Annotated in this window: 54 protein-coding genes (2 of these 54 cut by a window edge); 18 read left to right on the plus strand and 36 right to left on the minus strand. The window is 66.2% G+C overall.

Translation table 11 applies throughout. The annotated features are described in order from the left end of the window. Positions 1-574: the beginning of a multidrug effflux MFS transporter gene (locus F615_RS17610; protein WP_019559554.1), read on the minus strand. It extends 689 nt beyond the left edge of the window; the window shows 574 of its 1263 coding nt (coding positions 1-574); its start codon is at positions 572-574; the stop codon falls past the left edge of the window. A gap of 202 nt (positions 575-776) precedes the next feature. Here F615_RS17610 and F615_RS0102295 point away from each other — a divergent pair, with 202 nt between their 5' ends. Further along, complete coding sequence (locus F615_RS0102295; protein ID WP_019559555.1) at positions 777-1190, plus strand: PA2779 family protein; 414 nt, start codon at positions 777-779, stop codon at positions 1188-1190. Then, positions 1187-2137: a PA2778 family cysteine peptidase gene (locus F615_RS0102300; RefSeq protein WP_019559556.1), complete on the plus strand. Its 951-nt coding sequence runs from the start codon at positions 1187-1189 to the stop codon at positions 2135-2137. The genes F615_RS0102295 and F615_RS0102300 overlap by 4 nt, the downstream gene beginning before the upstream one ends. A gap of 243 nt (positions 2138-2380) precedes the next feature. Here F615_RS0102300 and F615_RS0102305 read toward each other — a convergent pair whose 3' ends face one another. Genes F615_RS0102305 through mutL form a run of 3 tightly spaced genes read right to left on the minus strand, consistent with a single transcriptional unit; the run spans position 2381 to position 6017 of the window. Further along, positions 2381-3232: a pseudouridine synthase gene (locus F615_RS0102305; protein ID WP_019559557.1), complete on the minus strand. Its 852-nt coding sequence runs from the start codon at positions 3230-3232 to the stop codon at positions 2381-2383. Further along, positions 3201-4148, minus strand: coding sequence for an alpha/beta hydrolase (locus F615_RS0102310; RefSeq protein WP_019559558.1), 948 nt, complete (start codon positions 4146-4148; stop codon positions 3201-3203). The genes F615_RS0102305 and F615_RS0102310 overlap by 32 nt, the downstream gene beginning before the upstream one ends. A gap of 33 nt (positions 4149-4181) precedes the next feature. Continuing rightward, the gene (mutL, locus tag F615_RS0102315) at positions 4182-6017 is read right to left on the minus strand and encodes a DNA mismatch repair endonuclease MutL (protein WP_019559559.1); all 1836 of its coding nucleotides are present in this window, start codon (positions 6015-6017) and stop codon (positions 4182-4184) included. 61 nt (positions 6018-6078) lie between these two features. Here mutL and F615_RS0102320 point away from each other — a divergent pair, with 61 nt between their 5' ends. Both F615_RS0102320 and F615_RS19305 read left to right on the plus strand, forming a co-directional pair. Continuing rightward, positions 6079-6720 carry a DedA family protein gene (locus F615_RS0102320; RefSeq protein WP_019559560.1) on the plus strand — a complete coding sequence of 214 codons (642 nt, stop codon included), beginning with the start codon at positions 6079-6081 and terminating at the stop codon, positions 6718-6720. A 73-nt stretch (positions 6721-6793) separates the two neighbouring features. Further along, a complete protein-coding gene (locus F615_RS19305) occupies positions 6794-8440 on the plus strand; it encodes a S8 family serine peptidase (protein ID WP_019559561.1) in 1647 nt (548 codons plus the stop codon). On the opposite strand, the gene F615_RS0102330 is transcribed toward F615_RS19305, so the two are convergent. Both F615_RS0102330 and tsaE read right to left on the minus strand, forming a co-directional pair. Then, positions 8376-9701 carry an N-acetylmuramoyl-L-alanine amidase gene (locus F615_RS0102330; protein ID WP_019559562.1) on the minus strand — a complete coding sequence of 442 codons (1326 nt, stop codon included), beginning with the start codon at positions 9699-9701 and terminating at the stop codon, positions 8376-8378. The two genes, F615_RS19305 and F615_RS0102330, sit on opposite strands and share 65 nt — an antisense overlap. Next, the gene (gene tsaE, locus F615_RS0102335) at positions 9698-10168 is read right to left on the minus strand and encodes a tRNA (adenosine(37)-N6)-threonylcarbamoyltransferase complex ATPase subunit type 1 TsaE (protein ID WP_019559563.1); all 471 of its coding nucleotides are present in this window, start codon (positions 10166-10168) and stop codon (positions 9698-9700) included. Before tsaE ends, F615_RS0102330 begins: the two co-directional genes overlap by 4 nt. On the opposite strand from tsaE, the gene queG reads away from it, so the two are divergent. Next, positions 10163-11254, plus strand: coding sequence for a tRNA epoxyqueuosine(34) reductase QueG (gene queG / locus F615_RS0102340; RefSeq protein WP_019559564.1), 1092 nt, complete (start codon positions 10163-10165; stop codon positions 11252-11254). The genes tsaE and queG overlap by 6 nt on opposite strands. Before the next feature lie 6 nt (positions 11255-11260). Here the strand turns inward: queG and F615_RS0102345 are convergent, their stop codons facing one another. Continuing rightward, complete coding sequence (locus F615_RS0102345) at positions 11261-12166, minus strand: AEC family transporter (protein WP_019559565.1); 906 nt, start codon at positions 12164-12166, stop codon at positions 11261-11263. Between the two features lie 186 nt (positions 12167-12352). On the opposite strand from F615_RS0102345, the gene F615_RS0102350 reads away from it, so the two are divergent. Together F615_RS0102350 and xerD are read left to right on the plus strand one after the other, a co-directional pair. Further along, positions 12353-13327, plus strand: coding sequence for a tripartite tricarboxylate transporter substrate binding protein BugE (locus tag F615_RS0102350; RefSeq protein WP_026329960.1), 975 nt, complete (start codon positions 12353-12355; stop codon positions 13325-13327). A gap of 58 nt (positions 13328-13385) precedes the next feature. Continuing rightward, complete coding sequence (gene xerD, locus F615_RS0102355; protein ID WP_019559567.1) at positions 13386-14285, plus strand: site-specific tyrosine recombinase XerD; 900 nt, start codon at positions 13386-13388, stop codon at positions 14283-14285. A gap of 49 nt (positions 14286-14334) precedes the next feature. Here the strand turns inward: xerD and F615_RS0102360 are convergent, their stop codons facing one another. Continuing rightward, positions 14335-15291, minus strand: coding sequence for a porin (locus F615_RS0102360; protein ID WP_019559568.1), 957 nt, complete (start codon positions 15289-15291; stop codon positions 14335-14337). Positions 15292-15457: 166 nt separating this feature from the next. Between F615_RS0102360 and F615_RS0102365 the strand changes: the two genes are divergently transcribed. Then, positions 15458-16051, plus strand: coding sequence for a MarC family protein (locus F615_RS0102365; protein WP_019559569.1), 594 nt, complete (start codon positions 15458-15460; stop codon positions 16049-16051). 59 nt (positions 16052-16110) lie between these two features. Here the strand turns inward: F615_RS0102365 and F615_RS0102370 are convergent, their stop codons facing one another. The 3 genes from F615_RS0102370 to F615_RS0102380 form a co-directional block, all read right to left on the minus strand. Further along, positions 16111-16863 carry an amino acid ABC transporter permease gene (locus F615_RS0102370; protein ID WP_019559570.1) on the minus strand — a complete coding sequence of 251 codons (753 nt, stop codon included), beginning with the start codon at positions 16861-16863 and terminating at the stop codon, positions 16111-16113. Between the two features lie 14 nt (positions 16864-16877). Then, entirely contained in the window at positions 16878-17708 is an 831-nt protein-coding gene (locus F615_RS0102375) for a basic amino acid ABC transporter substrate-binding protein (protein WP_019559571.1), read from the minus strand. A gap of 102 nt (positions 17709-17810) precedes the next feature. After that, the gene (locus F615_RS0102380) at positions 17811-18638 is read right to left on the minus strand and encodes a ferritin-like domain-containing protein (RefSeq protein ID WP_019559572.1); all 828 of its coding nucleotides are present in this window, start codon (positions 18636-18638) and stop codon (positions 17811-17813) included. 35 nt (positions 18639-18673) lie between these two features. Here F615_RS0102380 and F615_RS0102385 point away from each other — a divergent pair, with 35 nt between their 5' ends. After that, the gene (locus F615_RS0102385; RefSeq protein WP_019559573.1) at positions 18674-19198 is read left to right on the plus strand and encodes a gamma carbonic anhydrase family protein; all 525 of its coding nucleotides are present in this window, start codon (positions 18674-18676) and stop codon (positions 19196-19198) included. Then, positions 19198-20169, plus strand: a complete 972-nt coding sequence (gene hslO, locus F615_RS0102390; protein WP_019559574.1) for an Hsp33 family molecular chaperone HslO — start codon at positions 19198-19200, stop codon at positions 20167-20169. Before F615_RS0102385 ends, hslO begins: the two co-directional genes overlap by 1 nt. A gap of 3 nt (positions 20170-20172) precedes the next feature. On the opposite strand, the gene F615_RS17620 is transcribed toward hslO, so the two are convergent. The 10 genes from F615_RS17620 to F615_RS0102440 form a co-directional block, all read right to left on the minus strand. After that, positions 20173-20829, minus strand: coding sequence for an AAA family ATPase (locus F615_RS17620; RefSeq protein ID WP_019559575.1), 657 nt, complete (start codon positions 20827-20829; stop codon positions 20173-20175). Then, entirely contained in the window at positions 20826-21467 is a 642-nt protein-coding gene (pnuC, locus tag F615_RS0102400; RefSeq protein WP_019559576.1) for a nicotinamide riboside transporter PnuC, read from the minus strand. Before pnuC ends, F615_RS17620 begins: the two co-directional genes overlap by 4 nt. A gap of 22 nt (positions 21468-21489) precedes the next feature. Continuing rightward, positions 21490-21771, minus strand: a complete 282-nt coding sequence (ftsB, locus tag F615_RS0102405) for a cell division protein FtsB (protein WP_019559577.1) — start codon at positions 21769-21771, stop codon at positions 21490-21492. A 9-nt stretch (positions 21772-21780) separates the two neighbouring features. Then, complete coding sequence (gene eno / locus F615_RS0102410; protein ID WP_019559578.1) at positions 21781-23064, minus strand: phosphopyruvate hydratase; 1284 nt, start codon at positions 23062-23064, stop codon at positions 21781-21783. Between the two features lie 28 nt (positions 23065-23092). Then, the gene (locus F615_RS0102415) at positions 23093-23398 is read right to left on the minus strand and encodes a DUF1330 domain-containing protein (protein WP_019559579.1); all 306 of its coding nucleotides are present in this window, start codon (positions 23396-23398) and stop codon (positions 23093-23095) included. A gap of 31 nt (positions 23399-23429) precedes the next feature. Then, on the minus strand, positions 23430-25085 hold the full coding sequence (gene pyrG, locus F615_RS0102420; protein ID WP_019559580.1) for a CTP synthase: 1656 nt from the start codon (positions 25083-25085) through the stop codon (positions 23430-23432). A gap of 93 nt (positions 25086-25178) precedes the next feature. Further along, complete coding sequence (locus F615_RS0102425) at positions 25179-26009, minus strand: alpha/beta fold hydrolase (RefSeq protein ID WP_019559581.1); 831 nt, start codon at positions 26007-26009, stop codon at positions 25179-25181. A 6-nt stretch (positions 26010-26015) separates the two neighbouring features. Further along, positions 26016-26846 (minus strand): proteasome-type protease, encoded by an 831-nt coding sequence (locus tag F615_RS0102430; protein WP_019559582.1) that lies wholly within the window; start codon positions 26844-26846, stop codon positions 26016-26018. Then, positions 26843-29425 carry a DNA mismatch repair protein MutS gene (mutS, locus tag F615_RS0102435; RefSeq protein ID WP_019559583.1) on the minus strand — a complete coding sequence of 861 codons (2583 nt, stop codon included), beginning with the start codon at positions 29423-29425 and terminating at the stop codon, positions 26843-26845. The genes F615_RS0102430 and mutS overlap by 4 nt, the downstream gene beginning before the upstream one ends. A 51-nt stretch (positions 29426-29476) precedes the next feature. Continuing rightward, complete coding sequence (locus F615_RS0102440) at positions 29477-30451, minus strand: inositol monophosphatase family protein (RefSeq protein WP_019559584.1); 975 nt, start codon at positions 30449-30451, stop codon at positions 29477-29479. A 159-nt stretch (positions 30452-30610) separates the two neighbouring features. On the opposite strand from F615_RS0102440, the gene F615_RS0102445 reads away from it, so the two are divergent. After that, a complete protein-coding gene (locus F615_RS0102445; RefSeq protein WP_019559585.1) occupies positions 30611-31339 on the plus strand; it encodes an RNA methyltransferase in 729 nt (242 codons plus the stop codon). A 137-nt stretch (positions 31340-31476) separates the two neighbouring features. Continuing rightward, entirely contained in the window at positions 31477-32244 is a 768-nt protein-coding gene (cysE, locus tag F615_RS0102450; RefSeq protein ID WP_019559586.1) for a serine O-acetyltransferase, read from the plus strand. Here the strand turns inward: cysE and mog are convergent. Further along, the gene (gene mog / locus F615_RS0102455) at positions 32237-32842 is read right to left on the minus strand and encodes a molybdopterin adenylyltransferase (RefSeq protein ID WP_019559587.1); all 606 of its coding nucleotides are present in this window, start codon (positions 32840-32842) and stop codon (positions 32237-32239) included. The genes cysE and mog overlap by 8 nt on opposite strands. A gap of 3 nt (positions 32843-32845) precedes the next feature. Further along, a complete protein-coding gene (gene yjgA, locus F615_RS0102460) occupies positions 32846-33409 on the minus strand; it encodes a ribosome biogenesis factor YjgA (RefSeq protein WP_019559588.1) in 564 nt (187 codons plus the stop codon). A 104-nt stretch (positions 33410-33513) separates the two neighbouring features. Here yjgA and pmbA point away from each other — a divergent pair, with 104 nt between their 5' ends. The 3 genes from pmbA (at position 33514) to F615_RS0102480 (ending at position 37576) form a co-directional block, all read left to right on the plus strand. Continuing rightward, on the plus strand, positions 33514-34902 hold the full coding sequence (pmbA, locus tag F615_RS0102465; protein WP_019559589.1) for a metalloprotease PmbA: 1389 nt from the start codon (positions 33514-33516) through the stop codon (positions 34900-34902). Positions 34903-35085: 183 nt separating this feature from the next. Then, a complete protein-coding gene (locus F615_RS0102470) occupies positions 35086-36165 on the plus strand; it encodes a TRAP transporter substrate-binding protein (RefSeq protein ID WP_019559590.1) in 1080 nt (359 codons plus the stop codon). 328 nt (positions 36166-36493) lie between these two features. After that, entirely contained in the window at positions 36494-37576 is a 1083-nt protein-coding gene (locus F615_RS0102480; RefSeq protein ID WP_019559592.1) for a TRAP transporter substrate-binding protein, read from the plus strand. Between the two features lie 208 nt (positions 37577-37784). On the opposite strand, the gene F615_RS0102485 is transcribed toward F615_RS0102480, so the two are convergent. From F615_RS0102485 to F615_RS0102515, 7 genes are all read right to left on the minus strand, one after another. Next, positions 37785-39593 (minus strand): TRAP transporter large permease, encoded by a 1809-nt coding sequence (locus F615_RS0102485; RefSeq protein WP_019559593.1) that lies wholly within the window; start codon positions 39591-39593, stop codon positions 37785-37787. Then, entirely contained in the window at positions 39590-40204 is a 615-nt protein-coding gene (locus tag F615_RS0102490; protein WP_019559594.1) for a TRAP transporter small permease subunit, read from the minus strand. Before F615_RS0102490 ends, F615_RS0102485 begins: the two co-directional genes overlap by 4 nt. Before the next feature lie 293 nt (positions 40205-40497). Continuing rightward, a complete protein-coding gene (locus tag F615_RS0102495; protein ID WP_019559595.1) occupies positions 40498-40842 on the minus strand; it encodes a protein tyrosine phosphatase family protein in 345 nt (114 codons plus the stop codon). A 25-nt stretch (positions 40843-40867) separates the two neighbouring features. Further along, entirely contained in the window at positions 40868-41314 is a 447-nt protein-coding gene (locus F615_RS0102500) for a GatB/YqeY domain-containing protein (protein WP_019559596.1), read from the minus strand. A 125-nt stretch (positions 41315-41439) separates the two neighbouring features. Further along, positions 41440-41652, minus strand: a complete 213-nt coding sequence (gene rpsU, locus F615_RS0102505) for a 30S ribosomal protein S21 (RefSeq protein WP_019559597.1) — start codon at positions 41650-41652, stop codon at positions 41440-41442. 203 nt (positions 41653-41855) lie between these two features. Then, entirely contained in the window at positions 41856-43064 is a 1209-nt protein-coding gene (locus F615_RS0102510; RefSeq protein WP_019559598.1) for a BaiN/RdsA family NAD(P)/FAD-dependent oxidoreductase, read from the minus strand. Beyond that, positions 43051-43773, minus strand: coding sequence for a methyl-accepting chemotaxis protein (locus F615_RS0102515; RefSeq protein ID WP_051090170.1), 723 nt, complete (start codon positions 43771-43773; stop codon positions 43051-43053). Before F615_RS0102515 ends, F615_RS0102510 begins: the two co-directional genes overlap by 14 nt. Positions 43774-43879: 106 nt before the next feature. On the opposite strand from F615_RS0102515, the gene rhtB reads away from it, so the two are divergent. Further along, complete coding sequence (gene rhtB, locus F615_RS0102520; protein WP_019559600.1) at positions 43880-44509, plus strand: homoserine/homoserine lactone efflux protein; 630 nt, start codon at positions 43880-43882, stop codon at positions 44507-44509. Here the strand turns inward: rhtB and cobA are convergent. From cobA to nirB, 5 genes are read right to left on the minus strand one after another with little or no spacing between them, the layout of a single operon-like run. Then, positions 44490-45293 (minus strand): uroporphyrinogen-III C-methyltransferase, encoded by an 804-nt coding sequence (gene cobA / locus F615_RS0102525; RefSeq protein ID WP_019559601.1) that lies wholly within the window; start codon positions 45291-45293, stop codon positions 44490-44492. The two genes, rhtB and cobA, sit on opposite strands and share 20 nt — an antisense overlap. Then, complete coding sequence (gene ybiB / locus F615_RS0102530; protein ID WP_019559602.1) at positions 45277-46227, minus strand: DNA-binding protein YbiB; 951 nt, start codon at positions 46225-46227, stop codon at positions 45277-45279. The genes cobA and ybiB overlap by 17 nt, the downstream gene beginning before the upstream one ends. 42 nt (positions 46228-46269) lie before the next feature. Beyond that, entirely contained in the window at positions 46270-49077 is a 2808-nt protein-coding gene (locus F615_RS0102535; protein ID WP_026329963.1) for a nitrate reductase, read from the minus strand. Continuing rightward, positions 49074-49430 (minus strand): nitrite reductase small subunit NirD, encoded by a 357-nt coding sequence (nirD, locus tag F615_RS0102540; protein ID WP_019559604.1) that lies wholly within the window; start codon positions 49428-49430, stop codon positions 49074-49076. Before nirD ends, F615_RS0102535 begins: the two co-directional genes overlap by 4 nt. A gap of 20 nt (positions 49431-49450) precedes the next feature. Next, positions 49451-51898, minus strand: coding sequence for a nitrite reductase large subunit NirB (gene nirB, locus F615_RS0102545; protein ID WP_019559605.1), 2448 nt, complete (start codon positions 51896-51898; stop codon positions 49451-49453). A 170-nt stretch (positions 51899-52068) separates the two neighbouring features. Here nirB and F615_RS0102550 point away from each other — a divergent pair, with 170 nt between their 5' ends. Beyond that, on the plus strand, positions 52069-53778 hold the full coding sequence (locus F615_RS0102550; RefSeq protein ID WP_019559606.1) for a bifunctional protein-serine/threonine kinase/phosphatase: 1710 nt from the start codon (positions 52069-52071) through the stop codon (positions 53776-53778). Positions 53779-53820: 42 nt separating this feature from the next. On the opposite strand, the gene F615_RS17625 is transcribed toward F615_RS0102550, so the two are convergent. Then, entirely contained in the window at positions 53821-55089 is a 1269-nt protein-coding gene (locus tag F615_RS17625; RefSeq protein WP_051090174.1) for an MFS transporter, read from the minus strand. A gap of 352 nt (positions 55090-55441) precedes the next feature. Between F615_RS17625 and F615_RS0102560 the strand changes: the two genes are divergently transcribed. Then, positions 55442-56035, plus strand: the 5' portion of a protein-coding gene (locus F615_RS0102560) for an ANTAR domain-containing protein (protein WP_169452407.1). It continues 633 nt past the right edge of the window; 594 of the gene's 1227 nt are visible here — the first part of the coding sequence; the start codon lies at positions 55442-55444; the stop codon falls past the right edge of the window.

The following is a 56035-nucleotide window of genomic DNA, read 5'->3' on the forward strand; positions in this document are numbered from 1 at the left end:
GCAGCGCGATGACGGCCAAGCCGGTCGCACCGAACAGCGTGAGCACGCCGAAAGCTCCCCGCCAGCCCAGTGTGGTTTCCAGGTAGCCGCCCAGGATGGGGCCGCTGACCGGCAGCAAGCCCATCCAGGTGGCCGCGCGCGCCATCACATGGGCGCCTTGGGCCGGGTCGTACAGATCACGCAGCATCGCGCGGGCGCACACGACGCAGGCCGCCATGCCCAGGCCCTGGGCGGCCCGGCACGCGATCAGCCAGGCGATGGTCGGCGACACCAAGGCCGCAGCGCTGGCCAGCGTGTACAAGGACAATCCGGCCAGCAGCACTGGGCGGCGGCCGAAGCGGTCGGCCACCGGGCCGAGCACGAGCTGGCCGAAGCCAAAGCTGATCACGAGCACGCTCAGCGTGAGCTGCACCTTGGTCAGTGGCACACCGAAGACCTGCGGCAGCGAGGGCAGAGAAGGCAGGTACAAATCGGTGGACACCGGCTGGGTGCCCAGCAAGAGCATCAGAGCGAGCACGACCACACCGGTCGACGGCGAGGCAGGCTGGGAGGGAAGGGTGGTGGCCGACACCATGCGAAGGTCCCCGGTTGGCAAGCCGCCCGAGGGTAGCAGACCTGGGGCTTTCCCGAGGCTCGATCACATTTGTAAACAGACTGGGCATGGGCCGGGGGCGAAATGGGCAATTTCCATCGCACAATGTCGCGGCATGGCAGCGCCATGCAGGTGCTGCCCGACCTGTCTTGACATCATTCATGAATGAGCGAAGGAGTCCTTCATGTCCCGTTTCATCCGTGCCGTTGCGCTGACCGTGTCGCTGTCCATGGGCACCTTGGCGCTGGCGCAACCGGGCCAGCTCACGCTGATCACGACCGAACAGATCGCACGGCAGGGGCTCTCGCCGGCCGGTTCGGATGCGGGCGCGGCCTCGCGTGAGCGGCTGATGGCCGAGCTCGACCGTCCCGAGTTGCAGGCCAAGCTGCAGGACTGGGGCGTCAGCCCCGAGCAAGCGCGCGCCCGTGTGCAGGCTTTGACCGACGAGGAGGCTCAGCAGCTGGTGGCCCGCATCGACCAGGCGCCGGCCGGCGCCGGCGATGTGCTGGGCGCGATCGTCTTCATCTTCGTGCTGCTGCTGGTCACCGACATCTTGGGGTTGACCAAGGTCTTCCCCTTCACCCGTTCGGTGCGTTGAGCCGCCGCCTGTCGCGTCGCGGCTGGCTGGCGGGCGCGGCGCTGAGCGTCCTGGGTGCGAGCGGCTGCGCGAGCCAGACGGCGGCTTTGCGCGCCGGGGCTGCGGTCGGCCTGCCACGGCGTGCCGAGCTCGAGCAGGTGCCGTTTTTCCCCCAAAGCGGGCCGAATCTGTGTGGCCCGGAAACCCTGGCCACGGTGCTGCAGGCCGAGGGCTTTGCGCAGACCCCGGCCGATCTGGTGCCCCTGGTGTACCTGCCAGGCCGCCACGGCTCGCTGCAGGTCGAAATGCTGGCCGCCGCACGGCGCTGTGGCGCGGTGGCGGTGCGTTTGCCTGCGAGTTTGCGCGCCTTGTGCGAGGAAATCGCAGGCGGCCGAGCGGCCGTGGTGCTGCAAAACCTGGGCTTGAGTGTGGCGCCGCTGTGGCACTATGCCGTGGCCGTGGGCTATGACTTGGACGAGGGCTGGATGGTCCTGCGCTCGGGCGCACAGCGCCGCCAGCGGTTGGCCATGCGCACTTTCGAACACACCTGGGCGCGTTCGCAGTATTGGGCCTTCGTGACCGTGGCGCCAGGCCGCCTGCCGCGCACGGCCAGCGAAGACGAGATCGTGCGCGCCATGCTCGCGTTCGAGCGGGTGGCGTCGCCCGAGGCGGCCGTGCGAGCCTATGCGGCGGCGCAGACCCGCTGGCCTGACAACCTCACGCTGGCCATGGGCCTAGGCAATAGCCTGTATGCCGCCGGCCGCAAGACCGACGCGGCGCGGGCTTTCGAAGCTGCGGCGCGGGCCCATGCCAGTGCAGCCGCTTGGGTCAACCTGGGCGTGGTCGCACTGGATCTGGGGCAGCCCCAGCGGGCCTTGGCGGCCGCGCGCGAAGCCTTGGCGCTGGGGGGGCCTTGGGCCGAGCAGGCGCGGGCCTTGCTCGACCGTGTACAGGCGTCGCAGCCTTGAGCCTGGCGACCGCACCCGTGAAAGCCATTGACGTCCTCGTCGGTGCTGAACTGATCGTGCTGGGTGGGTTCGTGTCGTTTCGTGGACTGTCCTACACCCAACACGAAACCGTCTTTCAACTCGGCCAACTCAAGGCCGAGGTGCGCAAGGAACAGCGCATTCCTTCATGGGCCGGCGCAGGTGGCGATCGCCGCCGGCGTGGTGCTGGTGGTCATCGGCCTGCGCCGATGAACCGACGGGGGGTCAGAACCGCTCGTGCGGCCCCAAGTACCGCCATTGGCCCAGCGGCAGGGCCCCCAGCGTGACCTGGCCGATGCGGATGCGTTTGAGCCCCACGACTTTCAGGCCCACCAACTCGCACATGCGTCGGATTTGGCGCTTGCGTCCCTCGCGCAGCACGACGCGCAGCTGATGTTCGTTCTGCCAGCTCACCTGGGCGGGCCGCAGCGGACGGCCATCGAGGCTGAGGCCGTGGCGCAGCAAGGCCAGCCGCTCCGGCGGCACGGTGTGCGAGGGCGGGCCCTTGCTGCGGGCATCCATGTGTTCCACGCGGACCAAGTATTCCTTCTCCACCTCGGAGTCCGCGCCGATCAGCCAACGCGCGATGCGGCCGTCTTGCGTAAACACGAGCAGACCGGTGGAGTCGATGTCCAGCCGGCCAGCGGGTGCCAGCTTGCGCAGCTGATGGGCGCCGAAGCGCCACGGGCTGCGGTCCTGGCGCCAATGGTTTTCGGGGGTGAGGAGCGCCACGGCCGGTTCATGGCCGTCTTCGGCCTGACCGCTCACATAGCCGATCGGCTTGTTCAGCAACATGGTGACGCGCCGGCCCTGCTCGTGCCGGGCGGCCGGGTCCACCTCGATGCGCTGATGCGGCAGCACGCGCGCGCCCAGGGTGTCGATCACCTGACCGTCCACGCGCACCCAGCCGCGTTCGATCCACAGGTCGGCCTCGCGGCGCGAGGCCAATCCCAGTGCGCTCATGCGCTTGGACAGGCGCTCGCCTGCCGGCGCGATGGCGGCCGTCGGGGGCTGGGCCGGCGCCGGCGCGTGCCGGCGGGGGGCTTCAGGGGTGGCGAGTGAGGACTTGCGGGGCACGGATGGCTTGGGGCGGGACTTCATGGCGCGAACGGGGTGGCAGAGGGGATTGGACCATGTCTGGCGCCTGCTGCAACCCGAATAGTTCTTGCAAGGCGGCGCGATACGCGTCCCGACCGAGGGCGCTGGCGTTGTGATGGCTGGCGCCTTCGACCAGCAGCCAGCGTTTGGGCGGTGGCGCGCGCTCGTAGAGCCGATGGCCCAAGGCCGGGGGAATGAAGCGATCGGCGCTGCCGTGCACCACCAGCACCGGGGCTCGGACCCGCTGGATGTGTTCGCCGGCTTCGAAGCGCTGCGTCAGCAGGGGCCCCACGGGCAGCCAGCCCCAGCGGAAGGTACTGACCACGTCGCGAATCGAAGGAAAGCTGGCCTCCACGATCAAGCCCGCCGCATCGTCCACCTGCGAGGCCAAGTGCGTGGCGATCGCTCCGCCCAGTGAATGGCCGTAAATGAAGCGCCGGGCATCGCGATGTCGATGCGCCAGCCAGTCCCAAGCGGCACGGGCGTCTTCGTAGGCCAGGCGCTCCGAAGGCAGCTCGCCGGAACTCTGCCCGAAGCCGCGATAGTCGATGCCCAACACCGCAAAGCCCAGGCCATGCAGGCGGCGCATGCGTGCAGCGCTGCTGCGCACATCCCAGCGGGCGCCATGCAGGTACAGCAAGATCGGCGCGTCTGACCGATCCTGTGGCAACCACAGGGCATGCAGCCGGGCGCGTTGGCCGTCCAGGCGCGAGTCGAACTCGATCCAGCGCTCTTCCAAGCCTTCGGCGGCTTGGGCGGCGCCGCGCCAGCTTGCTTGGCTGGGCTGGAAGATCCAGCGACGCTGCTGGGTGTCGAGCACCGCGCAGCCCACCAACAGCGCTGCTGCGGCAAGAAAGACGAGCCCCCACCGAACGATACGTTGCAAGCCGATCATGGCTCGGGAGCGATCCGCCCGGCCCACGAAAGTTCACCGACCGCGCAAAAACAGCGCATCCAACTCCCGCAGCGTGAGCTGTCGCCAGGTCGGGCGGCCATGATTGCACTGGTCGGCCCGCTCGGTGCGCTCCATGTCGCGCAGCAAGGCGTTCATCTCGTCCAGCGTGAGGCGACGGTTGGCACGCACGGCGCCGTGGCAAGCCATGGTGGCCAACAATTCATGCTGCGCCCGCTCGATCACATTGCTGGCCTCGTACTGCGCCAGCTCGGCCAGCACGCTGCGGGCCAGCTCCACCACGTTCGCGTCGGTCAGGGCCGTGGGGCATGAACGTACCGCCAGTGTGGTGGGCGACAGCGGCGTGATTTCCAGCCCGAGGGTGAGCAAGGCGTCTTGACAGGCTTCGGCCGTGGCCACTTCTTGGGGCGTGGCGGCGAAGGTGGCTGGAATCAGCAGCGGCTGTGACTCGATGCGCTGATGGCGCAAATGCTGCTTGAGCCGCTCGTAGACGATGCGTTCATGGGCCGCATGCATGTCCACGATCACCAGACCTTGGGCATTTTCGGCCAGCACATAGACGCCTCCCACCTGGGCGATGGCCCGACCCAGGGGCCAGCTCTCGGGATCCCAGGCCGGCTCGGCCGCAGGCTGGGGTTCGGCCGGCGCCGATGGCCGACGCAGCCAGCCGGCCGGCGGCTCTTGCGCGAACAGCGTGGCGGCCTGCTCCAGCGCCAGCTGGGCTTGCGCGGGCGCCGGTCGGCTCCAGCCTGGGGCCGACCCTGTCGGCCGCGCCGATGGTGCTGGTGCGGCAACGGCGGGCGCCGGGGGGGCGAGGCCCACGCAGGCAGCACCGTGCACCGCCTCGGCGCGTGACGGCGCCAAAGCGTTTTCCACGGCGTGACGCACGGCTTGGTGGACTTCGCGCGCATCGCGGAACCGCACCTCGATTTTGGTCGGGTGCACGTTCACGTCCACCCGATCCGGGGCGATTTCGAGAAACAGCACATAGCTGGGCTGCCGCGAACCATGCAGCACGTCTTCATAGGCTGAGCGCACGCCGTGGGCGAGCAACTTGTCGCGCACGTAACGGCCGTTGACATAGGCGTACTGCAAGTCCGAGCGCGAGCGGGCCGCATCGGGCAAGCCCGCACGGCCGAACAGGCGCAGCGGGCCGATGCGGGCCTCCACCGCTCGGCTTTGGGCGAAGAAATCCTCGCCCAGCACCTCGCGCAGCCGTTGTTCCCCGCTGCCGCGGCGCCACTGCGCCACCAGCTTGCCTTCGTGCCAAACGGCAAAGCTCACATCCGGCCGGGCCAGGGCATGGCGGCGCACGGCTTCCAGGCAATGCGCCAGCTCGGTGGCTTCGGTCTTGAGGAATTTGCGCCGCGCCGGCGTGTTGAAGAAGAGCTCGCGCACCTCCACCGTGGTGCCCACGCCGCGCGCGGCCGGGCTCAGTTCGCCCGAGCGGGCATCCAGCCGGTGGGCGTGGGCAGCCTCGGGCGGGCGGCTGCACAGGGCGACTTCGGCCACCGAGGCGATGGCCGCCAGCGCCTCGCCTCGGAAGCCCATGGTCTGCACCTGCTCCAGCTCGGCCAGCGAGGCGATCTTGCTGGTGGCATGGCGGCGCAGCGCCAGCGGCATTTCGTCGGCTGGCATGCCCTGGCCGTTGTCTTCGACGACGATGGCGCGCACCCCTCCGCCGGCCAACTTCACCGTCACCTCGGTGGCGCCGGCATCCAAGGCGTTGTCCACCAGCTCACGCACCACCGACGCGGGCCGCTCGACCACTTCGCCAGCGGCGATCTGGCTGACCAACTCGTCGGGCAGTTCGCGGATGGGCCGACGCGGGGCAAGAGTGGGAGCATTCATTCACGGGGATTGTAGGTCGGCGCTCCGTCGGGACCCTGCCCGGCGGGGATAATCCCGCCCCATGGACTGGATCGCCTTCCTGATCGACTTCATCCTGAACGTGGACCACCATCTGGCCCGCTTCGTGGATGCCTATGGGCCTTGGGTGTATGCCCTGCTGTTTGCCATCGTCTTCGTGGAAACCGGGCTGGTGGTCATGCCCTTCCTGCCCGGCGATTCCCTGCTGTTCGTGGTGGGCACGATGTGTGGAGCCGGCTTGATGGACATCCGGCTGTCCATCGGCCTGCTGCTGGTGGCCGCGATCGCGGGCGACCAGGTCAATTACTCCATCGGCCGCTACTTCGGCCCCAAGGTGTTCCAGTGGGAGCAGTCGCGCTTTTTCAACAAACGTGCCTTCAACCAGGCGCATGAGTTCTACGAGCGCTATGGCGGCATCACCATCATCCTGGCGCGCTTCCTGCCATTCGTGCGCACCTTCGCGCCCTTCGTGGCCGGCGTGGCCGACATGAATCGGGCCAAGTTCACGCTGTATAACGTGGTGGGTGCCGTGCTGTGGGTGGTCGGCATCACGCTGGCGGGCTATTTCTTCGGCAACCTCAGCTTCGTCCAGAACAACCTGGAAAAGATCATCTGGGCGCTGATCGTCGTGCCGGGCGTGGTTGCCATGTATGGGGCGTGGAAGGCCAAACGTGCGGCACCCTGAGGACCATCTGCGGCTGTGTTGCGGCCAGTGCAAGGGCCGGGCCTTCGGCCCTCTCAGAGGGGGGGGAGGTCTGGTGAAATCCTTGGTGCTGTGCTGCGCGATTGGGCTGGCCGCTGTGCTGGGTATGCCGGCGGCCTGGGCCATGGACCAGACGGCGGGGCCGTCCCAGACGACCCACCGTTTGCTGGTTCGCCTGCATGAGTCGCCCAACGTGGGTCGCTCGGCCCCGCCCAGCGGCGCGCCGGTGGCAAGGCAAGATCGCACCGCCGAACGCCTGCAGGCGCTGATGGCACGCTTGGCGATCCAGGGGACGCCCAAGCACCGTCTTGGCGATGGCGCCTGGGTGCTCCGGCTCGACCAGCCCCGCAGTCTGCGCGAGGCCGAGCAGCTGGCCCGCGTGTTGGCGAGCCAACCGGAGGTGGCTGACGTCGGGGTGGACCTGTGGGTGCGTCCCCAGGCCTTCATTCCGAACGATCCCCACTTTTTCGAGCAATGGGCGTTGCTTCCGCGCGATGCCCGCGTGGCGGGTAGCGCGCATTTCAGCGATGCATGGAACGTGCCTGGCGCGGCATTCACCGGCTCTCCCTCGGTGATCGTGGCCGTCATCGACACCGGTTGGGTGCCCCATCCGGACCTGGACGGCGCTGTGCTCGACGGTTATGACTTCGTCTCCTCGGGCAGTATCGACGGGCAGGACGTGGCCGGTGACGGCGATGGCCGCGACGGCGATCCGTTCGACCCGGGCGACTATTGCGTCCCGCGAGGTGAAGCGTCCTCGTGGCATGGATTGAAGATGACCAGCCTGATCGCCGCGACGATCCACAACGGACGTGGCATCGCCGGGGCGGCTCCTGGTGTGAGGGTGCAACACATCCGGGCCTTGGGCCGCTGCGGGGGCTGGCTCAGCGATGTGACCGATGCCTTGCGATGGGCCGTGGGCGACTCGCTGTCTGGCGTGCCCGACAACCCCAGCGCGGCTCAGGTGCGGGTGGTGAGCTTGAGCTTGGGCTCCGCGCCCGGACTCGATTGCTCCTCCGGCGCATATCGGTACGTGCGCGAGGCGGTCGATCGCGCCCGTGCCGCAGGGGTCTTGGTGGTGGCTGCGGCTGGCAACGAGTCCAGCGAGTCGGTCAGCCTGCCTGCGGGCTGCCCCGGGGTGCTTGCCGTCGGCGCACACACGTCGCAAGGGGATTTGGCCGACTACTCCAATCGCTCGCCACGGCTGAGCTTGACCGCACCGGGGGGAGGCTGCGGAGCGGGCCCCGGTGCCTTGTGCGACCCCGTTTTGATCCTGACCCTCGGCAACGACGGGGAGAGGGCGCCAGGCCGACCGATGGACCGGGACCAAACGGGCGGCACCTCGGCGGCCACGCCCTTGGTGGCGGCGACGGCGGCCTTGATGTTTTCGATGAACGAGGCGCTCACCGCCGATCAAGTGCGCACGATCTTGACCGAGACCGCGCGCGCCCATCCGGAGGGCAGCTATTGCGCCATCCACCCCGGCATGTGTGGGGCGGGCATGCTCGATGCCGAGGCCGCGGTGCGGCGCGTGCGTGACGGCCCTTGGCCGGGGTTCGAGCGTGGCGGCGGCGGTGGCGCGCTGTCTTGGGTTTGGACGCTGGCCTTGATCGCTGTGGCGGGCTGGGCGCAGCGGCTCAGAGTTGCCGGTTGCGCGCCAGCGGCGGGTTCTTCTGGAAGTAGCGGCGGATGCCGTTCATGAGCGCGTCGGCCAGTTGATCCTGGTACTCGGCCGAGCGCAGCTGCTGCTCCTCTTCCCGGTTGGAGATGAAGGCGGTCTCCACCAAGATGGACGGAATGTCCGGCGCCTTGAGCACGGCGAAACCGGCTTGCTCGACCCGGGGTTTGTGCAGCCGCCCGATCTTTCCGATGTGACCGAGCACCGCGCTGCCCAGCTTGAGGCTGTCGTTGATCTGGGCGGTGGTGGACATGTCCATCAACGCGCGCAGCACATGAGCGTCGCTGTGCTTCACGTTCACGCCGCCCACGATGTCGGCGGCATTTTCCTTGTTGGCCAGCCAACGCGCTGCCTCGCTGGTGGCTCCGCGTTCAGACAAGGCATACACCGAGGCGCCCCGTGCATTGGGGTTGGTGAAGGCATCGGCATGGATCGAGATGAACAGGTCGGCCTGCACCCGGCGGGCCTTCTCGACGCGCTGACGCAAGGGCACGAAGAAGTCGGCATCCCGTGTCATCATCGCGCGCATGTTCGGCTCGGCATTGATGCGGTCGCGCAGCCGCCGGGCGATGGCCAGCACCACGTCTTTTTCGCGCGTGCCGGCCGGACCGATCGCGCCGGGGTCCTCGCCACCATGGCCTGGGTCCAAGGCCACGATGATCAGGCGGTTCACACGGCTGCGCTGGCCAGCCTCGGCATCGCTGCGACGGCTCGCCGGCGGGTTCGGAGCCGCCGCCACCGCAGGCGGGGTCGTGTGGTTGCCGCGGCCGATGCGATCGATGAACTCGCCCAGCGCGTCGTTCAGCGCGGCCTGGGCCCGGCGTTCGGCCTCTTCTTTCTCGCGGATCAAGGCCATCAGCGGGTCGATCGGCACGGTCGGGTACAGATCGAAGACCAGGCGGTGCTGGTAGTCGGCCACCGGGGCGAGGGTGAAGACCTGCGGTGCGATCGGCTGCTTGAGGTCGATCACCAAGCGCACGATGCGCGGCTGGTTCTGTCCCACCCGCACTCCGGCGATGTAGGGGTCGTCTGCGCGCACCTTGCCGACGATCTCGCGCAGTGTGGGGCTGAGTTCGAGCCCGTCCACATCGACCACCAGCCGGTCGGGTTGGCTGGTGACGAAATGGCGTGCCTGCAAAGGGGTGTCGCTTTCCAAGGTCACGCGGGTGTAGTCAGGGGCAGGCCACACGCGCACGGCCACGATGGTCGCCCCCCAGGCGATGTCGCTGGCGCCCAACAGCAGCACGAGGCTGCCGGCGCGATGGAGAAAGTGCCGCCGCTTCATCCGAGCAAGGCGGCGCCGCGGGGGGTGTAGGCGCTGATCATGACCTCGCGTTGATCGCCATCGCCGGGGCGCAGTTCCATGCGCCAGTCCGGCACCGGCAGCAGGCCGGCGGCCCGGTCGGGCCATTCCACGAGCTTCAGACCCGGTCCGGTGAGGATCTCCCGCAGGCCGGCATCTTCCCACTCGCTCGGGTCGTTGAAGCGGTACAGATCGAAGTGCCAGGCTTGCAGATCGGGCAGGGTATAGGGCTCCATCACTGCGTAGGTGGGGCTCTTGATGCGGCCCGTGGCGCCCAGCGCGCGCAACAGGTGGCGCACGAAGGTGGTCTTGCCGGCGCCCAGTGGACCGTGCAATTCGATGAAGGCCTCGCGCAATTCACCGCGCCGCGCCAAGGCCTGCGCAAAGGCTTCGCAGGCCGCTTCATCCGGCCACTGGAGATGGGAGCTTCCTAGAATCGTCGAATGCATCAAGACCGTGTCATCGACCCCGCCGCTTTGCTGCTGCAATTGCGCCACTGGGCCCATGAGCTGGGATTTTCCCAGATCGGGGTGGCCGGTGTCGACCTCCGTCATGCCGAGCCTGGCTTGCGCGCTTGGTTGGAGGCCGGCTTTCACGGCGAGATGCACTACATGGCCGCCCACGGCATGAAGCGTGCGCGCCCGGCGGAATTGGTGCCGGGCACGGTCAGCGTGATCACCGCCCGCATGGACTATCTGCCCGCCAGCGCCCCCCCGGGTTGGCAGGCCGTGGAATGGGATCGCTTGCACCGTGCGCCGCAGCAGGCCAATGTCTCACTGTATGCGCGTGGGCGTGACTACCACAAGGTGCTGCGAAGCCGGCTGCAAGCCTTGGCCGAACGGCTGGCGCAGGCGGTCGGGCCCTTGGGTCATCGGGTCTTCACCGATTCGGCGCCGGTGCTCGAAGTCGAGTTGGCGTCGCGCAGCGGCCTGGGCTGGCGGGGCAAGCACACTTTGCTGCTGTCACGCCAGGCCGGCTCGACATTCTTTCTCGGCGAGATCTATGTGGACTTGGCGCTGCCGCCCACCCCGTCCACCTCGTCGCACTGCGGGTCCTGCCGGGCCTGCCTGGACGTGTGCCCCACGCAGGCGATTGTGGCGCCCTACCGGCTCGATGCCCGGCGCTGCATCTCTTATCTCACGATCGAACATCCCGGTCCGATCCCGGTGGAGCTGCGCGCGGCGATCGGCAACCGCATCTATGGCTGCGACGATTGCCAGCTCGTGTGTCCGTGGAACAAATTCGCGCAACATGCCGTCGTGCCCGACTTCGAGCCGCGCCCGATCTGGGCGCAGGCCACCCTGCTGGAGTTGTTCGCCTGGGACGAGGCGCGGTTTTTGAAGCTGACCGAAGGCAGCCCGATCCGCCGCATCGGCCATGAGCGTTGGATGCGCAACCTCGCGGTGGCCTTGGGCAATGCGTGGCGCATCACGGGCGATGCGGCCCTGCGCCAGGCCTTGCAGGCGCGCCGCGAGACGGCCAGCCCGCTGGTGCGCGAACACATCGATTGGGCCTTGGCGCAGCGTGCACCATGAGGGCCATCAGCTCTGCATCCATCGCAAGGCTGCCAGCCACCATGGGATCGAGGCCATGCCCAGCAAGGTCGAGACGGTGACCAACCCGGCCACATAACTGCCATGGCCGCCCATGCGAGCGGCCAGCACATAGGCACTGGAGGCCGTGGGCATCGCGGCGAAAGCCACCACCACCGGGTGCTGCGCGGCGGGCAGCCCCAGCAGTTGCACCAAGGCCAGAGCCACCAGCGGCAGTCCCGCATGCCGGATGCCCAGCAAACCGGCGGCCAAGCCCGGGCCGGCCCTCAAGCCGCCGAGCTGCAGCCCTGCGCCCACGGCCATCAGACCCAGCGGCAGGGCGGCTTGGCCGATGCGTTGGACGGTGACAGCCACGGGATCGGCCAGCTGCAGCCCGCACAAATTGGCGACGAGCCCTCCTACGGTGGCCAGGATGAGCGGGTTGCGCACGATTTCGCGCCAAAAACCGTGGCCACCATGGCGTGCCAGCGGATACACCGCAGCGAAGTTGCACAAGGGCACGGCCAGGGCCACCAACAGCGCGGTCCACGTCACCCCTGCCGGGCCGGCGAGTTTGTCAGCCAAGGCCAGCGCCACGTAAGAGTTGAAGCGAAACGCCACCTGAGCGCCCGAGGCATGCAGCCGCGCATCCACGCCCGGCAGCCGCCCCAGCCCATAGGCCGCGGCAATGCCCGCGCCGACGATGCACAGACCGGCGGCGGCCAGCGGCAACATGGTCTGGAATTCCAGCGGGCTGCGGACGATGGAGTAGAACAGCAGCACCGGGAACAACAAGTAGTACACGAGCCGCTCGACGGCATCCCACACGGTGCGGTTCAGCGCCGTATGGCGGCACAGCACAAAGCCGCAGACGATCAACAGAAAGTCTGGCAGCAACAGCACGACATCATTCATCGATTGATCGCAGCACCACGGTACGCCCAGTTGCGCAGTGTGCCAGCGGCCCAACGCCACTGCGGGACATCCCGATACGTAATCTCCACAGTGGCCGAAGGTGCCGTGCCCATCAAGACGTATCATCGGGCCACGCGCTTCATTCATTCCTATTCATTTGCTTTCGTTGCCCAGAAGGAGACTTTCATGCAGCGTCGACACCTGATCGCCGCCCTGGCCCTGCCGGCTGCCCTCGCGTTTGCGGGGGCGGCTTGGAGTCAAGCGTATCCGTCCAAGCCGGTGCGGCTGATCGTGCCTTTTGCTCCCGGGGGCACCACGGACATCATTGCCCGGATCATCGCGGACAAGATCCAAGGTCCCTTCGGGCAACCGATGGTGGTGGACAACCGCGGTGGCGGTGGCGGCTTGATCGGGGCGGCCGAGATCGTGCGTGCGCAGCCCGACGGCTACACCCTGGGCATGGCCACGGTGTCGACCACCGCGTCCAACCCGGCCATCAATCCCAAGACGCCATACAACCCGCTGACCGACTTCACTTCCATCATCAACATCGCGGCCACGCCCAACGTGATTGCGGTGCATCCCTCTTTCCCGGCCAAGGACTACAAGACCTTCCTGCAGGTGCTCAAGGCCAACCCGGGCAAGTTCAGTTATTCCAGCTCTGGCACAGGCGGCATCGGTCATCTGCAGATGGAATTGTTCAAGTCGCTGTCGGGCACCTTCATCACGCACATTCCCTACCGTGGCGCGGGCCCGGCGCTCAATGACACCGTGGCTGGACAGGTGCCGATGATTTTCGACAACCTGCCCTCGGCGCTGCCCTTCATCAAGGACGGCCGCTTGGTGCCCATCGTCGTGGCCGCCCCCGAGCGCCTGCCGGTCCTGCCCAATGTGCCCACCTTCAAGGAGGTGGGCCTGGAGCCGGTCAACCGCATGGCCTACTATGGCATCCATGGGCCCAAGGGCTTGCCCAAGGAAGTGGTGGACAAGGTCAATGCCGCCGTGCGCCAGACGCTGCAAGACCCCGAAGTGCGCCGCCGCATCGAGGCCACCGGCTCGATCATCGTGGGCAACACGCCTGAGCAGTTTGCTGCCCAGACCAAGGCCGAGTTCGAGGTCTACAAACAGGTGGTGGACAAGCAAAAGCTCAAGCTTGATTGAACCGGCTCCGCGCTGCGTTTGACGACCGGCCGTCGCCCTGGGGCGACGGCCTTTGTCCATGTCTGCACTGACCGAAAGCCTGGAGAGCATCGATCGCTTTGCCGATGCGCTGTGGGTGGAAGAAGGACTGTCGGCCCTGACGTTGGCGGCCTACCGGCGAGACCTCACGCTGTATGCCCGCTGGCTCGACCGCCAAGTCGGCAAGTCCCTCGATAGCACCACCGAGACCGATCTACGCGCCTATGCCGTGCATCGGGCACAGACCAAGGCCAGCACGGCCAACCGGCAACTGACGGTATTTCGGCGATACTTTCGCTGGGCCTTGCGGGAGGGGCGCGTCCAGGCCGATCCCACCTTGCGCCTGGAAGCTGCCCGCCAACCCTTGCGCGTGCCCAAGACCTTGAGCGAAGCCCAGGTCGAGGCTTTGCTGCAGGCTCCTGACACGGCCACGCCCTTGGGCCTGCGCGACCGCACCATGCTGGAGCTGATGTATGCCAGCGGCCTGCGCGTGAGCGAACTGGTCACGCTCAAGACCGTGCATGTCGGCTTGGACGAAGGCGTGCTGCGCGTGCTGGGCAAGGGCGCGCGCGAGCGCCTTGTGCCCTTTGGGGAAGAGGCCCATGTCTGGCTGGTGCGCTACTTGGCCGAATCGCGTCCGCTCATCCTGGGTGGACGTGCGGCACGCGACCTGTTCGTCACGCAGCGCGGCGAGGGCATGACCCGCCAGATGTTCTGGACGCTGGTGAAGAAATATGCGCGCCAGGCTGGCATCACTCAGCCGCTGTCGCCGCACACCCTGCGGCATGCCTTCGCCACCCACCTGCTCAACCACGGCGCGGACCTTCGCGCCGTGCAGATGCTGCTGGGGCATGCCGACATTTCGACCACGCAGATCTATACCCACGTGGCCCGTGAGCGGCTGCGCCAGCTGCATGCGAAGCATCATCCGCGCGGATGAAAAAAAGCCGGCCTTGTGGCCGGCTTTTCGAGATCAGGCCGAAGCGCGATCAGAAGTTGTGGCGCAGGCCCAGAGCGAAGGAGCTGAGGTCGCCGGTGTAGGGGTTGGCGCTGTCGGCGGACACCTTGGTGTAGAAGGCGTATGCCTTGGTGCGCTTGCTCAGGTTGTAGCCATAAGCCACGGTGAACTGCGTGGCGGCGCTGTCATCGACGTCGCTGTAATCGCCCGCACGACCGACGTTCAGATGGAATTCGGATGCACCCAGGGTGTACATGCCCGCCAGGCGCACGTTGGTGCGGTCACCCAGGTTGGCACCCCATCCATCCTCGTCGCGCTGAATGTAGCCACCGAAGGTGAAATCACCCATCGTGTACATGGCACGCAGCGCGAACTGGTTGGCGTCGCCGTTCTTCTGGTAGCCGGCGCCCAGCGCCAGGGCTCCCAGGCTGTAGTTGGCGGCCACGTCGTAGGTGTATTCGCCCGTGCCTTCGCGCAGCGACACAGCACCCTCGACCGTCAGGCCGTTCAAGTCGGGCGTGCGGTAGGCGATCTTGTTGAAGTCGCGATCCAGATAGGCATACAGGGCATCGGCCGACGTGCCCGTGTCATGGTTGTGCATGCTCACGTAGTCGGCCGTGGCGAAATAGGCTTCGCTGGTGTAGCGGCCCAGGCGTACCATGCCGAAGCCGCCGGACAGGTTCAACTCGCTCTGGCGAGCCCAGAATGCACGTTGGTTGCCGTAGGAGTCGCGCTGGATGCTGCCCGTGTCAGCTTCGAAGCCGTGCTCCAGCACGAAGCCGGCTTTCAGGCCGCCGCCGAGGTCTTCGGTGCCGCGAAACCCAATGCGCGAGGCATTGTTTTGCATCACGGTGGTGGACGTGCCACCCGCCTTCTGGCGCTCGACCGACACGTTCATGCGGCCGTAGATGTTCACGTTGCTTTGGGCCAAGGCCGAGCCGGCGGCCAGTGCGGCGACGGCCGCCACGGCGATCGGGAGTTTTTTCATGGAGTTTCCTTGTGGGAGAAAAACTGGAAGTCCGACCGATCGGCGTCAGGGTGGGGCCGTCGGTCACGGAACCGTCATTGTAGAAAGACTGGCCTGCGCGATTGGTTCAGATGTGAAGCGATGACGCGCCCACGCAACACAGGGCGCCTCGCGCACAATCACGCCCATGGATCACAATTTTCTCTCTGCCCTGATTTTGCTGCTGTTGGTGCTCGACCCCTTTGGCAGCCTTCCCATTTTCATCTCGGTGCTGCGCGGGGTGCCCCCCGAGCGCCGCACCCGTGTGGCTGTGCGCGAGGTGATGATCGCCTTTGGCGTGCTGTTGGTGTTCATGTTCACCGGCCGGGCCTTTTTGGATCTGATGCATTTGTCGGAACGTTCGCTGGAAGTGGCCGGCGGCGTCATTCTGTTGATCATTGCCATCCGGATGATCTTTGCCTCTGGAGGCGAGATTTATGCCGCAGGCACGGGGCGTGAGCCTTTCATCTTCCCGTTGGCCGTGCCGTTGCTGGCCGGGCCTTCGGCCATGGCCACGGTGCTGCTGCTGGCTTCGCGGCAGCCCGAGCGCCTGATCGAATGGGTGGGCGCGCTTTCGGCCGCGATGTTGGTGTGTGGCGCGGTGCTGTTGGCCGCGGACCGATTGCGCAGGCTTCTGGGCGATTCGATGGTGTCGGCCATCGAAAAGCTCATGGGCTTGGTGTTGACGGCCATTGCCGTGGAGATGATCCTGGCGGGCCTGAAGCGCTATTTCTTCGGTTGAGCGTCGAGGCCGCGGAACGGGGCAGAGCCCGATCCGCGGGGAGGAGTGACGCGGCGGCTTCAGCGGCCGCGCAGGTGCTCCGGCGCTTCCAGCCGTTTGGCCAGCAGCGACAGGGTGAGCGTGAGGATCAGGTACATCGCCGAGATGGCCAGATAAGGCTCCCAATAGCGTGAGTACGCCCCTGCGACCGTGCGTGCGGCCAAGGCCAGTTCGGCCAAGCCGATGGCCGACACCAGCGAGGAGTCCTTGATCAAGGTGATGCCTTCGTTCACGAAAGCCGGCACCATGCGGCGGAAGGCCTGGGGCAGCACGACGTTGCGCATGGCTTGCCCATGCGTGAGCCCCAGGCTGTAGGCCGCCTGCAGTTGCCCCCGGTGGATGCTTTGGATGCCGGCGCGGAAGATTTCAGAGATGTAGGCCGCGGCATTGAGTGACAAGGCCAACGCTCCGGAGAAGAAGGCGCCATGCTCCTGGCGGAAGCTGACAGCGGCCGCTCCCGTGAGCAGCAGGCCGTGCTCCGGGTGCACCAGCGTGGGCATCAGCGCGAAGTGCACCAGCAGGATTTGCACGAACAGGGGCGTGCCGCGGAAAAAGGTCACGTAGGCGAGTGTGAATCCTCGGGCCGCGACCATCCCGATACGCAGCAGCCAGGCCTTGGGCGCCGGGGCGTCGGCCGAGCTGCTGATGAGCCCCAGCACCACGCCCAGCAGCATGCCCGCGCCGATGGCCACCAGCGTGAGCTGGATGGTCATCCACAGGCCGGTGGCGAACAGCGGGCCGTAGCCCGCCAGGATTTCCCAGCGCAGGTCCATGCGGTCTCAATCGCTCACTTGGAGGCCGCGCCAGCGGCCGCCGGTGCGCCGAAGTACTGGGCGTAGATGCGGTCGTAGGTGCCGTCGGCGCGGATGGCGGCCAAACCCTCATTGAGCTTGGCCAGCAATTCGGTGTTGCCCTTGCGCACCGCGATGCCGTACTGCTCGGGCGCGAAGGAGCTGTCGCTGACGGTCTTGAAGGCCGCCGTGCTGTTGTTGGCCACGTAGTGGTTGACCACGCCGTTGTCGGCCACCACGGCATCCACGCCGCCCGATTCGAGCTCTTTGAGCGCCAGCGGAGTGGACTCGAAGCGGCGCACGTTGGTGTTGTCCTTGCCGAGCAGCTGGGTGACGACTTCGTCGCCGGTGGTGCCGGTTTGCACGCCGACTTTCAGGGTTTTGAGGTCCTCGAATTTCGTTACCGGGCTGTCCTTGCGCACGGCGATGAGTTGCACCGCGTCGAAGTAGGGCTCGGTGAAGTCCATGGACTGACGGCGCTCGTCGGTGATGGTGATGGCCGACACCAGCAGGTCACGGTCGCCTTGGTTGAGCGAGTTGAAGATGCCTTCCCAGGGCGTGTTGACGAACTTGACTTCCATGCCGGCCTTGGCGGCAATGGCTTTGACGATGTCGATGTCGAAACCGACGATCTCGCCCCGTTCATTCTGCGACTCGAACGGGGCATAGGCCGCGTCGGTGCCCACGACATACACCTTGGCAGCAGGAGCGGCCGCCGGCGCGGCCGCGGGGGAGGCTGGCTCCTGCTTGCTGCAGGCGGCCAACCACAAGCCGGCTGCGATCAGACCGGCCACTTTGAGAAAACGACGGGTGTTCAGCGAAGTCATGAAGTCCTCGAAAGGAAAAACGGTTGCGGGCGCCACCCCCGTGGCGCCAACGTAGGGCGCAGTGTAAGCCCGCGGCGGGGGGAGGTCGGCGCAGACTGGGCTTTAGAGGGGTCGCTCCAGCCAGTCCAGTTCGGCCTGGGTGAAGCCGGCGCGCCGGCGTGCGGCGTGGTTGAAGGGCGGCTTGGGGCGCGGGGCGTCGTAGCGCCGGGCGAGGACTTCGTAGTGAGCCACCGGGTCCAAGCCTTGGCGCTGGCACAGCCAGCGGTACCAATGGTTGCCGATGGCCACGTGACCGACCTCGTCTCGCAAAATGATCTGCAGAATCTCCACCGCCCGCGCATCGCCGGCCTTGCGCAGCTTGGCCTGGATCAGCGGTGTGGCATCCAGGCCACGGGCTTCCAGCGTGCGCGGCACCAGCGCCATGCGGGCCACCAAGTCTTCACGGGTTTTGTCGGCCATGGCCCATAAACCGTCGTGGGCCTCGAAATCGCCGTAGTCATGGCCCAAGTGGTTCAGGTGCTGGCGCAACAGGGTGAAGTGCAGCGCCTCCTCGCCAGCGACTTGCAGCCAGTCGCGGTAGTAGGCCTCGGGCAGCCCGGCAAAGCGCCACACCGCATCCAGGGCCAGGTTGATGGCGTTGAATTCAATGTGGGCAATGGCATGCAACAGGGCGGCCCGACCGTGCTCGGTATGGGGCGAGCGGCGCGGGACTTGGCCGGGGGGCACCAGCACGGGGCGTTCGGGGCGTCCTGGCAGACCGGGCAAGGGGGCCAGCGTTTCGTCGCGCCCGAGGTCCAGGCCGGCCTGGGCGTCGGCGAACAACATGCGGGCCTGGGCCGCTTTGTCTTCGGGGTTGCGCAGGCACAGCACGTGCAAGGCACGCTGTCGCAAAGTGGTCGCCGCGCCGGCGGCAGGTGCGCACATCGTCATGGAACTTAGAATTATCCCTTCTTCAGGAGCAGTTCATGGCCCTCTTCCAGCTCGACGAGCTGATCCCCACCGTGCACGAGTCGGCCTGGGTGGCCGAGTCGGCCCAGGTGATCGGCGATGTCCATCTTGCCGAGGACACCAGCGTGTGGTTCGGTGTCGTGATCCGCGGCGACACGGCTCCCATTCGCATCGGGCGGGGCTCGAACATCCAGGACAACGCGGTGCTGCATGCCGATGCTGGGGTGCCGCTGACCGTCGGCGAGGGGGTGACCGTCGGGCACCAGGCGATGCTGCATGGCTGCACCGTCGGGGATGGCTCGCTCATCGGCATCCAGGCGGTCGTCTTGAACCATGCGCGCATCGGCAAGGGATGCGTGGTGGGCGCCGGCGCGGTCGTGACCGAGGGCAAGGAATTCCCCGACGGGTCCTTGATCTTGGGCGCGCCGGCCAAAGTGGTGCGGCAGCTCACGCCCGAGCAGGTGGAGCGCTTGCGCCTGGGGGCCGCCCACTATGTGCACAACGCCCGGCGGTTTCGTGCCGGGCTCAAGAGGATCGGCTGATGTCGGCGCTGCACAAGTTCCTGTTCGAAGGACTGCCCGTGCGCGGCATGTTGGTGCGGCTGACCGATGCCTGGACCGACATGCTGCGTCGGCGTGAGGCCGTCGGCGGCTATCCCGAGCCGGTGCGCCGGTTGCTCGGCGAAATGACGGCCGCCGGCGTGTTGATGCAGGCCAACATCAAGTTCAATGGCTCGCTGGTCTTGCAAATCCAAGGCGACGGGCCGGTGCGCTTGGCCGTCGTCGAGGTGCAGCCCGATTTGCGTTTGCGTGCCACGGCCAAGGTGCTGGGCGAAGTGGCGCCCACGGCGCGGCTGGAGGCCCTGGTGAATGTGCATGGCCAGGGCCGCTGCGCGATCACGCTCGATCCGAAGGACCGCCTGCCGGGGCAGCAGGCCTACCAAGGCGTGGTGCCCTTGCATGGCGATCGCCGTCAACCCTTGCAAAGCGTGGCCGAGGTGCTGGAGCACTACATGCTGCAGTCCGAGCAGCTCGACACCCGGCTGGTCCTGGCTGCCGACGATCAGGTCGCCGCCGGGCTGCTGATCCAGCGCCTGCCGGTGCAGGGCGAGGGCAATCTGGCGGGGGGGCGAAGCCGAGAGGACGACATCGGCCTGAACGAGCATTACAACCGCATCGCCCATCTGGCGGCCACGCTCACGCGCGAGGAGCTGCTGAGGCTGGATGCGGACACGGTGTTGCGGCGGCTCTTCTGGGAAGAGACGCTGCGTCGCTTCGAACCGCTCACCGGGTCACAGGGCCCGCGGTTTGCCTGCTCGTGCTCACGCGAGCGGGTGGGGCAGATGCTGCTCGGATTGGGCAAAGAGGAGGTCGACGCCATCGTGGCCGAGCAAGGGCGTGTCGAGATCGATTGCGATTTCTGTGGCGCCCGCTACCACTTCGACGCGGTGGACGTGGGCAGTTTGTTCACCCCGGGGCGTGACCATCCGCCGGGGCCGGTGTCCGTGCAGTGAGCCTCAGGCGGGTGCTTGGCCTCGGCGCCGCAGCAGGTGCTCGCATTCGGGCACCAGACATTCGCGGCACCAGGGGCGCAGACGCAAACGCGGCTCCTCGTCCGCGGCGGCGGCGGACGGGTTGAGTCGCCCCTGGGCGCGCAAGGCGGTTTCCACCACGCGCCAGGCGGCTTCCAAACGCTGGTCGTCCAGACCGTAGATCACGCTGAAGGCCACCCCGGCGGTGAGCAAGCGTCGTCGCAGCCGCTCGTCCACGGGCGCTCGCATGTGGGGGCCGTCGCGCTGGATGCCATCGGGCGTCCAAGGCAGATCCAGGCCGGTCAGCAAGGTGAGGCTGCAATGGCGATGGGCCTGGAAGGCGGCCTCGTACAGCGATGCGTCATCGAACAACACGTCGCTGTACACCGCGGTCATGACGGCCGTGGTGTCGGCAAAAACGAGTTCGTGGGCCGCAGCGGCGGCCAGGATGCGGCGTGTCTGTTCTTCGGCGATATGCGCTTGCTCTTCGGGGCGCGGCGTGCGGGCGTGGCGGTCGCAGAATTCGCGCAGATATTCCTCGACCGCTTGGGCTTTGAAGCCCTGCGCGCAGGCCCGTGCGGCCAGGCCGCGGGCCAGGTCGGTCTTGCCGGTGCTCTCGGCGCCAAGCAGCGCGATGATCATGCGTCGGTCCGGGCGGCCACCCGTCGGTGCCAGGCGCGCCAACCGACCAGTGAGCTCGCGGCAAACACGGCGTACAGCGCCGCGGTGAGCCACAGGGACTTGTGGACGAACAGGGCCAGCGCGACGAGATTGACCACGAGCCAGACCATCCAGTTCTCGACGAACTTGCGGGCGAGCAAGGCTTGCGCCACCACGCTGGCCACGGTCGGGAAGGCGTCCCAGTAGGGCACGTCGGTGTCGGTGTGCCGGTCCAGCCATGCCCCCAGCCCGGGCCAGGTCAGGACCACGGCCAGGACGGCCAGCAGGCGGCCCCGCCATCCGAGATAGCGCACGTCCAGACGGGAGCCGTCAGCACGGCGGCCGCACAGCCATTGCCACCAGCCCCACAGGGCCACGATGACGAAAAAGATCTGCAGTGCGGCGTCGCCATACAGCCGGTGCTGCCAGAAGAGCAGGAAGTACAACAGCGCACTGGCGGCAGCCAGCGGCCAGCCCCAATGGATCACCCGGATGTTGCACACCAGCATGGCCAGGGCCAAGGCCACGGCGAGGACTTCCAGCCAGGTGACCGGCGAGCCCCACAGGGTGAAGGCCGCCTGCATCAGCGGCGCGAACGCGGCGAGCAAGCCGTCCATCATGGGAGGCGCTGCATCGTGGGCTTCATCGACGGGGTATCACCTGGACGAAGATTTCGTCGGGCTTGATCATGCCCAGTTCCAGGCGGGCTTTTTCCTCGACCATCTCCAGGCCCTCGCGCAAGTCGCGCACCTCCGCGGCAAGCTGTTCGTTGCGCGCGCGGGCGGCGTCGTTGCGCGATCGTTGCTCGTCCAGACGGGATTGCAGCTCCATCACCCGGGGCAGACCGTTCTTGCCGAGCCACAGCTCGGCATGCACGGCACCCAGCAATGCCAGCAGGCCCAGGGTGACGAAGCGTGCGTTCATCGGAGACGGTCAGCGCAGGTTGTAGAACGCTGCGCGACCGGGGTAGGTGGCCACGTCGCCCAGGTCCTCCTCGATGCGCAGCAGCTGGTTGTACTTGGCGATGCGATCGGAGCGGGACATCGAGCCGGTCTTGATTTGGCCGGCGTTGCTGCCCACGGCGATGTCGGCGATGGTGGCATCCTCGGTCTCGCCCGAGCGGTGCGAGATCACCGCGGTGTAGCCGGCGCGCTTGGCCATCTCGATGGCGGCGAAGGTTTCGGTCAGCGTGCCGATCTGATTGATCTTGATGAGGATCGAGTTGGCGATGCCTTTGTCGATGCCTTCTTTCAGGATCTTGGTGTTGGTGACGAAAAGGTCGTCACCGACCAGTTGCACTTGGCGGCCCAGGCGTTCGGTCAGCAGCTTCCAGCCGTCCCAGTCGCCTTCGTGCATGCCGTCTTCGATGCTGATGATGGGGTACTTGTCGCACCAGGTGGCCAGCATGTCGGCCCACTGTTCGGCCGCCAGCGTGAGGCCTTCGCCGGCAAGGTGATATTTGCCGTCCTTGTAGAACTCGCTGGCGGCACAGTCCAGGCCAAGGGCGATTTGTTCGCCGGGGGTGTAGCCGGCTTTGTCGATGGCCTCCAAGATCAGTTGAATGGCGGCCTCGTGGCTGGCCACGCTGGGGGCAAAGCCCCCTTCGTCGCCCACGGCGGTGCTCATGCCCTTGTCGTGAATGATCTTCTTCAGCGCATGGAAGACTTCCGCACCGTAACGCACGGCTTCGCGGAAGCTGGGCGCTCCCACCGGCAGGATCATGAATTCCTGCAAGTCGAGGTTGTTGTTGGCATGCGCCCCGCCGTTGATGACGTTCATCATGGGCACGGGCATTTGCATGGCGCCCGAGCCACCGAAGTAGCGGTACAGCGGCAGGCCCGACTCCTCGGCCGCAGCCCGGGCCACGGCCATCGAGACGGCCAACATGGCATTGGCGCCCAGGCGGCTTTTGTTGTCGGTGCCGTCCAGGTCGATCAGGGTGCGGTCTAGGAAGGCTTGTTCAGAGGCGTCCAGCCCCATCACCGCTTCGGAGATTTCGGTGTTGATGTGCTCGACGGCCTTGAGCACGCCTTTGCCCAGGTAGCGGGATTTGTCCCCGTCGCGCAGCTCGATGGCTTCGCGTGAGCCGGTGGACGCTCCGGACGGCACGGCCGCACGGCCCATCACACCGGACTCCAACAGCACGTCGCACTCGACGGTGGGGTTGCCACGGCTGTCCAGGATTTCACGGCCGACGATGTCGACGATGGCACTCATGAGGTTCCTTTCGGTTGTGCAAGTGAGGTCAGACCGGAGCGGCGACGCCCTCGACCAAGACCATGTTGAAGTAGTCGGTGGCGCCGCTGCGCAGCGCACGGATGCGGGTGTAGGCCTCGCCGTCGTAGAACGCCTTGGCCTGCTCGTAAGAGGGAAAGCGCAAGACGGCCACACGATGGGGCTGCCAGTCGCCCTCCAGGGTCTCATGCCGGCCGCCACGCACGAGGTATTCCCCGCCAGCGGCTTTGACCGCTGCAGGCGCCTCGGCCATGTACTGCTGATAGCGCTGCGGGTCGGAGATCTTCATCGTGACGATCAAATAGGCCTCTGGCATGTGCTGTTCTCCGCGGAGGGGATGAATGCGTTCAGCCCGCCTGCCGGCGGCGTTGATGCTCCAACGCCGCCTTGATGTACGAGTTGAACAGCGGGTGGCCGCCCCAGGGGGTGGATTTGAACTCGGGATGGAATTGCACGCCCATGTACCAGGGATGCACGTCGCGCGGCAGCTCGACGATTTCGGTGAGTTTTTCGCGCTGCGTGATGGCCGAGATGACCAGACCGGCTTCCTCGAGCTGGGGCAGGTATTTCTCGTTGGCTTCGTAGCGATGGCGGTGACGCTCAGTGACCACATCGCCGTAGATTTCATGGGCCAGCGTGCCGGGCTTGACGTCCGAGCTTTGCGAACCCAGGCGCATCGTGCCCCCGAGGTCGGAGTTGGCATCGCGCTTGTGAATCGAGCCGTCCGCATCTTGCCACTCATCGATCAGCGCGATCACCGGATGCGGGGCCTGCGGGTCGAATTCGGTGCTGTTGGCGCCGGTCAGGCCGGCTTTGTGGCGAGCGTACTCGATGGTGGCCACCTGCATGCCCAGGCAGATGCCCAGATAGGGGATGCGGTGTTCGCGGGCGTATTGGGCGGCCAGGATCTTGCCTTCCACCCCGCGCTTGCCGAATCCACCGGGCACGAGGATGGCATCGTACTTGCCGAGCCGGTCGATATTGTCCGGAGTGAGTTCCTCGGAGTCGATGTAGTCGATCTTCACGCGGGCCTGGTTGTGGATGCCGGCATGGCGCAGCGCTTCGTTGAGCGACTTGTAGGAGTCGGACAAATCCACATACTTGCCGCACATTGCGATCGTGACTTCGTGCTGCGGGTGCTCCACCGCATGCACGAGGTGGTCCCATTTGGACAAGTCGGCCGGGCGGGTGCTCAAGTGCAGCTTGGTGCAGATGAGCTGGTCCAGACCTTGCTCGTGCAGCACGCGCGGCACCTTGTAGATGGTGTCCACGTCCCACATCGAGATCACGCCGTACTCGGGCACATTGGTGAACAGCGAGATCTTCTCGCGCTCATCCTCGGGGATGCGGCGGTCGGCACGGCACAGCAGGGCATCGGGCTGGATGCCGATTTCGCGCAGCTTTTGCACCGTGTGTTGGGTCGGTTTGGTCTTGAGCTCGCCGGCCGCAGCGATCCAGGGCACATAGGTCAGGTGCACGAAGGCGGTGTTGTTGGGCCCAAGCTTCAGACTCATCTGTCGCACGGCTTCCAGGAACGGCAGGGACTCGATGTCACCCACCGTGCCGCCGATTTCGACGATGGCCACGTCGACCTCCTCGGGCGTGCCCACCCCGGCGCCACGCTTGATGAATTCCTGGATTTCGTTGGTGATGTGCGGAATCACCTGGACGGTTTTGCCCAGATAGTCGCCCCGGCGCTCTTTTTCGAGCACGCTCTTGTAGATTTGGCCGGTGGTGAAGTTGTTGGCCCGGCGCATGCGCGTGGTGATGAAACGCTCGTAGTGGCCGAGGTCCAAATCCGTTTCGGCGCCATCGTCGGTGACGAAGACTTCGCCGTGCTGGAACGGCGACATCGTGCCCGGGTCGACGTTGATGTACGGATCGAGCTTGATGAGGGTGACTTTGAGGCCGCGCGATTCGAGGATCGCAGCCAGAGAGGCCGAAGCGATGCCCTTGCCCAGGGAGGACACCACCCCGCCAGTGACGAAGACGTACTTGGTCATTGTGGGCGGCGCAAGCTTGTCGCCCGCGCCGTGGTGGTAAAGCGGCATTTTATGACAAGCCGCTTGCCCTCCGATGCGCGGGCTGGCTCCGGCTCAGGCCGCGCGAGGCTCGGCCGTGCCGCAAGCCTCCTGTTCGAAGCGCTGCAACCAGCTCACGACGGCGCGAGCGGTCTCCAGGGGCTTCTCGAAGGGATAGAGGTGGCTGCCTTCGATCCATTGCATGCGGTCCTGGACCACGTCTTGCGTGCCGCGCAGGCCCACTTGCCGAACTTCGGCCGAGCGTGTTCCCCCGATGAATGCCACCGGGCAGGGCAAGGGCCTGCGGCGCAGCAGCCAGTGCAGGTGGTGAGGCAGCGAGTCATAGATGGCTGTTTCGACTTCGCGGCGGAAACTCAGCACGCGCCGGTCGCCCAAGGGCTGGGTGCCGGCGCGGATGTAGTCTTGTAGGACTTCCGGGTCCCACACGGCGAAATTGGGCTTGGCCGCGAAGTGGCGCAGGGCTTCTTCCTCGCTGGCCCAGGTGGTGCGCCGCTGGCGCGACACCCGGCCGGGCGAGACCCGCTGAATCAGCCCAGCGGCTTTGAACAGGCGCACGCCGTGGGCCTTGAGGCCGTAGACGATGGGCGAGTCCAGCAGCACCACGCCTTGGGCCAAGTCGTTGCGTTTGGCCGCAGCCAGCAGGCTCAAATAGCCGCCCAGCGAATGCCCCACCAGCCAGACGGGCTGGCCCACTTCCCGTTCGATGAAATGCAGGAGCTGGTTGCGCAGGTGCGGCCAGTTGCTGGTGACCGGGTAGCGTGGGTCGTGTCCGAACTTTTCCACCGCGTGCACCGTGTAGCCGGCCTCGCGCCAGGCGTCGAACAGCTTGCGGTAGGTGCCGGCCGGAAAGCCGTTGGCATGCGAGAAGACGAGATGGCGGTTCATGGTGGTTCAGGCACTGGGAGCTTGCACCTTGCGGATCGGGTGCAGGATCATCTGTTCTTGCTGTGAGGGGGCCTGCTCGGCACTGGGCGCCCCGGATGCCGCGCTCCAGCCCGGATCGGGGATGGATTCGAAGACTTCTCGCAGACGCTGGCCCCAAGTGCTGCGGATCATACGGAAATAGCTGTCGTTTTCGTCGATGTGTAGGATACGCGAGGCGTGCAAGGAATCGGCCTCGTAGATCAGCAGGTCCAGCGGCAAGCCCACCGACAGATTGGACTTGAGCGTGGAATCCATCGAGATCAGGGCACACTTGGCGGCCTGTTCCAAGGGGGTGGCCGGGGTGATGACGCGGTCGATGATCGGTTTGCCGTACTTGGACTCGCCGATTTGGAAGTAACACACGCCGTCCAGTCCGGCCTCGACGAAGTTGCCGGCGGCGTACACATTGAACAGGCGCATCGGCTCGCCGCGGATCTGGCCGCCGAAGATGAGGTTGACGTTGAAGTCGATGCCGAAATTCTTCAGCGCATCGGCATCTCGCGCATAGACCTTGCGTACTGCCGCGCCGACGATGCGGGCAGCATCGAACATGCTACGGCAGTTCCAGATCGACACCGGTCCGTCGGGGCTGTCGATGGTTTCGGTGCGCAGCAGCTGTCGCACCGATTGCGTGATCGCCAGATTGCCGGCCGACAGCAGCACCATGGTCCGCTCGCCAGGCTGCTCGTAGACGGTCATCTTGCGGAACGTGGAAATCTGGTCCAGGCCCGCATTGGTGCGCGAGTCGGACAGGAACACCATGCCGGTGTCCAGGCGCATGGCCACGCAGTAGGTCATGGGGATCTGCCTTGCAGGAGTTCTTTCAGACGGTACAGGGCGTCCAGCGCTTGGCGAGGCGACAAGGCGTCTGGCTGGAGCGCCGCCAGCGCTTCTTCGACGGCCGATGGGGCGGCCGCCGGCTCCGGCGGCGCTGGCGGGGGGGCAAACAGGTCGATCTGCGCGTGGCTGTGGCGCTGCTGGGCCTCCAGGGCCTCCAGCGTGGCGCGGGCCTGCCGCAACACGCTGGCCGGCATGCCGGCCAGGCGCGCCACCTGCACGCCGTAGCTGCGGCTGGCCGGTCCAGGCTGGATCTCGTGCAGAAACACGATGTCCTCGCCCGACTCGGCCGCCGACACATGCACGTTCAAGGCCCGTTCGTGCTTCACCGGAAACTCTGTCAGCTCGAAGTAGTGCGTGGCAAAGAGTGTGAACGAGCGATTCTTGTCATGCAAATGGCTGGCGATGCTGCCGGCCAGCGCCAGCCCATCGAAGGTGGAGGTGCCCCGGCCGATCTCGTCCATCAGCACCAGGGAATGCTCGGTGGCACTGTGCAAAATGGCCGCCGCCTCGGTCATTTCGACCATGAAGGTGGACTGGGCATTGGCCAGATCGTCGGCCGCGCCGATGCGGGTGTGGATCGCGTCGATCGGGCCCAGGCGGCAGGAAGCCGCCGGCACGTAAGAGCCCATGGCCGCCAGCAACACGATCAAGGCCACTTGCCGCATGAAGGTGGATTTGCCGCCCATGTTCGGGCCGGTGATGATGAGCATGCGCTTGCGCGCATCGAGCCGGCAGTCATTGGGCATGAAAGGGCCGGCGCCGGTTTCCAGCAAGCGGGCTTCGACCACGGGGTGGCGGCCGCGCTCGATTTCGATGCAAGGTTCGCGCACGAACTCGGGTCGGCACCAATTCAGCGTCATGGCCCGTTCGGCCAGAGCGGCCAGGGCGTCCAGGGCGGCCAGCGAGCGGGCCAGCCGGGTCAGGGCCGGCACATGGACCTGCAGGGCGTCGAGCAGTTGTTCGTACAGCAGCTTCTCACGCGCCATTGCCCGCTCCTGCGCCGACAGGGCCTTGTCTTCGAAGGCTTTGAGTTCGGGCGTGATGTAGCGCTCGGCGTTCTTCAGGGTTTGGCGGCGCTGGTAGTCCGCCGGCACTTTGTCGATCTGGCCTTGGGTGACTTCGATGTAAAAGCCGTGCACCTTGTTGAACTGCACGCGCAAATTGGCGATGCCGGTGCGCTCGCGCTCACGTGCTTCCAGGTCGATCAGGAATGCGTCGCAGTGTTGGCTGATCGCGCGCAGTTCATCCAGCTCGGCATCGAAGCCGGGGGCGATCACACCGCCGTCGCGCAGCCAAACGGCCGGCTCCTCGGCCAAAGCGCGTTGCAGCAAGTCGGCGGCGGCCGGCGCCGGACTCAGGGCTTCGGCCAGCTCGGCCAGCAGCCCCACCGGGGGCTGCGGCAGCGTGGCGCGCAACGCGGGCAAGGCCAGCAGCGTGGCGCGCAGGCCGGCCAGCTCACGCGGGCGCACCTGGCGCAGCGCCAATCGTGCGGTGATGCGCTCGACATCGCTGACCTGCCGCAGCGCCTCGCGCAGCGCCTCGATGCCATGGTCGATGAAGGCGGCGATGGCGGCGTGACGGCGCTCGGCCTGCGTGCGGTCGCGCTGGGGATGGGTGAGCCAGCGCCGCAGCGCTCGGCTGCCCATGCCGGTGCGGCAGGTGTCCAGCAGCGACAGCACGGTGGGGCTGTCCTCGCCACGCAGGGTTTGGGTGAGTTCCAGATTGCGGTGCGTGGCCGGCGGCAGCTCCAGCAGCTCGCTGGCGCGCTCCACGCGCAGCTCGCTGACATGGGCCAGGGCGCGGCCTTGGGTGTGCTCGGCATAGCTGAGCAGGGCGGCTGCGGCCGCATGGGCCACGCGCAGGTCTTGCGCGTTGTAGCCTGCCAGGCTGGCCACTTTGAACTGCTCACACAGCTTGCGCCGACCGAGCGCCGAGTCGAACTGCCAGGCCGGCCGGCGCGTCAGCGCGATGCGCGACTGCAAGACCGCTGGTGGCAGGTCCTCGCCGGTGGCCAGCAGTTCGGCAGCATTCAGCCGTGCCAGCCAGGTGGCCAGCTCGCGGGCCGAGCATTCGGTGAGCCCCAGTTGTCCGTGGGTCAGACCCAGCCAGGCCAAACCGAAAGTGGCGCCTTGACGGTGCAGCGCCAGCAACAGGGTGTCGGCTTTGTCGGCCAGCAGTTCGGTGTCGGTGACGGTGCCCGGGGTGACCACGCGCACCACTTTGCGCTCTACTGGGCCCTTGGCGCTGGCCACGTCGCCCACTTGCTCGGCGATGGCCACGGCTTCGCCCAGTTTGATCAGCTTGGCCAAGTAATTCTCGACCGCATGCACCGGGACGCCGGCCATCACGATGGGTTGACCGGCGCTGTGGCCGCGGGTGGTCAGCGTGATGTCGAGCAGGCGGTTGGCCTTGACCGCATCGTCGAAAAAGAGCTCATAGAAATCGCCCATCCGATAGAAGACGAGCGTTTCGGGAAATTCGGCCTTGATGCGCAGGTACTGCTGCATCATCGGCGTGTGCTGGCTGAAGTCCTGCATCGGCGCGGCGAATTCGGTGGAGGATGGGCGCAGGCGCTGGGGCCCGCCCGGTCACATCGGCGCGTCGTCTTTGCGGGTGGCTTTGGGCTCGGTTTCGTTTTTACGGATGCGTACCGGCCCTTTCTTGGGTTGGGGAGCCGCGATGGCCGCCGCCAAGGCGCTCACCACGGCAGGGGCCTCTGGCGCGGCCGCGGGCGCATCGTCCCCTTGCCCTTTGATCACGCGGGAGTAGGGCGCCAGGATCTGGACCATTTGGCCATAGATGCGTGGCGTGCCGGCCACCACCTCGCGCTGGTGCAGGAAGTCGCTGTCGCCGGTGAAGTTGCCGATCAGACCGCCGGCTTCGGTGACCATGAGGGCGCCGGCGGCCACATCCCAGGGGCTGAGGCCCATCTCGAAGAAGCCGTCGTAGTAGCCCGCGGCCACGTAGCACAGGTCCAGTGCGGCCGCGCCGGGGCGACGCAGACCGGCGCAGGCCTGGCTCATCTCCTCGAACATCTTCAGGTAGCGCTTGAGGTTGTCGCCCTTGCGGAAGGGAAAGCCCGTGCCGATCAAAGCCTCGCTCATGCGCACCCGTTTGGAGACACGGATGCGCTTGTCGTTGAGGTAGGCGCCACGACCTCTGGAGGCATAGAAAAGATCGTTGCGCGTTGGGTCGTAGACGACGGCTTGCTGGATTTGACCGCGCACGGCCAGGGCGATGGACACCGCATAGACCGGAAAGCCGTGAATGAAGTTGGTGGTGCCGTCCAGCGGGTCGATGATCCAGACATGGTCGCTGTCTTTGTTGCCGTGGGCGCGTCCGGATTCCTCGGCCAGGATGCCGTGGTGGGGGTAGGCCGTCAACAAGGTTTCGATGATGGCCTGTTCGCTGGCATGGTCGACCTCGGTGACGAAGTCGTTGGGCGAGGACTTGGCGCTGACGCGCAACAGGTCCAGATCCAGCGAGGCGCGGTTGATGATGGCACCGGCTGCACGGGCGGCCTTGATGGCCGTGTTGAGCATGGGATGGAGCGCTTGGGACATGGGCGGAACCTGTGCGGACGCGAGCAATGAGAGGACTGGCAACGAAAAAGAGCGCCGGCTGGCCTTGGGCAGGACGAATCGCCAAGGCGCAGCACCAAAGATAATGACGATTTTATCCATCCCCGTGTTGCGCCGCCGGTTGGGCGAGCCGTTGCTTCCATGCCCGATGTCACGCGTTTCATCCTCGTTCAGACCAGCCACCCTGGCAACGTGGGCGCCGCCGCCCGAGCGATGAAGGTGATGGGGTTTTCCGAACTGGTGCTGGTGCGCCCACGCCATGCGGATGTGCTGGTGCAGGAGGAGACCATTGCGATGGCCAGTGGCGCGGCCGACATCCTGGCGCGCGCGCGTATCGTCGATTCCTTGGCCGAGGCCTTGGAAGGTGTCACCTTTGCCTGTGCCACGGCGATGATCCCGCGCGATTTCGGCCCACCGACGTATGCGCCGCGAGAGCTGTTGCCCACCTTGGCCGCTGGCGATCATGCCGTGGGCTTGGTGTTTGGCTCGGAGCGCTACGGATTGAGCAACGAGGATGTCTATCGCTGCCATGCGGTGCTGAGCATTCCGACGGCTCCGGGCTACGGCTCGCTCAACCTGGCCCAGGCCGTGCAGCTGTTGGCCTATGAATGGCGTCAGGCGCTGGGCGGCTTCGAAGTGCCGCCACGCGCGGCCGATCGTGCGCGGGCGGACGGTCGTTCCGTGCAAGGCTTGCTGGCACACTGGGAGGAGGCCTTGGTGGCGATTGGCTTTCTCGACCCGTCGGCACCGAAGAAGCTGATGCCTCGGCTGAATCAGATCTTCAACCGCGCCGGCCTTGCGCCCGAGGAAGTGCACATCCTGCGAGGCATTGCCAAGGCCATGCTCGAGCGCGGCCGCTCGTCCCGGTGATCTCGACCCCGTTGTCATCAGGGCCCCGGGCGCCCGGCCGAGCAGCCGGCTGGCCGCATCGGTACACTGAGCCGTGATCGACACCGCACCTGAGACTGAGACACAGCACCTGAACTCAGCGCCTTGGCCACCTCACCATGTTCAAACACCTCCGAGAAGACATCGCCTGCATCCTGGAGCGCGATCCGGCCGCACGGTCGGCCTGGGAGGTGCTCACCTGTTATCCCGGCTTGCATGCGCTGACGCTGCACCGGCTGGCCCATTGGTGCTGGACGCACGGGCTGCGCTGGACGGGGCGTTTTCTATCGCACCTGAACCGTTTTTTCACCGGCATCGAGATCCACCCCGGCGCGCGCATCGGTCGGCGGGTCTTCATCGACCATGGCATGGGCGTGGTGATCGGCGAGACGGCCGAAGTTGGCGATGACTGCACCATCTACCAAGGGGTCACCCTGGGCGGTACGTCCTTGACCAAGGGGGCCAAGCGGCACCCCACCTTGGGGCGCGGTGTCATCGTGGGGGCCAATGCGCAAGTGTTGGGCGGGTTCACCGTCGGCGATGGCGCGCGCATCGGCTCCAATGCGGTGGTGGTCAAAGAGGTGCCGCCCGGGGCCACTGCGGTGGGCAATCCGGCGCGCATCTTGCACAAAGAGGCCGATGCCCAACGAGAAGAGGCGGCCGCCAAAATGGGGTTTTCAGCCTATGGCGTGACGCAGAGCGACGACCCGGTGTCGCAGGCCATCCGGGGCCTGGTGGACAATGCGGCCAGCCACGAGCATCAGATCGCCCTGCTGTGGCAGGCCATCGAGAAGCTGTCCAACAGCCGCCGCTCGGACTGCGTGCCCAGCGATGCCCATACCACCGAGCAGTTCGATGCCGAGTCGCTGAACCAATTGGTCAAGTAGCTCGGGCCGGACGCACGGCGTTCTTCGGCCGGAAGGCTTTGCAGACGGCCTCGTCGGTTTCCAGGTAGGGGCCGCCGAGCAAGTCGATGCAATAAGGCACGGCAGCGAAGATGCCGTGGACCACGGGGCGGCCCTCGGCGTCTTTCAAGCCTTCGAGCGTCTCGGCGATGGACTTGGGCTGGCCAGGCAGGTTGATGATCAAGGTCTGGCGGCGGATGACGGCCACTTGGCGCGACAGAATCGCCGTGGGCACGAAGCGCAGGCTGATCTGCCGCATCTGCTCACCAAACCCCGGCATCTCGCGGTCGGCCACGTCCAGCGTGGCTTCCGGGGTGACATCGCGCGGGGCCGGGCCGGTGCCCCCAGTGGTGAGCACCAGGTCGCAGCCGCGTTCGTCCACCAGCTCGCGCAACGTGGCGGCGATGCCTTCCCGCTCGTCGGGGATGAGCCGGGTTTCCCAAGTGATGGGATTGCGCAAGGCGCGGCTCAGCCATTCCTGCAAGGCCGGGATACCTTGGTCTTCATAGACGCCTCGTGAGGCGCGGTCGCTGATCGAGACCAGGCCGATGCGGACGGGGTCGAAGTTCGAGGGGCTCATGGGTCAGAGATCGTGGTCGCTGCGGGCCGACTCGGTGAGGAGGTGGCCCTTGAGGTACTGGAACAGTTCGCGATAGGCCCGGCCGCTGCGCTGCTCGGGAGTGCTTGCGGCATCCTTGCGGGCGGCGCGGATCAGGCTGCGCAATTGCTGGGCATCGCTGCCGGGGTGAGCGGCCATCCAGCGGGTGAGCGCCTCGTCCTCGGCCAGCAGTTCGGTGCGCCAGCGCTCGGTTTCATGCAGCGCGAGGCTGTCCGTGGCGCGGCCCAGTTTCATCTCGGCCACGGCCTCGCGCACGGGCTCGGGGTCGATCTGGCGCATCAGTTTGCCGATGTATTGCATCTGCCGGCGCCGCCCTTCATGGGAGCGGGTGCGCTTGTATTCCTGCACCGCCTGCCGCAGCGACTCGGGCAAGGCCAGTCGCTCCAAACGGCTGTCGGGCAGCTGGACGAGATCCTCACCCAAGGCCTGCAGCTCGTGCATGAGCTGCTTGAGCCGTGTCTTGCTCGGGCGCTCTTGGGGCTGCGCCGCGTCGGGCTCGTCGAAAGATCGGTGGGATGGCGCAGACATGTGTGAGGCCAAGGGGAAGACAAAAAAACTCGAAGCTGCGGTGCTCGCTATCATAAGCCCGGGTCTTCCCTGTTCATGCGTGCAATCCTTCTGACACATCCTCCATGCTGTCCACCGCTTCATGCTCCGACACGCCCCACAGCGGGTTTGCCTACAGCCGCGACCAGTTCCGCGAACTCGTGGAGACGAGCTTGACGCTGGCGCGCACCTTGGGCGCCAGCGATGCGGCGGTGGAGGTCTCCGAAGGGGTGGGCTTGTCGGTGTCGGTGCGTAAGGGGCAGATCGAGAACGTCGAGCGCAATCGCGACAAGTCGATCGGGGTGACGGTCTATATCGGCCAGCGGCGCGGCAATGCGAGCACCTCGGATTTTTCGCCGGCGGCCATCGAGCAGACGGTGCGGGCGGCCTATGACATCGCCCGCTTCACGGCCGAGGACCCAGCCGCCGGTTTGCCCGACGAGGCGGATTTGGCGCTGGGCGAGGCCGCCGAGCGCGACTTGGATCTGTTCCACCCCTGGGCCCTGGATGCCGCCGCAGCGGCCGAATTGGCCTTGCGCTGTGAAGCGGCGGCCTTTGCCGTGGACAAGCGCATCACCAATTCCGAAGGGGCCGGCGTGTCGGCTCAGCAATCCCATTTCTTTGCGGGCAACACGCGCGGCTTCCGCGGTGGTTATGCCAGTTCGCGGCACTCGCTGTCGGTCGCCCCCATCGCCGGCCGGGGCGCGCACATGCAGCGCGACGCTTGGTACAGCTCGATGCGCGACCCGGCCGACCTGGCCTCGCCCGAGGCGGTTGGGCGTTATGCGGCCGAGCGCGCGTTGTCGCGGCTGCATGCGCGCAAGATTCCCACCTGCGAGTGCCCGGTGCTGTTCGAATCGACGTTGGCCGCCGGGTTGTTGGGCGCATTCGTGCAGGCCACCAGCGGCGGGGCGCTGTACCGCAAGGCATCCTTCCTGGTCGACAGCTTGGGGCAGCAAGTCTTTCCCGAGCATGTGGACATCCATGAAGATCCGCACATTCCCAAAGGCAAAGGCAGCGCTCCTTTCGACGATGAGGGGGTGCTGACCCGGCCGCGCCGTGTGGTCGAAGCCGGCGTGGTGCAAGGCTACTTTCTGTCGAGCTATTCGGCGCGCAAGCTGGGGCTGCGCACCACGGGGCATGCGGGCGGATCGCAGAACCTGCGTTTGAGCAGCCGCCTCACGCAGGCCGACGACGATCTGGAGGCCATGCTGCGCAAGCTGCACCGCGGCCTGTTCGTGATCGAGCTCATGGGGCAGGGCGTGAACTACGTGACCGGCGATTACTCCCGCGGGGCTGCTGGCTTTTGGGTGGAGAACGGCCGCATCGCCTACCCGGTGCAGGAAATCACCATCGCTTCCAATCTGCGCGAGATGTTCCAACGCATCGTCGCCGTGGGAGCCGATGCTTACACGCTGGGATCGAAAACCATCGGCTCGGTCTTGATCGAGCGCATGAAGGTAGCCGGTTCCTGAGACCCAGCTGAAAGCGTGATGACGCTTGAAGCCAGGCTTATCACGAAGTGCTGAGCAAGACCTGAAAAAGCCGTCGGACTCGGTGATTCCTCCAAGCGGAATCACCCTCGAGCGAGGGTCTGCTCATCGTTCCTAGAATCGCCCGGCCTACGGGCTTCATCCATAGCAATACAGGAGCTTTCCATGGAACGTCGTTCCTTCATCCGCACGGCCGGCTTGGCTGGCGTGCTTGCTGCCGGGGCCGCTCCGGCAGTCCATGCCCAACCTGTGGTTCGCTGGCGCTGTGCTTCGAGCTTCCCGAAGACCCTGGACACCATTTACGGCGGGGCCGAGACGTTTGCCAAGAAGGTTCATGACATGTCAGGGGGCAAGTTCCAGGTCTCGGTGCATGCCGGTGGCGAACTGATGCCTCCGTTTGGCATCGTCGACGCGCTGCAAAACGGCACGGTCGAGATGGGGCATACCGTGCCCTACTACTACTTCGGCAAGGATCCGACCTTCGCGATCGGCGCAGCCATCCCCTTCGGCCTGAACTCGCGCCAGATGACCGCCTGGATGTTCGAGGGCAATGGCTTGAAGCTGATGCGTGAGTTCTACGCGCAGTACAACATCATCAACTTCGCCGGCGGCAACACCGGCGCGCAGATGGCCGGCTGGTTCCGCAAGGAGATCAACACGGTCAACGACTACAAGGGCCTGAAGTTCCGCATCGGCGGTTTTTCGGGCGAAGTGATCAAGCGCCTGGGCGGCGTGCCGCAAAACATCCCCGGCGGCGAGATCTATCAGGCGCTGGAGAAGGGCACGATCGACGCGGCCGAGTGGATCGGTCCGTATGACGATCAGAAGCTGGGCTTCAACAAGGTGGCGCCTTTCTACTATTACCCCGGCTGGTGGGAAGGCGGCCCGCAGATCGACTTCTTCATCAACATCAAGGCCTATGAGGCCCTGTCCTCCGAATACAAGGCCATCGTGGAGGCTGCGGCCACTTACGCCCATGTGGAGATGCAGGCCAAGTATGACGCCCGCAACCCCGTGGCCCTCAAGCAGCTCGTGGCGGCCAAAACCCAGCTGAAGGCCTTCCCGAAGCCGGTGATCGATGCCGCCTTCAAGGAAGCCATGGCGCTGTATTCGGAGCTGTCGGCCAAGAACCCGAACTGGAAGAAGGTCTACACGGACTACGCCAACTTCCGTCGCGATCAGAACCTGTGGTTCCGCTTCACCGAGGCCCAGTTCGACCGGTACATGCAATCGGCCAAGCTGTGAGCCTGATCGACCGCGCCTGAGCCCCCGGGTTCGGGATGAAAGCCCCCCTTATGGCGGGGCTTTCTTTTTTGGGGCGCCCCCCGCACCAGCCCTTCGCCCGCGGGTGGGCGACCATGGGCGTTGGCCAGTCCGACCGCGGCGATGGCCATGACGGCGCCAAGCTGAATTGATCCTGACAATGCTGACAGGGCTTGCCCGTACGTGAAGTTGCGCACCGGATAAACCCTGTCAGGAAGCTGAAAGTCGCCACCTAGAATTCGCCCACGTTCGTGGTACCCCACGAGCTTGCTCTCTCGTCTTCTTCTCTCATCGACACAGGAGTGTTTCCATGGAACGTCGTTCCTTCATCCGCACCACGGGCTTGGCCGGTGTGCTGGCTGCGGGGGCCGCGCCGGCCATCGTGCAGGCCCAGGCCAATCTTCGCTGGCGTCTGGCGTCGAGCTTTCCGAAGGCCTTGGACACCATCTACGGTGCGGCCGAATCCTTCGCCAAGAAAGTCAGTGAAATGTCGGGCGGCAAGTTCCAGATCTCGGTTCATGCCGGTGGGGAGTTGATGCCTCCGTTTGGCGTGGTCGACGGGGTGCAGAACGGCACCGTCGAGATGGCCCACACCGCGCCGTATTACTTCTTCGGCAAGGATGAGACGTTTGCGCTGGCCTGCGCCATCCCCTTCGGCTTGAACTCGCGCCAGATGACCGCTTGGATGTACGAGGGCAATGGCTTGAAGCTGATGCGCGAGTTCTACGCCCAGTACAACATCATCAGCTTTCCGATGGGCAATACGGGGGCCCAGATGGGCGGCTGGTTCCGCAAGGAAATCAAGACCGTGGCCGACTACAAGGGGCTGAAGTTCCGTGTCGGTGGTTTCGCCGGCAAGGTGATCGAGCGCCTGGGCGGCGTGCCGCAGAACATCCCTGGCGGAGAAATCTATCAAGCCCTGGAGAAGGGCACGATCGACGCGGCCGAGTGGGTGGGCCCCTACGACGATCAGAAGCTCGGCTTCAACAAGGTGGCCCCCATTTATCACTACCCTGGTTGGTGGGAAGGCGGTCCGCAGCTGGATCTGTACGTCAACACCAAGGCCTATGAAGGGCTGTCGTCCGAGTACAAGGCCATCATCGAGGCCGCAGCCGCCTATGCGCACACCGAGATGCAGGCCAAGTACGACGTGCGCAACCCGATTGCGCTCAAGCAGCTGGTGGCGGCTCGCACCAAGGTGGTGGCGTTCCCGAAGGCGGTGCTGGATGCCGCCTTCAAGGAGGCCATGGCGCTGTATTCGGAGCTGTCGGCCAAGAACCCGAACTGGAAGAAGGTCTACACGGACTACGCCAACTTCCGTCGCGACCAGAACCTGTGGTTCCGCTTCACCGAGGCCCAGTTCGACCGGTACATGCAATCGGCCAAGTTGTAAGGTCCGGTTCGTCGTGCCACCGGGCCAAGACCCCGGTGGCCGAACCGTCACAAACAGTGGCCCGCCCGGCCCTCAGTGGCCCGGCGGGTTTTTCGTTTTGTGTACGGCTTGACGGCGACCCGATCGACCCGCTCGAGCCGGCGTTGCGGCGAAAAAAGCCCTGCGCATCGCGCAGGGCTTCACGGCAGACGGGGCTTGAGCGACGAGTTCAGCGTTCGGGCGGTTGCTGCAACGCGCGCTCCAGCGCACGGGCCGGATCTTCGTCGGCCTGCTCCGTGGCCGGGGTCTGCGCATCGGGTTCGATGTCGGGGTCCAGCGAGGACTCGGGCGCAGGCTCTTCTTCGGCTGAATCCGTGTCGGCATCGGGCTCCACCGGGATTTGCAGTTGTTGCAACACTTCCTCGGTGCTGAGCTTTTCTCCTTGTTGGAGGTTGCCCGTCACCAGCCCAGGGAAGGCAATGATGACGCCGACCATGAACAGCTGGATGCAGATGAAGGCGATGGAGCCCTTGTAGATCTGCGGCGTGCTCACCGCGGGGATGCGCTTGTTCGTGATGCGGTCGAGGTAGTCGGCCTTCGGGGCCACGCTGCGCAGGTAGAACAGTGCAAAGCCAAACGGTGGGGTGAGGAACGAGGTCTGCAGGTTCATCGCGATGATCACGCCGAACCAGATCAGATCGATCCCCATCTTCTCGGCCACCGGCGCGAGGATCGGGATCACGATGAAGGCAATCTCGAAGAAGTCGATGAACATTCCCAGCACGAAGATGAGGAAGTTCACGACGATCAGGAAGCCGAGCTGGCCGCCGGGCAACTTGTCGAACAGGTGCTCCACCCAGAAGTGGCCATCGGCCGCATTGAAGGTGAAGCTGAACACCGTCGAGCCGATCAGGATGAACAGCACGAACACCGACAGCCGGGCCGTGCTGTCCAAGGCCTGCTTGAGCATGGCAAAACTCAGGCGGCGCCGGGACGCAGCCATGATCAAGGCCCCGACGGCTCCCATCGCGCCGCCTTCGGTGGGGGTGGCCACGCCCAGGAAGATGGTGCCCAACACCAGGAAGATCAGCACCAGCGGCGGGATCAGCACGAAGGTGACCTGCTGCGCCAGGCGGGACAGCAGGTTGAGCTTCAGGAACTTGTTGAGCAGGGCCAGCAGCAAGGCCAGCAGGGAGGCCACCGTGGTGGACAGGATGAAGACCTCATCGGTGGGCGCCGTGTCGAAGGGGCGCTCGATCAGCGGATTGATCACCGAGGCGTGAATGCGCGACCAGGCCACGGCCGCGGCAGCGCACACGAGCATCAACACGATCAGCGAGCGGTGGCCGCTGCTGCCGTTGGGCTCACGGTAGATGCGCGCTTCGGGCGGCAAGGCGGGCACCCAGCTCGGACGGAAGATCGCCAGCAGGATCACGAACAGCAGATAGCAACCCACCAGCAGCATCGCTGGCACCAGCGCGCCGGCATACATGTCGCCCACCGAGCGGCCGAGCTGGTCGGCCATCACGATCAGCACCAGCGACGGCGGGATGGCTTGTGCCAGCGTGCCCGAGGCCGTGATGGTGCCGGTGGCGATGGTGCGGTTGTAGCCGTAGCGCAGCATGATGGGCAGCGAGATCAGGCCCATCGAGATCACGGCGGCGGCCACCACGCCGGTGGTGGCTGCCAGCAGAGCGCCCACCAGGATCACGGCGATGGCCAGGCCGCCTCGCACCGGGCCGAACACCTGGCCGACGGTGTCGAGCAGGTCTTCGGCCATGCCCGAGCGTTCCAGGATGATGCCCATCAGCGTGAAGAACGGGATGGCCAGCAGTGTGTCGTTCTGCATGATGCCCAACACCCGCAGCGGCAAGGCTTGGAACAGGTTGGCGCCAAACAGGCCCAACTCCATGCCGATGAAGCCGAACAGCAAGCCAGTGGCTGCCAGGCCGAAGGCCACCGGAATCCCGCACAGCAGGAAGAACAGCAGTCCCGCAAAAAGGATGGGGACGAAATTCTGGGTGAGGAATTCGATCATGACTGGGCTTTGGCGGTGGAATGATCGTGAGCTTGTGCTTCTTGGGCGAGTTCTTCAGCCAGCTGTTCGGCCTCGCTTTTGCGTTCGATGTGGGAGAAGGGCTCGCTGCGATGGCCAGTCAGGAAAGCCACCCGCTTGATGAGTTCGGAGACGGCTTGTGCCAGCAGGATGGCAAAGCCGGTGGGCACCAACAAGTACACCGGCCAGCGCACCAGCCCGCCCGCGTTCTGGGACATCTCCCCACTGTGCCAGGCATTGACGAACAGGGGCCACGACAGCTTGATGAGGATCACGCTGAGCGGGATGATGAACACCACCATCGCAAAGATGTCGATGATGGCATTGGTGCGCTTGGACAAGCGCGAGGAGATGAAATCGATGCGTACATGGGCATTGTGCAAAAGCACATAGCCCACGCCCAGCATGAACACCGCGGCGAAGAGATACCACTGGATCTCCAGCCAAGCGTTGGAGCTGGTGCTGAGAACCTTGCGCACGATGGCATTGGTCGCGCTGATGAGCACGGATGCCAAGACCAGCCACATGATGACGCGACCGATCTGTTCGTTGATCCAGTCGATCGCTCTGGACAAGCTGAGCAGGGTGTTCACGGGGTCTCCAAGAACGTGGAACTGCATGGGCCCACCACACCGGGCGGACCTGCGCAGGGCAGGTCGTTCCAGGACGCAGCAGGCCGAGGATGGCACGGGAGGAAGGCCAGGTCGCGCCGTTCACAGTTTGGCAAGGCCCTGGCCCTGTGTGCCGCCGCGCACTGTAAGGAGCATGAACTGAATATCGCCTGAACACTGAGCGTGTTTGCGCGAATCCTAGGGAAGACCCCTAGGCGGCAGCAGCCCGCCAGCCCCGAGGGCGGCGAGCCGGGGCGGGGCGAGGAATGTGAGGATCAGTCCGCAGCCGTGGCGGCTTGGTACAGCCGGGCGCTGCGTGCGCCGGATCGACAGAACATCAGCACCGGCCGCGGCAGCGTGGCCAGCACCTGGGCGGCTTGAGCGATTTGCTCGGGGGTTTGGCCGGTGGAGGGGACGGGAAGATAGACGTACTGCAAACCGGCGGCCCGCGCTGCGGCTTCGATTTGGGCGCTGGTGGGCTGTTCGGGACCGCCTTCGAAATCGGGGCGGTTGTTGATCACGCTCTTGAAGCCGGCGGCGGCAGCCTCGGCCATGGCCGAGGGCTCCAGCTGCGGGGCGACGCACACGTCGGGAGCGATGCTTTGGGTGGGCAGCGACATGGGAACAGACTCCTGGGACGAGGATTCAGCGGCTGAGGGCTTGCTTGACGACGGCAGACACCACGCTCATGTCTGCCCGGCCGGCCAAGGCCGCCTTGGCTGCGGCCATGACCTTGCCCATGTCGCCTGGACCGCTGGCCCCCACTTCGGCCACGATGCGCGCGACTTCCGCGGCGATGTCCTCGGGGCTCAAGCGCTGGGGCAGATAGGCCTCCAGCACGGCGATCTCGGCATTTTCTTTGTCGGCCAAGTCGGTGCGCCCGGCCTGGGCATATTGCGCCGCGGCGTCTTTGCGCTGCTTGATCAGCTTGTCGACGATGCCGATGACGCCGGCGTCATCCAGGGTGATGCGCTCGTCGACTTCTTTTTGCTTCATCGCTGCCAGCAGCATGCGAATGGTCGACAGGCGCTCACTGTCCTTGGCGCGCATGGCGGCCTTCATGTCGTCGGAGATGCGGTCCTTCAGGCTCATGGGAGTGTGGATGGATGCAAGAGGGAAGTATGCCGCGATCGGCCCAGAAAGCACAAAGCCCGCCGGGCGTCCCCAGGCGGGCTCGGGAGAAGCCGGACGGCGCGGGGCGCGGCCGTTGCCGGAATTCAATAAAGCTTCTTGGGCAGCTGCATGCTGCGAACGCGCTTGAAATGGCGCTTGATGGCCGCTGCTTTCTTGCGCTTGCGCTCGGCCGTGGGCTTCTCGTAAAACTCGCGGGCACGCAGCTCGGTCAGCAGGCCCAGCTTTTCGATGGTGCGCTTGAAGCGGCGCAGGGCCACGTCGAACGGCTCGTTTTCTTTGACGCGAATGGTAGTCATTGAGAATGAGGATCCTTGAATCTCTTGGCGCCTTGCCCAGCGGGCTCGATCAGTCTTTTCGATCAACCCCTTGGGCTCCCTGGTGTACGGCCAAGGCCGAAGACGCACGGTTTGCCAGCAAAGACTGAAATTATAACCTTCTGAATGGGCTTTGCAAAGGAGGCGTGCGCCGGCCGTGCCTGGCCTGCGGGCTGCCACCGGCCTCATGCCATGGCGGCGGCCACGGCGCGTGCGCAAGCTGCCGCGCTGGACCAAGCCCACTGAAAGTTGAATCCGCCGAGCCAGCCGGTCACATCCACCACCTCGCCGATGAAGTGCAGGCCGGGCACGCGGCGGCTTTCCAGGCTTTGGGAACTGAGGTCACGGGTGTCCACGCCGCCGGCGGTGACTTCGGCTTTGCGATAGCCCTCGGTGCCGCTGGGCAGGACGTGCCAAGCCTGTAGCCGTTGCGCCACGGCATCGAGGTCGCGGTCGCGGGTGTCGGCCAGCGCTCGGCTGCCGTCCAAGCCCAGGGCTTGGAGCCAGACGTCGGCCAGGCGTTGGGGCAGGTGCTCGGCCAGCGCGGTGGCCAGCTGCCGGCGCGAGCCGGGTTTGGCCTGACGCAAGGTGTGCCCCACATCCAGACCCGGGCACAGGTCGATCGTGAGCGAGTGGCCGGGCCTCCAGTAGCTGGAGATTTGCAAGACGGCCGGGCCGCTGAGGCCGCGATGGGTGAAGAGCAGGTCCTCCTCGAAGTGACCTTGCGCGCGGCCTGTCCCACAGCGAATGCTCACCGGCAAGGCCACGCCGGCAAGGGCGGCAAATGGCGCCCAGTCGGCGCTATCGAAGGTGAGCGGCACCAACGCGGGTCGGGGCTCGACGATGCGGTGGCCGAATTGACGGGCCAGTCGGTAGCCGAAGTCGCTGGCGCCGATCTTGGGAATGGACAGCCCCCCGGTGGCCACCACCAGCCGAGCGCTGCGCACGGGGCCGTGCTCGGTGTCGCATTCGAAGCCGGCGCTGCCATGGCGCACCGCCAGGACTCGGCACGGTTGCCAGCGCGTCACGCCGCCGGCCGCACATTCGCGCAACAGCAGGCGGATGATGTCTTCGGAAGATTCGTCGCAGAAGAGCTGACCCTTGTGCTTTTCGTGCCAGCCGATGCGATGACGCCGTAGCAGCGCGAGGAAGTCTTGCGGTGTGTAGCGGGCCAGGGCCGAGCGGCAGAAGTGCGGGTTGTCGGACAGGAAATTGGCCGGCCCGGCATCGCGGTTGGTGAAGTTGCAACGACCGCCGCCCGAGATGCGGATCTTCTCGGCCACTTTGGCAGCGTGATCGATCACGAGCACCCGCAAGCCGGCCTGCCCAGCCAGGCCGGCACAAAACAGACCGGCCGCGCCCGCGCCGATCACCACCACGTCATAGGTTTGCACGGGGCGCAGTGTAGGGCCTGTGGCATCGAGGCTCGGGACGGCTGGCGGTGACCAGGGCCAGGGCCTTGATTGCTTGCGCGTCGATGTCGGCGGTGATGCGTGACAGCGCATGGGCCACCACGGCGAACTCGCGGCCATGAACCCCTGCGCGGGCGGCCATCACCTGCGCGTTGAAGCTGACGATCTTGGCCTCGCGGGCCACGGTCTGGATGGAGGTCACGATGTCGGTGAGCTCGCGCATGATGGCTTCGGCCTTCTGACGGGCCAGGCGGTCGAAGACCGAAGTGGCCTCGTTCAACGCTTCCAGCACCGGATCCATCTGCTCGAGCACAGGGCGCAAGACGTCTTGGCAGTGCGGGTCTTGGCGCTCGATGGTTCGCAGCGTGGCTTGCATGGTCTGCACGAAGGCGGCAATGCGAGGGGCCACGCCTTGCGGGCCGTGGTAGAGGGCTTGGATTTGCTGCGCGGCCTGCGGCGGCAGTTCGCCTGCGCAGCTCTCGAGTCGGCGCTGGCTGTCGGTGAACAGGGTCAAGGTCTGCCAGGCTGCGGCCAGTTGCTCGGGGTCGCCTCGGCAGGCGCGCAAGGTTTGCAAGACCATGCGCTGCGACAGCATGCGTTGGCGCGCGGCGAGGTTCAGCAAGGACATGCCGCCTTCGGCGGCGGTAGACGGTGCGGGTGCAGCAGGCAGCGGGGTCGAAATGTCGGGCATGGGCGGCCATGGGGGTCGGATCGCTGAGCGAAGGCATGCAAATGGTGGGCCACCATGGCCAGCCCTAGAATCGAGCGGGATCGGCAGTTCGTCCCGGGAGACTGGTATGCGTCTGGAAGTGTGGTGGGCCTATTTCTTCGCTTGTTGGGCGATCGCCTTGTCGCCAGGCTCGGGGGCGGTGTTGTCGATGAGCCATGGGCTGTCGTATGGCGTGCGGGCTGCCAGCGTGACCATTGCCGGTTTGCAAGTGGGCTTGGTGCTGGTGCTGTTGATCGCCGGGGCGGGCTTGGGCGCGTTGCTGCTGGCTTCCGAGACGGCATTTGCCGTGGTCAAATGGGCCGGCGCGGCGTATCTGGTGTGGTTGGGCTTGCAGCAGTGGCGCGCGGGGGTGTCGATCACGAACGCGGCGCAGCGCTTGCCACCGCTGTCGGCGCGGCGGCGGTTCCTGTCCGGGCTCATGACCAATGCGACCAACCCCAAGGGCATCGTCTTCATGGTGGCCGTGCTGCCGCAGTTCATCGATCCAGGGCGGCCGTTGGGGATGCAGTTGCTGATCTTGGCGCTGACGATGTGCACGGTGGATGTGATCGTGATGCACGGTTATGCAGCATTGGCTGCTCGATTGCAGGGCCTGCTGCGCACACCGGGGGCCATGCGCTGGCTCAATCGGACCTTGGGCGGCGTCTTGATGGGCATGGGCGCGGCGCTGGCCGCATTCAAGCGGCAGCCGCTGTGACGCCGAGGTCTTTGCCTTGGGGCAGGGCGGCCAAGCCCTGCAATACGTCGCCCACGATGATGATGGCCGGGCTGCCCAGGCTTTCGCGTTGCATGGTGGCCGCCAGAGCGTCCAGCGTGGTGAGGGCATGACGTTGTTGGGGCAAGGTGGCATGCTGCACCACGGCCACCGGGGTGTCGCGGCGCAGGTGGGCGCGCAAGCCATCGGCGAGCTGTCGATGCCGGGCCACCCCCATGTAGATCACCAGGGTGAAGCCTTGGGCGGCGGTGGCGGCAAGCTGGGCCCAATCGAGCTCGGACTGCCCGTCTCCGGCATGACCGGTGACGAAAATCACCCCGTGTGCTCGTTGGCGGTGGGTCAGCGGCACGCCCAGGGCCGTGCAGGCGGCCAGGCCGGCGGTGATGCCGTTGATCACCTCCACACGCAATCCGGCGGCGCGCAAGTGTTCGGCTTCTTCGCCGCCGCGGCCAAACACGAAGGGATCGCCGCCTTTGAGCCGCACCACCCGTTCGCCGCGGCGGGCTTCGGTGATCATCATGCGCTCGATGAAGTCTTGGGGCGTGGAGCGGCAGCCGCCGCGCTTGCCCACCGGCACGATGCGCGCCGTGCGCCGCGCGTAGCGCAGCACCCCATCGCCGACCAGGTCATCGACCAGGAGCACGGTGGCGCGCCGGATGGCTCGCACGGCCTTGAGGGTGAGCAAGTCCGGGTCGCCTGGGCCGGCACCGACGAGGGTGACCAGCGGAGGCTGGGCGGGGCTGAGCAGGTCAGGCCGTCGGGGCATGAGCGGGGGTCCTGGTGTCCGGGATCGAGGCGGCGGCATGCAAAAGGCATTCCAGCTGCTGCTGCAGGGGCGCGGGCACGGCTTGCTCGCCCCGCATCACGGCCTCGATGTAGCTGGCGGTGGTGGCCGCATCGCATCGTGGCGGCAGTGACGGCAGATCGGTCAGCACGCCTTCGCGAGCCGCAACGCCCAGCTCAGGGCGGAGTTGGCCGGCGATGAAAATGTCCATGCGTGGTGTGCGGCGCGGATCGGCATAAGGTTCGCCTTCGGTGCCGCGCAACAGCATCGCATGGGCTTCGGTGGTTTGCAGGAACTGGGTCAGCAGGCGTCCATACTCGGGGTGGGTGTAGTTGACGATGCGCAGACCCGCCCCGGGGTCGAGCAGTTTGGCCACGGTGTGACCGGGGTTGCGCAGGCCGATGACCCAGCGCACCTCGAGCAGTCGCGCCAGAGGCGGGCACAGTCGTTCGGTGCGGATATAGGCCGGCTCGCCGCGGCTCCAGCGTTGTTGGAGCTCGCTGGGCGCCTCGGCCGGCGCCAAGCCGAGGTGGCCGAACACCTCGGCGGTGGTGACGCGGTTGGGGTCGTCGGGCATGCCGTGCACGAGGACTGCCACGCCGGCGCGCGCCAGCATCAGCGCCAGCAGGGCCGTGAGGTTGGGCAGCTTGCGCGCGCCGTTGTAGGACGGCAGCACGACCAAAGGGCGTCCGGCTGCGATGGGCAGGCAGCGCTCGCGCGTGGCCTGCAAGAAGCCGGCCAATTCGTCGACGGACTCTCCTTTGATGCGCATCGCAATGGCGAAGGCGCCGAGTTCGAGATCGCTGATGCGACCATCGAGCACCTGGCACATCAGATCGTAGGCTTGCTCACGGCTGAGGGAGCGAGCGCCTTCCTTGCCGCGGCCGATTTCTTTGATGTAGGGGGCGATGCTCATGGGGCGTGCAGGGATGGTGCGTTGCGCAGAAGACCCCCATTGTCACGCGACCTGCAGGCTGGCGCGGACCAGGCGTCGCAGCTCGGGCATGCAAGAGCCGCATTGGGTCCCGCATCGCCGTTCGGCTTGCAAACGGACCAGGCGTTCTTCGGCGCTGCCTTGGCAGTGCGCAAGGGTGGCGACGATGTCGGATTCCGTGACGTTCAAACACGTGCACACCTGGCGGCTGCGTGGGCTCAGGGAAGCCGGTGGCTTGCCGCCGGGGGCGAGCAAGGCTCGGCCATAGGCCTGGGCTGGCACCTCGTCTTGCAGCAGGGCGCGCACCCAGGCCTGCGCGCGGGTGTCTCCGGCCAGCAAGAAGGCTTCCAGCCGGGTGTTGCCATGGCCATCGGGCACCAGGCGCATGGTGCGGCGCTGGCCGCGACGGCGGTCCACATAGCGCAGGACCTCGGCGCTGGCCAAGCCGAGCCGGTGCTCGATCTGCGCGAGGGCTTCATCGTCCAGGGGCTCATAGGCCGCTGCACGCAAGAGCACGCCCAGCACGCCGCGCTCGCTGGGCTCGCGCCCGAAGGGCACGCAGGTGGCATAGGCAAAGCGCGGCATCAGTGCACGCAGATCCGCGATGGCGCGCTGGGCCTGGCCCACTGGCAGCCAGGCGGCCGCCAGCAGCGTCCAGGGCAGCTCGGCCTTGAGCACTTTGACCGCCGTATGCTTGAGTTCGGGCTGTTTGGAGCTGGGGCAGTAGGCCGAGGTGGTCAGGGCATTGACGCCGGCCAAGCGCTCGCCGGTGCTGCTGGCGCCGCTGAGGAATTCTTCACCCCAGTGCATGGCCAAGAAGGCCTGCGACAGGCCCACCTGCTCGCTGCCTTGCACCGGCAACACGATGGAGCCGCGTCGGGACGTGAGATGCACGAGGTCGCCGTCTTGCAAGCCACGGCGCGCCATGTCCTGGGGATTCAGTTGCACGGCGGGCTCGCTCACATGTCCGAACAGACGCCCCAGCAGGCCGGTGCGGCTCATGCCATGCCACTGGTCGCGCAGCCGGCCGGTGGTCAGGCTGAAGGGATAGCGGGCGTCGCGCGGCTCGGCCACGGGGGTGTAGGGCACGTCGGCAAAGCGTGCCCGCCCGTCGGGCGTGGCAAAGCGCCGGTCTTCGTACAGCCGGGCGCGCGGGGGTTGTCCTTGCGGGCAGGGCCAGTGCTGCGGGCCCTCTGCCTCGAGCCGTGCATAGCTCAGGCCGGTGATGTCGAGGTCGCGCCCGCGGGTGGATTCGCGGTGTTCGTTCCAGATGGCTTCTGGGCCGTCGTAGGGAAAGAGCGTGGCAGCCGCGCCGCGGCGGCGCATGCCCCAGCGGGCTTCGAGCCGACGCGCGAAGTCCACCACGATGCGCCAGTCGGCGCGGGCTTCGCCCGGGGGAGCAACGGCGGCACGCACGCGGCTGATGCGCCGCTCGCTGTTGGTGACCGAGCCTTCTTTCTCGCCCCAAGTGGCCGCAGGCAGCAGCAAGTCGGCATGGGCGCAGGTGGCCGTGGTGGCGAAGGCTTCCTGCACCACGATGAACTCACAGCGCGCCAAGGCTGTGCGCACGGTGGCCTGATCCGGCATCGACTGGGCTGGATTGGTGCAGGCGATCCACAGCGCCTTGATTTCGCCGCGGGCGGCGGCCTCGAACATCTCGACGGCGGTCTTGCCCGGCGTGGCCGGCACATCCGGCACACCCCACAGGCGTGCCACTTCGGCGCGGTGTTCGGGGTTGGCCAGATCGCGGTGGGCCGACAGCAGGTTGGCCATGCCGCCGACCTCGCGTCCGCCCATGGCATTGGGCTGGCCCGTGAGCGAGAAAGGCCCGGCCCCGGGACGACCGATGTGACCCGTGGCCAGATGCAGGTTGATGAGCGCCGCGTTCTTGGCCGTGCCGCTGCTGCTTTGATTCAGCCCCTGGCAGTACAAGGACAGTGCCGCGCGCGCTTGGCCGAACCAGCGGGCCGCTTCGATCAGGGCGGAGACTTCCAAGCCGCAGATGCGTGCCGCGTCTTTGGGCGGAAAGTCCAGGACGCGCTGCCGCAACGCCTCGAAGCCCTGGGTGTGCGCGGCGATGAAGGCCGCATCGATGAGCTGCTCCCACATGAGCACGTGCAGCATGCCGTGGAACAGGGCCACGTCGGTGCCGGGCAGCAGGGGCAGATACAGATCGGCCAGTTCGGCGGTTTCGGTGCGCCGCGGGTCGGCCACGATGATGCGCAGCCGGGGGTTGGCCCGTTTGGCATCCTCGATGCGCCGAAACAGGATGGGGTGCGCCCACGCCGGGTTGGCGCCTACGATGAAGATGAGATCGGCATGATCGATGTCGTCGTAGCAATTGGGCGGCGCATCGGCGCCCAGCGTCAGCTTGTAGCCGGCCACTGCACTGCTCATGCACAGCCGCGAGTTGGTGTCGATGTTGTTGGTGCCGATCAGGCCTTTGGCCAGCTTGTTGAAGACGTAGTAGTCCTCGGTCAGGAGCTGGCCCGAGATGTAGAAGCCGACCGCATCGGGGCCGTGGCGATCGATGATGTCGCCAAAGCGGCTGGCCGCATCATCCAGCGCCGCATCCCATCCGATGGCCTGTGGGGGCTGATCCCGGCGCTGGCGGCGCATGGGCTGCAGCAGCCGGGTGTGCGCCATCAACGGGGCACTGGCGGTCAGGTGCAGGGTGCTGCCCTTGGTGCACAGCCGCCCGAAGTTGGCCGGGTGCTCGGGGTCACCGCGCACGCCCGTGATGTGCCCATCGTGCGACTCGATGATCACACCGCAGCCGACGCCGCAGTACGGACAAGTCGAGCGCGTGTGCCGAACCGGCGTCTGTGTCATGCCGCAGCCTTTACCTCGTCCAGGGCCAGGGTGTCGAGCTCCTCGACATCGAGGTAGACCTGGCCGTCATCGATCTTGACCGTGAACCTCGGCGTGCAGCCATGATCGGGCTCTCGCGCGCAACCGTCGTCCAGGCCGATGGTCCAGTTGTGCAGCGGGCAGGCCACGCTGGTGCCAAAGACGATGCCCTGACTGAGCGGTCCGCCTTTGTGTGGGCAGCGGTCCAGCAGCGCGAAGACTTGATCGTCGGCATTGCGAAAAATGGCCACCGCGCCGCCGGCGGGGCGTTGCACGCGGCGCGCGCCCAGCCGCGGAATGTCCTCGACGCGGCAGATGGCTTTCCATTGAGTCATGTCGCGGGTCTCCTAGAGGGTCAGACGCTCAGCGCCTCGAATTGACGGGGATCGACCTTGGCCTTGTCGAACTCGAACCAGGGGTCGGGTTCGCCGTCCAGCGCAAACTGCAGGCGCTCCCACAGTGCGCGGCGACCTGCGGCGTCGTCGAGGATGCGTTTTTTGACGTAGTCCAGTCCCACGCGGGCCACGTAGTGGCAGGTGCGTTCCAGGTACCAGCCTTCTTCGCGATAGAGCTGCAGGAATGCGCCGCTGTATTCCAGCACTTCCTCGGCCGAGCGCACCTTCACGAGGAACTGCGCCACTTCGGTCTTGATGCCGCCGTTGCCGGCCACATAAATCTCCCAGCCCGAGTCCACGCCAATGACGCCCACATCCTTGATGCCGGCTTCGGCGCAGTTGCGTGGGCATCCACTGACGGCCAGTTTCACTTTGTGCGGGGCGTACATGCGCCACAGCGCGCGCTCCAGGTCCTTGCCCATTTGGGTGCTGTTTTGCGTGCCGAAGCGGCACCATTCGCTGCCGACACAGGTTTTGACCGTGCGCAGCGCCTTGGCATAGGCATGCCCCGAGGGCATGCCCAGGTCGCGCCAGACCTTGGGCAAGTCTTCCTTCTTCACCCCGAGCAAGTCGATGCGTTGACCTCCGGTGACCTTGACGGTGGGGATCTGGTACTTGTCCACCACGTCGGCGATGCGGCGCAGCTCAGCGGCGGAGGTCTCGCCACCCCACATGCGCGGCACCACCGAATACGTCCCGTCTTTCTGAATGTTGGCGTGGCTGCGTTCGTTGATGAAGCGCGATTGCGGGTCGTCCTGGGCCTCTTTGGGCCAGGTGGAAATGAGGTAGTAATTCAGGGCCGGTCGGCACGTGGCGCAGCCATTGGGCGTGCGCCAGTTCAGGTGGCGCATCACGGCCTCGATGGTGAGCAGCTTGGTGCCATCGGGCAGTGGGGTGCGGATGGCTTGGCGCACTTCCTCGTGGCTGTGATCGGTGCAGCCGCAGATGGCCTTCTTCTTCGGGGTGGCCGAGTAATCGCCGCCTGCGACGAACATCAACAACTGCTCGACCAAGCCGGTGCACGATCCGCAAGAGGCGCTGGCCTTGGTGTGTTTGCGCACCTCCTCCAGGGTGAACAAGCCTTTTTCTTTGATGGCTTTGCATATCGTGCCCTTGGTGACGCCGTTGCAGCCACAGACTTCATCGGCGTCGGCCATGGCCGCGGCCTTGTTGTGACCTTCGTGGCCGGTGTCGCCGATGTTCGATTCGCCGAACATGAGCCGGTCGCGAATGTCGTGGATCGCACGCCCCTCGCGCAGCAGTTTGAAGTACCAGGCGCCGTCCACCGTATCGCCGTAAAGGCACGCGCCCACCAGCTTGTCGTCCTTGATCACGAGCTTTTTATAGACCCCGCCGTAGGGGTCGTGCAGGACGATGTCCTCAGTGGCTTCGCCGCCCATGAAGTCGCCTGCCGAGAACAGGTCGATGCCCGTGACCTTGAGCTTGGTGGAGACCTGTGATCCCTGGTAGCGTCCGATGCCGAACTGCCCCAAATGCGTGGCGCACACCTTGGCCTGTTCGAACAACGGGGCCACCAGACCATAGGCCACGCCGCGATGGGACGCACACTCGCCCACCGCGTAGATGCGCGGGTCGGTGACGGTCTGCATGGTGTCGGTGACGACGATGCCGCGCTGGCACAGCAGGCCCATGCGCTCGGCCAGATCGGTGTTGGGTCGAATGCCCGCGGCCATCACCACGAGGTCGGCTGGAATTTCCGTGCCATCTTTGAGCTGCACGGCCATGACGCGCCCATCCGGGCCGCCGATCAGGGCCTGGGTCTGCGCTTTCAGAAAGAACTTGAGTCCGCGTTCCTCCAGGGATTTTTGCAGCATCTTGCCGGCGACGGCGTCGAGCTGGCGCTCCATCAACCACTCGGCGAGGTGCACCACGCTGACTTGCATGCCGCGCAGCATCAGGCCGTTGGCCGCCTCCAGTCCCAGCAGACCGCCGCCGATGACCACCGCATGGCGGTACTTCTTGGCCGCCTCGATCATCGTGTTCGTGTCGGCAATGTCGCGGTAGGCGATCACGCCGGCGAGCTCGCGGCCTGGCACGGGCAGGATGAAGGGATGGGAACCGGTGGCCAGCAGTAGGCGGTCGTAGGCCGTTTCGGTGCCGTCTTCGGCACGCACGATGCGGCGGCTGCGATCGACCTGCGCCACCTTCTTGCCCAGATGCAGGGTGATGCCGTTGTCCTCGTACCACGACAGGGGATTGAGGATGATTTCGTCCAGCGTCTGCTCGCCCGCCAGCACGGGGCTGAGCAGGATGCGGTTGTAGTTGGGATAGGGCTCGGCGCCGAAGACGGTGATCTCGTAGAGATCGGGCGCGATCTTCAGCAGCTCTTCCAGGGTGCGTACACCGGCCATGCCGTTGCCCACCATCACCAGTTTCATTTTTTTCATGTCCCGAACTCCATCGATGAGCCTGTCTTCACAGAAGAAATCGCAAGCGGGGTGCCATGTCGGCGTGCGGAGCCTCCAACGTGACGCACCGCCGTGGGGCTTGCATGAGGCCGTGCTTTCCGACACAGTGCCGAGCCGTTCGTCTTTGATCCCCGAATGCCCGAGCCTTCATGAGTTTCGACGTCGACATCGGTCATGCCAGCCAGCGCGGAGCGCGCGAGCGCAACGAGGATTTCGCCGCGGTGGTGCGGCCGGCCCGCAGCGAGGAAGCACGGGGCTTGATCGCGGCGGTGGCCGATGGTGTGGCCAGCGGCGGTCAAGGCTTGCTGGCGGCGCAGACCACGGTGATGAGCCTGGTGCAGGATTTCCACGCCGTGCCCGAGACCTGGGACACCACGGTCGCGTTGGATCGGCTCATCGGTGCGCACAATGCTTGGCTGGCGGCGCACAATCGGCGCGGCAGTTCGCAGGGAGCGGCGATGTGCACGCTCACCGCATTGGTGCTGCGAGGGCACAGCTATACCTTGGCCCATGTGGGTGATTCGAGGGCCTGGTTGCTGCGCGATGGTGAGTGCATCCAGCTCACGCAGGATCACAGCGTCGACCCGCAGGGCTGGCATCACCCACTGTCGCGTGCGATCGGTTTGGACGATCATGTGCGGGTCGATTACAGCCAGGGCGAGTTGCATCGCGGCGACGTGTTCGTCCTCACGAGCGATGGTGTGCATGGGGTGCTGCGCCGGCGTGAGCTGGCGGCCTTGGCGTTGCAGGGCTCGGCGCAGGAGGCCAGCGAGGCGCTGGTGCGTGCGGCCTTGGCCGCTGGCAGCCGCGACAATGCGACCGCGCTGGTGATTCGCGTGGCCGGTCTGGCCACGGGTCGATTGGAGGACTTGTTGTTGCGCGGCCGTCAACTTCCGGTGCCGCCACGGCTGCGGGTGGGCGACAAGCTGGACGGCTACACGGTCACGGCGGTCCTGGCCGACAATGGAGTGCATCGTCTGTACCAGGCGCGTGATTCCCGTACCCAGGCCTTGGTGGTGATCAAGACGCTGCATGAGGCCCGGGCGAGCGACCCCCAAGAGCGCGCGATGCTGGCGCACGAGGCCTGGCTGGGCAGCCGAGTGGCCAACGAGCCCGGCGGCGGCTTGGTGCGTGTGCACGAGGTGGTCGATCCCAGCGCCTTTTACGTGGTGTACGACTGGCACGGCGGTCACACCCTGGAGCAGCTCATGGCCCGGGGGCAGCCCTTGGGGGTGTCCGAGGTGGTCGAAGCCGGCCTCGCAGTGCTGGGGGCTTTGGGGCGATTGCATCGGCATGGGGTGATCCATCGCGACGTCAAGCCGGCCCATGTGCACCGGGGCGAGGATGGTCGCTGGCGTTTGCTCGACTTGGGGGTGGCCGTGTCTGGACGCGAGCCTGAAGCCGCCCGCAGTCTGCACGCGGGCACGCCCAGCTACATCAATCCCGAGCAGTGGTTGCCGGACGAGCCGCTGCCGGCCGATGCGGGCAGCGATCTCTACGCGCTGGGGGTCACCTTGTACCAGGCCCTCACGGGCCGCCTGCCTTATGGCGACGTGGAGCCCTACCAGCTGGCCCGCTTCCGCCACGATCCCCTTCCGCCCTCGAAGTGGCGTCCGGAGGTGCCGGTGTGGCTGGACCGTGTCGTGCTCAAGGCGGTGGCGCGCGATCGCCGACAGCGATTCGAGACGGCCGAGGAGTTCGCGCTGGCGCTGCAGCGCGGGGCCGCACGGCCTTTGCCGCAACAGCCGCCCACGCCGCTGGTGATGCGTGATCCGGCCGCGCTGTGGAAGATCGGGCTGGCCATTTCGCTGTTGTTCAATGGACTGCTGATCCTGTGGCTGCTGTTCCTTCCGCGCTGATGCGGTGAAGGGCATGGGGACGATCCGCATGGCCGGCTCCGCTTATTTGGCCGCGCCGTGCAGCGAGGCACGCCCATAGTCCTGGGGTGCGCCTTCCACGGGCGTGACGCGTGCGCGGCCCCCTCGTTCGGCCCAGGTGCGCGTCCAGCGGATTTGCACGATGCGCAGCATCATCAGCATGCCCAGGGCCAACACCGCGAAGGCGACGAAGCCCCAGAGGTAAGTGCCGGCATACTGCTTGGACAGCCCCATCGCATTGGGCAGGAACCCGCCGCCCAGCGCGCCGATCTCGCCGATCATCGATCCGGCCACGGCCGTCGTCAGCGGCCAGCGCAAGGGCACGAGTTGGAACAAGGCCCCATTGCCCGCGCCCAAGGCGGCAAAGCACAGCATGAACAGCAAGGTGGTGAGCACCACCGAGCCGCCGGCCAAGCCGCACAGCACCAGGGTGAGGCTGACGATGAGCAGCACGCCCGTGAGCGTGGTGACGCCGCCGACGCGATCAGACACATAGCCGCCCACCACGCGTACGGCCGAGCCCATCAGGGTTGCCAGCATCGTGAGCTGGCCGGCTTCCACCTTGGTGACTTTGAACTGGTCGTAGAAGTAGGTGGGCAGGAAGCTGGACAGACCGATGAATCCACCGAAGGTGACGATGTAGATCAGGCTGAAGGCCCATCCGTCCTTCTCGAACAGACAAGACACGTGTTCGCGCAGCGTCTGGTGTTCTCGGTCGGGCGGCTCTTTGGCGGCCCACCACATCACGGCCATGGGCAGCAGCATGGTCAAAGCGGCCAGTCCGTAGACCGTCTGCCAGCCCAGATGGGTGGCCAACGGGGGGGCAAAGAGCACGGCCAGCACCGTTCCGGAATTGCCGGCGCCGGCAATGCCCATGGCCAAGCCTTTGTAGCGCGGCGGGTACCAGCCGCTGCCCAGGCTCAGTGCCACACCGAAGCTCGCACCGGCAATGCCCAACAGCACCCCCATGGCCAGCACGCGGTCGTAGCTGTCGACGAAGAAGTAGCCGTAGATGAGGGCCAGCACGATCAGGCCCATTTCGACCATCGCAGCGTTTTTGCGGCCGATGTACTGTGCCAGCACACCCAGCGGGAAGCGCATCAGCGCGCCGGCCAGGATGGGGACCGAAATCATGAAGCCTTGCTGAGCCGGCGTGAGCTGGAAGCTCTCCCGAATGAACGGACCCATCGCGCCATTGAGCACCCAGATGGCGAAGCAGAAATCGAAATAGAGAAACGACGCGAGCAGCGTCGGCCAGTGACCGGATTTCAGGAAAGTCGTGGAGCCAGACATGACGAGCCTCGATGAACCCACGGCCTTGCAGGCCGTCGGCAGGGCAGGCACTGTGTTGCGCACGGCGTCATGCGCAGGACCGGCGGTGCGGTGCACGGTCTGGGTGCGGCGTTGCACCCGGCTGCAGTGCAGCAACATCCATGCCAGGGCCCACGCCGTGCGGCCGGTGTCGTGGGCGCGGAGCTTGCTTGCCCCGATGGCCAGGCGTCCCAGGATGGCTGCCTTCCGCGGAGGCTGGGCCCGGCCCTGGGGCATCCACTCCATTCACTCGAAAAGGAGAGGGATTCTGAACGTCGTCGACTGCCGCCCGGTTTCGGTCCTCGTCTTGGCCGAAGACCCGCTGCCATGCGGCATGCTGCAGTCCGATCTGGAGGCTGCGGGCTTTCACGTCCTTGGTGCCACCGACTGCCACATGCTGGTGCGTGAGGTGGTGCGGCGCGCACCGGATGGGGTGGTGGCCTGGGTGTCGCATCTCGACGAGGCGTGGCTGCAGGCCATCGAACGCTTGCGCGACGTCGAGCCCTGCCCGGTGCTGCTGTACACGGCAGATGCCGAGGTGGAGCGCCTGGCGCGTGCCTTGCAGGCCGGGGTGCACGGTTGCGTGGTGCAAGCTTACGCGCCACAGCGCTTGCGCACCGAATGGGCGCTGGCGCGGCTGCGCTTCGAGCGCGAGCGGGCGTTGCGCGAAGAGCTCGAGGCCGTGCGGCAGCGTTTCGAGGAGCGCAAACTGGTCGACCGGGCCAAGGGCTTGCTGATGCGAGCCACCCAGATGAGCGAGGAGGAGGCGTTCCGCGCCCTGCGGCGCGCGTCGATGCAGGCCAATCGGCGCGTGGGCCTGGTCGCGCGCGAGGTGATCGATGCCGCACGGCACGGCGAAGCCGTCAACCGCTGCGGCCAGCTGCGCATGCTTTCGCAGCGTTTGGTCAAACTCCATGCCTTGTGCATG

It is taken from the genome of Caldimonas manganoxidans ATCC BAA-369 (assembly GCF_000381125.1).
GTDB classification, from domain to species: domain Bacteria; phylum Pseudomonadota; class Gammaproteobacteria; order Burkholderiales; family Burkholderiaceae_C; genus Caldimonas; species Caldimonas manganoxidans.

Coding starts and splice junctions, on each gene's coding strand:
- mutS (WP_019559583.1), bottom strand. CDS start 29,425: ATGCAGGACTTCAGCCAGCACACGCCGATGATGCAGCAGTACCTGCGC.
- F615_RS17625 (WP_051090174.1), bottom strand. CDS start 55,089: ATGTCTGGCTCCACGACTTTCCTGAAATCCGGTCACTGGCCGACGCTG.
- F615_RS0102425 (WP_019559581.1), bottom strand. CDS start 26,009: ATGAACCGCCATCTCGTCTTCTCGCATGCCAACGGCTTTCCGGCCGGC.
- rpsU (WP_019559597.1), bottom strand. CDS start 41,652: ATGACTACCATTCGCGTCAAAGAAAACGAGCCGTTCGACGTGGCCCTG.
- mutL (WP_019559559.1), bottom strand. CDS start 6,017: ATGAATGCTCCCACTCTTGCCCCGCGTCGGCCCATCCGCGAACTGCCC.
- queG (WP_019559564.1), top strand. CDS start 10,163: ATGCATCAAGACCGTGTCATCGACCCCGCCGCTTTGCTGCTGCAATTG.
- mog (WP_019559587.1), bottom strand. CDS start 32,842: ATGAGCCCCTCGAACTTCGACCCCGTCCGCATCGGCCTGGTCTCGATC.
- F615_RS0102485 (WP_019559593.1), bottom strand. CDS start 39,593: ATGATCGAATTCCTCACCCAGAATTTCGTCCCCATCCTTTTTGCGGGA.
- F615_RS0102440 (WP_019559584.1), bottom strand. CDS start 30,451: ATGTCCCAAGCGCTCCATCCCATGCTCAACACGGCCATCAAGGCCGCC.
- pyrG (WP_019559580.1), bottom strand. CDS start 25,085: ATGACCAAGTACGTCTTCGTCACTGGCGGGGTGGTGTCCTCCCTGGGC.
- F615_RS0102430 (WP_019559582.1), bottom strand. CDS start 26,846: ATGACCTACTGCGTGGCCATGCGCCTGGACACCGGCATGGTGTTCCTG.
- nirB (WP_019559605.1), bottom strand. CDS start 51,898: ATGAAAAAAATGAAACTGGTGATGGTGGGCAACGGCATGGCCGGTGTA.
- yjgA (WP_019559588.1), bottom strand. CDS start 33,409: ATGTCTGCGCCATCCCACCGATCTTTCGACGAGCCCGACGCGGCGCAG.
- F615_RS0102375 (WP_019559571.1), bottom strand. CDS start 17,708: ATGACTTCGCTGAACACCCGTCGTTTTCTCAAAGTGGCCGGTCTGATC.
- ybiB (WP_019559602.1), bottom strand. CDS start 46,227: ATGAGCATCGCCCCCTACATCAAAGAAATCGGCCGCGGCAAGGAAGGC.
- F615_RS0102320 (WP_019559560.1), top strand. CDS start 6,079: ATGGACTGGATCGCCTTCCTGATCGACTTCATCCTGAACGTGGACCAC.
- hslO (WP_019559574.1), top strand. CDS start 19,198: ATGTCGGCGCTGCACAAGTTCCTGTTCGAAGGACTGCCCGTGCGCGGC.
- pmbA (WP_019559589.1), top strand. CDS start 33,514: ATGCTGTCCACCGCTTCATGCTCCGACACGCCCCACAGCGGGTTTGCC.
- F615_RS0102360 (WP_019559568.1), bottom strand. CDS start 15,291: ATGAAAAAACTCCCGATCGCCGTGGCGGCCGTCGCCGCACTGGCCGCC.
- F615_RS0102470 (WP_019559590.1), top strand. CDS start 35,086: ATGGAACGTCGTTCCTTCATCCGCACGGCCGGCTTGGCTGGCGTGCTT.
- F615_RS0102310 (WP_019559558.1), bottom strand. CDS start 4,148: ATGATCGGCTTGCAACGTATCGTTCGGTGGGGGCTCGTCTTTCTTGCC.
- F615_RS0102330 (WP_019559562.1), bottom strand. CDS start 9,701: ATGAAGCGGCGGCACTTTCTCCATCGCGCCGGCAGCCTCGTGCTGCTG.
- F615_RS17620 (WP_019559575.1), bottom strand. CDS start 20,829: ATGATCATCGCGCTGCTTGGCGCCGAGAGCACCGGCAAGACCGACCTG.
- cobA (WP_019559601.1), bottom strand. CDS start 45,293: ATGCCCCGACGGCCTGACCTGCTCAGCCCCGCCCAGCCTCCGCTGGTC.
- F615_RS0102500 (WP_019559596.1), bottom strand. CDS start 41,314: ATGAGCCTGAAGGACCGCATCTCCGACGACATGAAGGCCGCCATGCGC.
- F615_RS0102415 (WP_019559579.1), bottom strand. CDS start 23,398: ATGCCAGAGGCCTATTTGATCGTCACGATGAAGATCTCCGACCCGCAG.
- xerD (WP_019559567.1), top strand. CDS start 13,386: ATGTCTGCACTGACCGAAAGCCTGGAGAGCATCGATCGCTTTGCCGAT.
- cysE (WP_019559586.1), top strand. CDS start 31,477: ATGTTCAAACACCTCCGAGAAGACATCGCCTGCATCCTGGAGCGCGAT.
- F615_RS0102370 (WP_019559570.1), bottom strand. CDS start 16,863: ATGGACCTGCGCTGGGAAATCCTGGCGGGCTACGGCCCGCTGTTCGCC.
- F615_RS0102380 (WP_019559572.1), bottom strand. CDS start 18,638: ATGACGATGTGCGCACCTGCCGCCGGCGCGGCGACCACTTTGCGACAG.
- ftsB (WP_019559577.1), bottom strand. CDS start 21,771: ATGAACGCACGCTTCGTCACCCTGGGCCTGCTGGCATTGCTGGGTGCC.
- F615_RS0102495 (WP_019559595.1), bottom strand. CDS start 40,842: ATGTCGCTGCCCACCCAAAGCATCGCTCCCGACGTGTGCGTCGCCCCG.
- tsaE (WP_019559563.1), bottom strand. CDS start 10,168: ATGCATTCGACGATTCTAGGAAGCTCCCATCTCCAGTGGCCGGATGAA.
- nirD (WP_019559604.1), bottom strand. CDS start 49,430: ATGACTCAATGGAAAGCCATCTGCCGCGTCGAGGACATTCCGCGGCTG.
- F615_RS0102550 (WP_019559606.1), top strand. CDS start 52,069: ATGAGTTTCGACGTCGACATCGGTCATGCCAGCCAGCGCGGAGCGCGC.
- F615_RS0102535 (WP_026329963.1), bottom strand. CDS start 49,077: ATGACACAGACGCCGGTTCGGCACACGCGCTCGACTTGTCCGTACTGC.
- F615_RS0102345 (WP_019559565.1), bottom strand. CDS start 12,166: ATGAATGATGTCGTGCTGTTGCTGCCAGACTTTCTGTTGATCGTCTGC.
- F615_RS0102480 (WP_019559592.1), top strand. CDS start 36,494: ATGGAACGTCGTTCCTTCATCCGCACCACGGGCTTGGCCGGTGTGCTG.
- eno (WP_019559578.1), bottom strand. CDS start 23,064: ATGAGTGCCATCGTCGACATCGTCGGCCGTGAAATCCTGGACAGCCGT.
- F615_RS0102350 (WP_026329960.1), top strand. CDS start 12,353: ATGCAGCGTCGACACCTGATCGCCGCCCTGGCCCTGCCGGCTGCCCTC.
- rhtB (WP_019559600.1), top strand. CDS start 43,880: ATGCGTCTGGAAGTGTGGTGGGCCTATTTCTTCGCTTGTTGGGCGATC.
- F615_RS0102445 (WP_019559585.1), top strand. CDS start 30,611: ATGCCCGATGTCACGCGTTTCATCCTCGTTCAGACCAGCCACCCTGGC.
- F615_RS0102385 (WP_019559573.1), top strand. CDS start 18,674: ATGGCCCTCTTCCAGCTCGACGAGCTGATCCCCACCGTGCACGAGTCG.
- F615_RS0102295 (WP_019559555.1), top strand. CDS start 777: ATGTCCCGTTTCATCCGTGCCGTTGCGCTGACCGTGTCGCTGTCCATG.
- pnuC (WP_019559576.1), bottom strand. CDS start 21,467: ATGATGGACGGCTTGCTCGCCGCGTTCGCGCCGCTGATGCAGGCGGCC.
- F615_RS0102515 (WP_051090170.1), bottom strand. CDS start 43,773: ATGCCCGACATTTCGACCCCGCTGCCTGCTGCACCCGCACCGTCTACC.
- F615_RS0102365 (WP_019559569.1), top strand. CDS start 15,458: ATGGATCACAATTTTCTCTCTGCCCTGATTTTGCTGCTGTTGGTGCTC.